Genomic DNA, 57671 nt, shown 5'->3' on the forward strand with positions numbered 1-57671 from the left:
ATAGCCGTATATTTGATTTGAGAAAATCATGATATACGGCCATTTGCGATGCGTACCGTAAAGGTGCGCATATTTTTATAGTTCGGGCTTACAAAAAATAAATAAAAATAGGTTTACTTAATTAATTAACGGGTATATAGGATATAAGCCCAAAGTTTAATACATGTATGTAGTGATGAAATTAAGCATATTATGTATTGAACGGCTTGTTAAACGATTTCTTTTTATAGATAGAAAAATTAAGGTGCGATGAATTTAGGAAAAAGGAGGGGCAGGAAAATTTAAGTTTCAATTCAAATATCTAAAAATTCAAACATCAGAGGTGCTAATATGGGAAAAACGGTTAAATTAAATGAGAATATCGTATTCGGTGGAAATCATCCTTTTGTTTTAATAGCAGGTCCATGTGTGATTGAAAGTGAAGATATGGTATTACAAACCGCAGCTGCCATTCAGGAAGTTACGTCAAAACTTAATATTCCCTTTGTATTTAAAGCTTCTTTTGATAAAGCCAATCGTTCTTCTATTTATTCAAAACGTGGACCGGGAATTGACGAAGGTTTACGTATCTTAAGAAAAGTGAAGGAAACATTGGGTGTACCTGTAACTTCAGATATTCATGAGCCTAATCAAGCAAAGATAGCTGGTGAGGTATTAGATATTTTGCAGATTCCTGCCTTTTTATGTAGACAAACGGATCTACTTGTTGAAGCAGCAAAAACAGAAAAGATTATTAACGTGAAAAAAGGGCAATTCCTAGCACCATGGGATATGAAAAATGTGGTAAATAAGCTTGAAGAATCCGGAAATGAAAGGATATTATTGACCGAACGTGGATCCTCTTTTGGCTACAATAATTTGGTCGTTGATATGCGATCATTGCCAACGATGCGGGAACTTGGCTATCCTGTTGTATTTGATGCCACACACAGTGTCCAAATTCCTGGTGGAAATGGATCGTCGACGGGAGGAAAGAGAGAATTTGTTCCCTACTTATCTAGAGCTGCTGCCGCAGTTGGGATAGATTCAGTATTCATGGAAGTCCACCCTGATCCTGATCAAGCATGGTCTGATGGACCCAATATGGTTAAATTATCCGATCTAGAAGAAACACTTAAACCAATTAAAGACATTGACCAGTTAGTGAGAGATATTCAGATTGTGAATAATCATTAATGGGGGTGCAAGTCATGCTGACAAATATGGAAACGAATACAAACTATTTGGGTAGCATCAAAGAAGCATTGGAAACTGAGGCAAATGAAATTCTAAAGCTAAAAGATCGGTTAGATTCTGGCGTTAATGATATTATCAACATGATTTTATATTGTGATAAAAAAATTATATTTACAGGCATGGGGAAATCAGGTTTAATTGGGAGAAAAATAGCGGCCACTTTTGCGAGTACAGGAACACCGTCTTTTTTCCTTCATCCAGCTGAAGCCCTTCATGGTGATTTGGGGAAAATAACCAAAGATGATATCGTTATGGCGATTTCAAATAGTGGTGAAACAGAAGAAATTATGAAAATATTGCCATCCATTAGACGGATTGGAGCAAAAATCATCGGTATTGTAGGATCCAAAACATCGACTCTTGCAAATCGTTCAGATTTTATTATCGATATTGGTGATATTGAAGAGGCTTGTCCTCTTGGATTAGCACCAACTTCAACAACAACAGTCACTCTTGCCTTAGGGGATGCTCTTGCCGTTGCTCTGCTTAAGGCAAGAGATTTTAAACCAGAGAACTTTGCTCTTTTTCATCCAGGTGGATCGTTAGGTAGACGGCTTTTATTGACGGTTAATCATATTGCAAAAAGGAAAAAAGTCAATCCGACAACCGACGCTCATGCCGATGTAAAAGATGTATTATTTAAGATGACTGAATCAGGTCTGGGTGCGGTAACGGTTGTAGATGAGAAGGGCCAAGTTTGCGGTATCTTAACAGATGGCGATATCAGACGTGAACTATCTAAAGGAAACCAAGTTTTAGATAAGAAAATAACGGATATTTACACCAAAAATCCTATTGTGATTCATACTAACCATTTAGCAACAGAAGCCCTTCGTATTATGGAGGATCATAATTTCGATGTTCTACCGGTCGTTCAAAAGGATAACAAACCTATTGCTCTTATACACATCCAAGACTTAACGAAATTAGGGTTGTAACTGATGAGTCCTAAAATTAAATTAATGGTTTTGGATGTCGATGGCGTTTTAACGGATGGTAAATTAATCATTGGAACAAATAATACCGAACTTAAAGCGTTCCACAGTCAAGATGGCATGGGAATTACACTAGCAAGACATGCGGGCATTAAATTTGCGATCATTACGGGTAGAAAATCGGATGCTGTGAGACGTAGAGCGAAAGAGTTAAGTATTGAATATTTATATGAAGGGATTAGTGACAAGATTCAAGTTTTTGAAAACTTATTAAATGAATTAAATATCAGTCATGAGGAAGTTTGTTTTATCGGTGATGATATTAATGATTTGTTAATCCTTAAACAGGTGGGATTGGCTTGTGCTCCAATGAATGCGGTAGACATGGTCAAACGACATGTGCATTATGTTACAAAACGCCCAGGCGGTGAGGGTGCAGTTAGAGAGGTTATTGATCGTATTCTCAATGAACAGTTTGACTATGATGATTTTGTATTGAAATTTTTACAGAATAAAATTGAAGTAAAACAATAATTTTATTAACACTTTGTCCCTTATGAAGGGGCTTTTTTTATACTTTAAGAAAGTAAAATTTGCAACGAGCATAATCTTCTTCGATTAAGCATCGAGTTGTCACGAAGGCAAAGCCGTAGTGACACATTCTAGGCCTCTGTCTGCGCCTTACAGGCTAGCCGATCGGCAAGTTTTCTTTATACTTTAAGAAATATATAAATTAAAGGAATAAAGTATAAGTGCAACGAGCATAATCTTCTTCGATTAAGCATCGAGTTGTCACGAAGGCAAAGCCATAGAGACACATTCTAGGCCTCTGTCTGCGCCTTAGGCTAGCCAATCGGCAAGTTTTCTTTATTATTAGATAGTCAATTTCTATATGTCTATATGGTGTGTTATTGGTTTTTTGCCGCTTTAATCTATGCTAAACTGATATTAAAGTGCGTGTTCAAAAAGGTGACAAATGAAAAGGGTTACTGGCTAAATACGCTGGCATCCTGTCAGAACGCCAGTACTAGCCCGTCCTGGGCGTCGGAGGATAAGAGCGGCGCTGTTTTGAGGACCAGCATTCCACATGATGTGGTAGCTTCAGGCGCCAGCCACAGGACGTGAGCGATTTTAGTTGAAGATCCTCTTGTCCGCTACATGAGGACCGGAAAAACGAGCCAACGCCGAAATTCGCAGTTTATCATTTGTTGACTATTTGAACAACCTATTAAATGGTTATCGTTAACAATAATTAACTCTCTAGGAGGTTCGGTGTTTTGAGAATAGCACTCATATCAGATATTCATGGTAACGCTGTCGCACTAGATGTCGTTTTGGAAGACGTTAAAAAACAGAACGTTGATCAGATTTTCGTATTAGGAGATCTCTGTTTCCGCGGGCCAGAACCCAAACGGGCTTTAGAACTGGTGCGATCTCTAGGTGTGGTTGTCATTAAAGGGAATGCAGATGAATGGATCGTTCGTGGGGTAAAACAAGGTGAGGTACCTGATCACATGTTATCAATCATGCAGAAAGAGCAAGAGTGGGGAGCATCAAAGCTTGATGATGATGATTTGAATTATTTAAGCCATTTACCGACAGGATATCAACTTCAAGTGGATGATTCGATGATTAAACTGTTTCATGCCACCCCTGAAAGTTTGTTCGATATAGTTCCTTCTGATTCAAAGGATGATACGATTTATGATCATTTTCATCTAGAGGGGCCTGAAAACGTGTATGTTTATGCCCATATACATACAGCCTTCATTCGTTTCATAAAAGGAAATTTGATTATGAATACAGGTAGTGTAGGGTTGCCTTTTGATGGTGTCGCTAAGGCATCTTATGGTTTATTAGATATTGCTGATGGCAATATAAGTGGACGTATTATTAAAGTTCCTTATGATATTGAAAAAGTAGTCAAGCAGTATCAATCATTTGGTTATCCCAATGCTGAAATGATGATCGATACAATTAGACAAGGTAGATTGGGTTAATGCTCCTGTACTAGTAAAGACTTGATTGAACATAAAATACCTTCGAAGAGCTTATTCTTAAATAAGAACTTTTCGAAGGTGTTTTTTAATTTATTTGTGTATCGAGTCGACAAGATATCGTATGAGTTCTGTTGGAAAACGTCACTAATTCTCGGGAAATAGCTAATCTCAAGTGATGGAATTGCGAATGATAGTTAATGGGCTGAGGAGTTTGGCAATAAATGGATGGATAGCCAACCAATTACTAATTATAAAAATTTATTTTCTTTCTAAAATATCTCGCTTTTTTTTGGGTTTTTTTGATACAATAATAGAGTGCTAGGTATTGAAAGCGGAAACATATTTAATTAGATTAATCATTGAGCTATAAAAATGAAACTATACAATAGAGGTGAATACATTGAAATTAGGAGCGATCGAGGCAGGCGGTACAAAATTCGTTTGTGCTGTTGGTAATGATAAAGGTGAAATATTTGAAAGGATGAAGGTAGACACAGATCATCCAGATAAAACGATACCTGCTGTAATTGAATTTTTCAAAACTCATCAAGTGGATTCATTAGGAATTGCATCATTTGGTCCAGTTGATGTTGATAAGGACAGTCCGACTTATGGAAACATTACGTCAACACCTAAACCGGGTTGGAAGGATTATCCTTTCATTAGTCACTTTGAAAATGAACTTAATATACCAGTAGGATTTACGACCGATGTGAATGGTGCAGCTCTGGGTGAATTAACTTATGGTGCAGCGAAAGGCCTTGATGGTTGTCTTTATATTACGGTAGGAACAGGAATTGGAGCAGGTGCTATAAGCAATCATCAACTCGTTCAAGGGTTTTCCCATCCTGAAATGGGGCATATTCTTGTAAGAAGACATCCAGAAGATCACTATGAAGGTCATTGTCCATTCCATAAGGATTGTCTAGAAGGACTTGCAGCGGGACCGGCGATTGAAGCAAGATGGGGTAAAAAAGGTCATCTCTTAACAGACCATGCACTAGCTTGGGAAATCGAAGCAGATTACTTAGCTCAAGCACTCATGCAGTACATTCTCATTCTTGCCCCTAAACGGATCATTATGGGTGGCGGTGTCATGAAGCAAGAAAGATTATTCCCGCTCATTAGAGAAAAGGTGAAGGACTTACTCAATGGGTATGTCGTCTTTCCTCAGGTTGCTGAACAAATTGATGATTACATCGTTCCACCTGGACTAGGTGATAATGCGGGTATTACTGGAGCTTTAATTCTTGCAAAAGAAGCATTCAAGTCTGTAAAAGTGAAATAATTAACACTAAAGTGATCAGTGGGGAGCTTATACCCTACTGCTGATTAATTAAACCAATCGGGTTAGTATAAACAAAAAGTGGTTGCTGAATATCTCACATTCAGCAACCATTTTAATTTGATATTTTTTTGTGCTAACGGCATTGTAAGTGGAAATCTAAATGTTTAACTTTTAAATAAATGGGTTTTTCGTTTTCTAAGTAATTTTTCAAACGGAAAGAAACCAATTAAAATAATAATTGATACAGGAACCCACCAATAGTCAAGCTCGTGATGAATAATTTTTCTGTAGACAATATTAACAATACTATATATTAACAAAATAAGCAGAGCAAAATTGAATCCTTTTCTTCGATTCAATGACATCAATCCCTCTTATCTGAGTATTAACATCCAAAATTTAATTGGACTAGAAATAATGAATGATTAATATAAGAATAAAACGCAGTTCAATAAATGTCTATGAATTTTTTAAATATTTATGCAAAATGACATGTATATTTAACAAATTCTTAACAATTAGTCTAATAGCCTATCAATATTTCCTGTTATATGTTTTCATTATAATGAAGCTGGGACCATTTTATGTTTGTATTCGAGAACTCGAATCGCTCCCTTATTGACTTTAAATTTTATAGTGTCAACGGCAAAAGGTGGTCTGTGGCCGGGTAGAGATGTATGTAGGCTAACGGTACAAACAAATGTCATATTGCGATCTGGATCTAGGTTATTTGTCCGAATTAATGAAACATCGGAAATCGACATATTCTTTTTACCATACTGGTCCTTAACAGCATTTTCTATCGCGGGATAGAGCAAGGAAGTTGTGAAACCTTCTAGTGTATTCGCTGATTTAAAATCTGTTTGTGCATCAGAAATAGAAGTGATAGAGAGTAGAAGTACACAACATATAAAAAAACTGAAGATGGTACGTTTAACCATATTCATTCCTCCATTTTTACTAGGGTAGGATCACTCATGAACATCCAGTAGCATTAGGTAAAAACACGACAAAATTTAGCTTTTGCGATCTTGAATCGTTCTTTTATTAGTCTGTCACATATCGTCTAAATTATTCATCTAATCATGTTTATCTTTATAAATACAAATCAAACTTAAGAAGTCAAGGGAGTTTATCATAGTTTTTCTTGTCTTAATTTCGTATAATGGTATGTATGCAATGATTATTTAACCCTAAGTGTTTGCTAAAGGAGCGTTGTTGAGATGACGAGTATATTAGTTTTAGGTGGTAGTCAGTTTGTAAGTAAGGCTCTTGCAAAGTACTTAATCAAGGAAAACTATAAAGTTGATATTTTAACGAGAGGTCAACATCCCATAGATTATGCTGGATTTCGAACACATTTAATCGCAGATAGGCGTGATAAAGATCAACTGGAACAAGTCCTAAAGGGTCGATCTTATGATTATGTGTTTGATATCTCAGCTTATACGAAAAAAGACATCGAAATATTAATTGATGTTTTACCAAAATCAGATCTTAAGCGATATGTTTTCTGCAGTTCTGGAAGCGTCTACCATCATTCAGAAAACTGGATTGATGAAGAAGGCTCACGTGGAGCCAATCCAAATTGGGGCGTTTATGGTTTAGATAAAAAGGTAGCTGAGGATTATGTCTTTTCCTATGCCGAGAAAGAATTGCCGATTACTATATTTAGACCTTCTTACATTTATGGAGAGGGCAATAATTTATATCGTGAAGCCTATTTGTTTGATAGAATCGAACAAGGCAAACCAATACCAGTTCCTATAGGCGACTGTCAAGTTCAATTTATTTATATTACGGATGCTGTTAAAATGATGGCAAGCGTGATTAACCACACCTTTTCTGTTGGAAAAGCCTACAATGTCACTTATAAAACACCAGTGAATTGGAAAACATGGATTGAAACGGCTGAATTAGTTGTCGGTAAAAAGGCGAAAGTCGTTCATGTCGATGAAACTCTGTTACCAGATAAAATAAAAACACGACATTATTTTCCTTTTAGGCACGTTTCCTATTTGTTATCAAATGAAAAATCCTTAGCCCATGGATTATACGAACCATCCATTGATTTGCTTGAAGGTTTATCACTTGCTTATGTTGATTTTAAAAATAATCCAATGGACCGTTTAGATAAAACGATGAACAAAGTAGATGAAGTGGCAAATGGTAACACAAATTTAATCGATTATATATAAATCTTGCGTAGATGACAGATTTAGCTAGTTAAGCTATCTCTGTTTTTTTTTAATTAGACAGATTTCATTATTGATTTTTTTTTTTGACAAGAGCTCGAACCATTCCTTCTTAAAGGGTAGCAAAATGTCTCAGTAGCTCAATTCAGATATGGATAAGCCCAATTCATGTAGTGGCTCAATTCCATGTCGAAGCGCCTCAACTCCATCATGAGTAGCTTAATTCCGTTACGGACTAGTCAACTCCGTGTTTTTAGCTAGTAGGCAAGGCTTAAGCCAATGTTTTTTAGAAAACGACCGTTTGATAAACGTTTTGTTTGTTAATAACATTTCTTATTTCATATAATAAAGTTATCTAGAGGAGGTCGATAGAAATGAATGATGTTCTACAAATGATGAAAAAACATGTCTCGGTGCGAAAATATAAATCTGAACCTATCTCTGAAGAAACTATTGAACACCTTGTTGAAGCAGCACAACACGCCGCAAGCTCAAATTTTGTACAGGCTTACTCGGTTATTGCTGTAACAGATCCAGACATTAAGGCAGAATGTGCTCGATTGACTTATAACAATCACGTTAAGGATGCAGCCGTTTTTTTTGTCATATGTGCTGATTTTTATCGTTTAGCTCTTGCTGGCAAAAAGCACGATGTGACGATACATACAGAAACAACTGAAAATTTCCTTGTTGCTACGGTAGATGCTTCATTATTTGCTCAAAATCTTACTCTAGCTTCAGAATCATTAGGCTATGGTACGTGCTATATCGGAAGTGTTCGAAATAATATCGAAAAAATCAGTGATTTATTGAAATTACCAGAGTATGTTTTTCCTCTTGTTGGATTAACAGTAGGAATTCCTGATGAAAGACAGCATGTCAAACCACGTTTACCAAGAAAAGCGGTCCTTCATCAGAATGCCTATGATCAAAGTGACTATTCACAGCTACTCGAGGAATATGATGAAATCATAAAAGATTATTATCAGAGCAGATTGTCCAATCAAAAGGATTCTACTTGGACAGAAAGTATGAGTGCCTATTTATCAAAGAAAAACCGTATTTATATGAAAGACTACCTTGCCTCTCAAGGTTTTAAATTGGAATAAAAAAAAGAAGAGGTGGGAATAAAAGTTAGAAGAGGTGACGAAAGACGACAGTCCCGTCACCTCTTTTTTTACGATACAAAAAATCGATTATATTAGAAATTGTAGATAGAGTACCGTTATCAGCACGATGTTTGTTCAATAATTCGCCACACGGAATACGCTTACATGCTAATGACAACTTTTTTATCCTTGGTATAATAAATAAAACTGTATTATAACAGAATTGAAACAGGAGGATCTTTTGTATGACAAAAAAACCATTTCTTTTTATTTCTGATTTTGATGGTACACTAACGGACAAAGATTTTTTTCATATTATGATAGACAGTTATTTTCAAGATAAAAAAGAAGAACTTTATAAAGCGTGGGATAGTAAAAAACAAACTGACATCGACTTTTTAAGTCAATTATTTCAATCCATTGGACGTAGTGAAAACGATATTATGGAAGATATCATGAATATTCCATTTGATCCATATGCCAAAGCGTTCATTGAAAAGGTCAAAGAAGTAGGCGGCGACTTTGTCGTTATTAGTGCAGGATCTGATTATTATATTAAACGATTATTTGAACACTTAGGTATTGAGGGTATCGAAGTTTATTCTAATGAAGGTCGTTTTCAAGATAACGGAATTCATCTTACTGTTAAAAAAGACCATCCACACTATTCTGAAATGTATGGGATTGACAAAGCCAAGGTTACGAAGGACTTAGCATCCAAAGGTTATGAGAAAGTCTATTTTGCTGGCGATACGGCTCCCGATCTAAAGGCAGCCTTGATGGCTGATGTCACATTCGCAAAAGGTAAATTAATATCACTACTTGAAGAAGAAAACCATCCGTTTATTCCAATTCAAAATTATCAGGATATCCATCATTACTTTATTGAGAAAGGGGTCTTTCAGGATGAAAATGTCTGAACATCAAATTTCCATTCCAACGATTCTTGAAGTAGGAAAAGGAACGCTTAACGACATTGGTCCTTTACTTCAAAAAAGTGGTTTCTCAAGTATTGTCATTTTTTTTGGTGAAGGGTTAATGAATTTACTCGGCTCTAAAGTTTTTGACTCCCTGAATAAAGTTCATATTGACGTTCTTCATCAACAAGAAGTCACTAATATCGATATGAATCATATCGTTAATCAGGCTTTTTCGCTTCCTCAGCAAACGCAAGCCATTGTTGGCATAGGTGGAGGAAAGGCATTAGATGCAGCTAAGTATATGGCATTACTTAAAAAAGTTCCTTTTATTAGTATTCCTACCTCAACATCAAATGATGGGTTCTCAAGTTCGAATGCCTCTTTAACAATAGGAGGAAAACGAGTCTCTGTGAGTGCAAAGATGCCTTATGGTATTATTGTTGACATCGATGTGATAAAAAAGGCTCCTGTAATGTTTATTCATTCTGGTGTTGGGGATTTAATATCAAAAATAACAGCTCTGTACGATTGGGTATATGAAGAACAACATGAAAAGGGACAAGTCGATGCCGTTGCTCTTATGTTATCAAAGAAAGCCGTCAACAGTTTTGCAAGGACGACTTTCGAAAACGTGAAAGATGATTTCTTTTTAAAAGAACTAGTGGATTCACTTATTATGAGTGGAATTGCAATGGAGATTGCAGGAAGTAGTGCCCCATCTAGCGGTAGTGAACATTTGATTTCACACGCCTTAGATAAAATATCGGAGAAACCTCAACTTCATGGTATTCAAGTTGGCATCGCGACTTATATTATGAGTAAAGTACAAAATCATCGTTTTGAACGAGTCTCTCGCGTCTTAACGGAAACGGGCTTCTTTAATTACGCCAAAACATTGGGGATGAAGCGATCTGATTTTGAGAAAGCGATTGATCAAGCACCAAACATTAAGCCTTCCCGTTATACGTACTTGCATCATCCTCCTTATCAAGAAGAAGCGAGGAAAGTTTTACATGACGATAAAATATTAAAAGATATTTTAGTTCAAGACTAGATGAATGATCATGTAAAACTTGCCCTCTATATAATTTGCATGAGTCTATCAGAGAAGGTTGAAAGGTTCTCTGGTAGATTTTTTTGTTTTTATGAAATAGCCGAGAACACTCGTGACTTTAGTCATGAGAGGTTCAGAACAGATGAATTAACCATCCTCACAAAAAACTTCAAGTGTTACAAATGCCTATTTTTCTTAATTTGATCATATCCCATTTTGAAAGGAGTTCATGATATACTCTACTTGGGAATTAAAAAATACATACAAAATTATTCAATCCATTAGAAGGAGGATATAGGACATGCTTTTAGAACCACTTTTTCTGAATCCTGTTTTTCAAGATCGTATTTGGGGCGGCACCCGTTTAAGAGAGTTATTTGGCTATGATATTCCAACAGATACGACGGGAGAATGTTGGGGGATTTCTGCTCTATCTCACGGACCATCTATCATTCGGAATGGAGTTCATAAAGGGAAAACATTAGAGACTGTCTGGAAAGAAAATCCTGAACTCTTTGATCATTATAAAAGCAAAGATTTTCCTTTGTTAACAAAGATATTAGATGCCAAGACGGATCTATCTGTTCAAGTTCATCCTGATGATCAATATGCTCAAGATAAGGAACATCAACCTTTTGGGAAAACCGAGTGCTGGTATATTATAGATTGCGAGGAGGGTGCAGAGATTGTCTTTGGCCATGAAGCCCAATCACCAGAAGAATTTCAAGAGATGGTAGATAAAGGACAGTGGAATCACCTACTTCGAAAAGTTAAAGTCAAACCAGGCGATTTCTTTTATGTGCCAAGTGGAACCATCCATGCCATAGGTGGAGGAATTCTTATTCTCGAATCTCAGCAAAGCTCTGATATCACTTACCGTGTCTATGATTACGATCGTGAAGATGCTCATGGAAATAAGCGAGAACTACATATTCAACAATCCATTGATGTTACCCATTATCCACATGAAGACCCGACACTCACTTATCACGTTAAACAAGAAGATCAAGCTGTTTTTACAGAATTATGCCATGAAAAGTATTTTTCCGTTTCAAAATGGGATATTCGTGGACAGTCAAAAATGATTGAGAAAGCTTGGCCGTTTTTATTGGCAAGTGTCATTGATGGAGCTGGTGGTATTACAATGAACGGTCAAAAATTCCAAATTAATAAAGGGGATCACTTTATTGTTCCGGCGAGTGTTGATTCTTTTTCATTAAACGGTCAAACTGAACTCATTGTATCCTATCCCGTTTGAGAAATTTTTGATTTTTTACTTTGGACCACAGTTTAAGAGAGCTGTGGTTTTTAATATGTGGAAATGGTCAATCTTATAATTAGAAGCGAAACTAAATGTACGATATAATATGAAAACAGAGATAACGACCATTTGGATGGATGAACGTAGAGTAAAAGATAGTATATCAAAAGGTCAGGGAGGTGTGGCTCAGGTCCTTGAGCCAAATGGATATGAGGATTGCAAAAGGTATTGAAACCATCGATTTGAAGATGAATTTATTTGGGAATTCTAGTCCGATATTTCCAACTCTCATTTGGGATGATCAAGATGCCATTCTAGTGGATACAGGAACGCCTGAATCAAGTCATTGCATTGAACATGCCATAGAAGAAAAAGGGATTTCATTAGACAAAATTAAAGCTATTATTTTAACACATCAAGATATCGATCATATCGGAAGCTTGTCTGAACTTGTTCGTGATTTGGGTGAATCTATCACTATATACGCCCATCCATTAGATAAACCATACATTGAAGGAGAAATGCCCTTAATAAAATTTAATAAAGAGGCATTACTTGATCGCATAAGTGGATTATCTCCTGAGGTCCAAGCGGAGGCTAAGAAAAAACTTGAAACCTTACCGCCTAAAGGGAATGTAGATCACTTATTAACGGATGGTGATTATTTACCTCAATGTGGTGGTATTACGGTCATTCATACTCCTGGGCATACGCCAGGACACATTAGCTTATATTGTCACAGAGATAGAGTCCTTATCGCAGGAGATGCGCTGATTGCCAACCATGGGCGGCTTGAAGGACCAAGAGAAGCGGTGACCCCTGATATGGAGATGGCCATGACTTCGTTGAAAAAATTGACAACTTGGGATATACAAAAAGTTATTTGCTATCATGGGGGTCTCGTAGAAGATCATGTAAATGATCAAATTGCCGAATTAGCTCGTCAAGCGAATAAATAATCCATTGTTGACTTTAAAAAATTGGAAAACAAAAATCACAAGGGAATCAGGATCGCACCAACTCCTGATTCCCTTTAGTTATTTTGTGAAAACTTTATCGGCTAAACTGTATCGTTATTTGAGAAAGTTGTATCGAGAAAATACTATAAAGCGTTCATTCTTAAATGAAAAACTGAAAAATAAGAAAAAAATAATAAATGTCTTACATTTCACTGAACCTAGGTTATAATAACAGGTATAACTTTGTAACCTCATAGTTTAGTTCATATCGATCATAAAGGATTGATTAAACATCTTACATAGAACAAGAATCACCACTAGATCACAACAAAATGTTTGGATTGGAGAGTTCTTATGCGTCATCGTTTTGGATTTTATTTTTGGTTAATCTTAATATTAATCCTCATTGCCGCTATTTTTCAGGCATCTAACACACCTTATCAACAGCAAAATATTCAGCCCTTTTTACGGTCTCATTTTGACTGGAACGCTAATACACTTCCCCATGTTTCTTTTTTGTACGATGGAACACTCGTCACGACACAGGATCCCTATGCTTTCATCGAATTTGTGATTCGAAAGATGAGCCACGTGACTGAATATGCTGTTCTCACTTTTTTATTTGTTAATCTGCTTTTGTCGACACGCTTGATGCGTAGAACCGCTGTTTTTTTCGGCCTTCTTCTCCCATTTTTATATGCGTGTATCGATGAATTTCATCAACGATTTATCCCTGGAAGAACCGGACATCTGATTGACGTGATAACCTTCGATTTAGCAGGTATGGTGATTGGCCTCGTCATAGCCCTCATTTTTCGCTGCATATTTCTAGTCCTGTTTTCTTCTAATAACAATGTAAGTAAACCTCGAAATATAAAAAAATGAAAATAAAGTGGTTGAGGAAAGGTGAAAATGTCAGCTCGGCCTTTTATCACTTTATTTTTAAACCGCATCCCAATTATTAGAAGTTACTGAATAAGTGCTTCCATCAGTAGGGGGTTTTTGACGCACAGGAGGAGGCAGTTTTTTTATGGCAAAGCTGTGTACTCAGGCATTATTTAAAACGAATGGGTCGGAGTTTGTATTTTTAAGAATTTTTTATAAAACTATTCAATTTAGATATTAAAAAAAACCCATTCGATCCGATAATAACTATAAACATAAGACTTTTTTATTGGTTATATCGAGACTTTTTATGAAATAGCCGAGAACACTTGTGACTTTAGTCATGAAAGGTTCAGTATAGAGAGAATGTACTTTTAGAGAAAAGGGGATGGGATTTTGGGGTCTAAAATAAAAACAAAACCTAAAGAAAAGACAAAAAGAATCACCAGGTTAAGAACACAACTATTAATTCCGTTTATCTCAATTATTGTGATTTCGGGAGTTGCATTATCTCTTATCGGTTATTTTTATAGTGCCCGCCTTGTTGAAAATGAGTTATCTCAGTCAACGAGCAGTCAATTAAAAGCCGTAAATGATAATTTTAATGTGTTTGTGGATGATACGGAGAATCTCATTAATGTTGTGGCAAATAGTCAAGAATTAAAAAACGGTGAAAAAACGCTCTATTATCGTCAGTTTGAGAATATTGGCCTTACGAATAAAAACGTGATGAATATTTATTTCGGTGAATCAAAACAAGGAAAGGTGACCATCTATCCAAGACAAGATATTCCTAAGGATTACGATGCTAGATCGCGACCGTGGTATAAAGAGGCCTTAGCGAATAAGGAAAAGACCATCTGGACTGAGCCGTATAAAAATGCAACCGATGGACAATTATTAGTGACCGTCGCTCATGCCGTCTACAAAGGGGATCAATTAAAAGGCGTCTTTGCGGTTGATATTTCATTAAGTACATTAGTTAATCAAATTAATCATGTAAAGTTTGGAGAAACAGGACAAGTCTATTTGTTAGATAAGAAAGGTGCGTTTCTCGCGGCACAAAATCATAAACTTCTCGGAAAGTCTGCCTCCAAACAATTTGATCTAAATCGTATGAAAAAAATGGGACAAGATGGCCTTTATACTGAAACAGATCAGGGTGTTGATCACATCACCACATTTGTTAAAAATCAGACGACAGATTGGATGATTGTAGGACAAGTTAACAAGAGTGAATTTACAAAAAAAGCTCAAGGGATTTTACCGACCATTCTCATTACTTTAGCCATCGTTATTTTGTTAGCTGTTGGTATTGCGATTTTTGTTACACAAAAAATTGAGAAGCGGGTAAATGTTTTAAAAGGTGCTATAGAGAGTCTTGAAAAAGGTGATTTGACAAAACGTGTTGATTTCTTCCATCATGATGAAATTGGGCAACTAGGATTAAGTGTAAATCGAATGATTACTCAAAACAAATCGATGATCGAGAATATTAAGCTTATTTCATCAAATGTCCAGGAAGCTTCACAGACACTTGTAGCCAGTGCTGAAGAAAATACAGCTTCTTCAAATGAGGTCGCTACGACTATGGAAGAAATATCTACGGGAGCGAATAATCAATCTGAATTAATGGATAGTAATCTTAAAGCAACGGACGAATTTGCAGATAAATTGGAAGACATGAGTAAACAAGTGAATGTGTTTAAGCAAGGCGCCCAGGAAATCACAGAGGTCAGTGAACAGGGGAATTTAGCTGCACAAAGTTTACGAAAACAATCTGAAGATACAACAAGCATAACAGCGGATATTATCGAAGCCATTACTCAGTTAAACAATCGATCTAAAAATGTTAGTAAGATTGTTAACACAGTGGCTGAAATTGCTGGTCAAACAAATTTACTTGCTTTAAATGCTGCCATAGAAGCAGCACGAGCTGGGGAGCATGGTAAGGGATTTGCTGTTGTTGCTGAAGAAGTAAAAAAACTTTCAGATCAAACGAATGATGCTTTAAAAGAAATATCCACTATTATAGGAGATATTCAAAATGACACAAGTCGTACTGTAAAATTAGCAGGAAATACAAGTAAGGTTCTTGAACAACAATTCCGTGTCGTTAACCAATCTGAAAAAGTGTTTAAACGAATTAGTGACTATTCGCAAAGCAGTTCTATTCTTATCGATAAGATTGCTAAATCCATGGAGCAAATGCTTAAGGATAATGAAGAGATTAAAAAGAATATTCATAGTATAACCGTGATAGGTCAGGAAACAGCTGCTGCAACAGAAGAAATTGCCGCATCTATTGAAGAACAAACTTCTTCGATGGAAGTTCTAAATCGATTAGCTTCAGATTTAGACGAACATGCCAATCTCTTAAATGATATGCTCACTCATTTTAAATTGGAAGAGAGTCATGAAGAAGTGAGAGAAAAAGAAGAGTAAGAATTTAAAAAACCCGCTCAGACGTTCTACAGAGCGGGTTTTTGAGTTCTTAAAATGCCCAGTTACCATGGCGGAAAATGGCTATTTTCTCTCCATTTGCTTTTATACCATCAATGTTAAGATCTGCCGAACCAACCATGAAGTCCTCATGAACAAGGCTTAAGTTTGCACCATGCTCTGCAAGTTCTTCTTCAGTCATTTCCGTTCCATTTTCAATATTAAAAGGATAGGCAAAGCCAATGGCTAGATGGCATGAGGCATTCTCATCAAATAAGGTATTATAGAAGATAAGATTTGTGTCTGAAATGGGTGAATGATGTGGGACTAAAGCCACTTCACCTAAATAGTGAGAACCTTCATCTGTTTCAATTAAGCCTTTTAATATTTCAAAGCCTTCTTCTGCTTTATAATCGATAATTCGGCCGTCTTTAAAAGTTAGTGAAAAATGATTAATTAAGTTTCCATTATAATTTAACGGTTTTGTACTTGTAACAGTCCCATTGACACCATTTCTATCGGGCATCGTAAAGACCTCTTCAGTTGGTATGTTTGGGACGAAGTAGGTCCCTTCCTGATTATTCATACCTGCACCAGACCAGATATGATCCTTTGCCAAATCAATCGTTAAATCGGTACCAGAACCATAATAGTGCAATGTTTTAAATTTGTTTTCATTTAAAAAGGTTAATTTTTCAATAAAGCGTTCAATATGGGATTCCCATTCACTAACAGGATTCTCAGATGTCATACGAGTGGTATGGAAGATTTGTTTCCAAAGTTCCTCCATACTTTCGCTTTCTGAAAGATCAGGAAAGATTTTGGCCGCCCATTCTTTAGTAGGGACAGACACGATAGACCAGCTGATTGTGGCCGATTTTTTAGCATTTAGTAAATGTTTCAAGCCTTCTGTTCTTGTTTTCATCGCCTTTGAAAGTCGATTTGGATCAATTCCTTGTAATAAGTCAGGGTTTGGACTGTATATCGTTAAGATCGCAGCGTTTTGTTTAATGAGTTCATCGTATTTTACTTTTAACCATTCAGGGAACTCGGTTAGAGCTTCTTCAGACGCGTATTCGAAATTCATCCGTTTAGTGGCTTCATCGTCCCAATTAATGATGACATTTTTTGCCCCCAACTCATAAGCTTTTTTCGTCACGAGTCGAACATAATCAAGTGCTGGTATCGGAGCATCAATAACGAGCGTTTGGTTTTTTTGTAGATTGATTCCTATCTTTATGGCGACTTCGGCATACTTTTCTAAAATATTCTGAAAGTTTTCCATCTATAGCCCTCCGATCATATGTATATAAGTGTTACCAGTCATTAGTATAACATATTAAGGTTTGACTAGACGTAGGTGCCCAATTTTCTATTTTACAATAACCCTTATCAGCGTTTGACATAGTATATAGTAAGCTTTAAGAAAAGGTGGTGGCATTGATGGGAGAATCTGCAGCAGGTTTTGGTTCAGGTTTCGCTCTTATCGTTGTCTTGTTTATTCTATTGGTCATTATCGGAACAGCTTACGTATACTAAGTTTCGATGAAATGAATCAATAAATAAGAAGAAGGGGAAGTGTCTCAGGTTGAGGCACTTCTTATTTATACTTTAGAAGGAAAAAATTTAAGGTAAAAAAGTGTAAGCACATCTAGGCCTCTGTCTGCGCCCTAGGGTTGGCCAATCGGCAAGTTTTCTTTTTTACTAAGCATATTTCAGGTAACTTGTCTATATAATGGTATGGAAGTGGGACAGAGTAAAGAGGTGTCGATATGCGTAATATTAGATTGATTTTTCAAGTGGCTGCAACCTATATCGGTACCATTGTTGGAGCGGGTTTTGCATCTGGAAAAGAAATTATTCAGTTTTTTACACAGTTCGGATCTTTAGGAAGTATTGGGATTCTAGTCAGTGGTGTTATTTTCACCTGGATTGGTACAAAAATGTTAGTTTTAGCAGGTCGAATCAAAGCAACTTCATTTAACGAGTTAACGGAATACATATTTGGAAAACAAATGGGTTTAATCATACAGGCGTTAATATTTTTTATCGTGTTTGGCGTGACAGGTGTGATGCTGGCTGGAAGTGGTGCTGTTTTTCAGGAGCAATGGGGGTTATCAAGACATATCGGGATTGCACTCGCTATTCTTCTTTGTTTCATTTTATTGTTAAAAGGGGCAAAGGGTGTCATGTTGATCAACTCTTGTATTGTTCCAATCATGATTACGTTTTCACTTGTCATTGGTCTTTATTTCATTATACATGGTCAAATTGATCCCGATACAATATGGAAAGTCAATAAACCCTTTCATTATCATTGGGTCATTCATGCGTTTTCTTACGTTTCATTCAATTTAATTACAGCCTTAACCGTTTTAGTTCCTCTAGGTCAAGAAATAAACAATGAAAAAGTCTTACTTTATGGTGGAGCCATCGGGGGAATAGGGTTTACCTTGATGCTATTTGTGTCACATGTCGTGTTGTTAAATCACCCACAAGTTTTGCTGTTCGAGATACCGATAGCTGAAGTCGTGAAATACTTTGGGCCGATCATCCATTTCTTATATGTCACGATTATTTATGGAGAGATTTTCACGACTTATATAGGAAACATCTTTGGTATGTCAAGACAAATTCAAAGTTTAAGTGGTATGGAATATAGAAAAATAATCGTCATATTTTTAATATTAACCTGTGCGATAAGTCAAATAGGGTATGGTTCATTAATAACCTTTTTATACCCGTTATACGGCTATTTGTGTATGTTTTGTTTATTTATGTTAATGGCTGTACGTTTACCAAAAAAAGGAGAGGTCAGATTTTGACGTTCTTCCTAAGAAAGATAACATAAGTTGAAAAAGCCGACCAAATAAGTGTTGGCTTTTTTTATTTGAATTAAAGAAAGACATCAGTAAAACAAATGACTCCTATATAAACATTAGAATAGGAGATATTAATATTAAAATGATTAATCTACGGGTATAGTCATTTAATCCGGTTAACAGACGTCGACTTTAACCAAAGTGATGAGGTCAATGGCTCATAAAAAATCGATTAATTTAGCTAACCGCAGGTGGAAATCCACAGAAAGATGGTTTATTATATCCCCGGTTGATTATTCTGAGACTTTAGTCAAAGGGATTCTATGGGTGTTTATCATTTTATCATTATATTTCTAAAAAAATTTATAAATTATAAGAAAAAGAGTTGCAAAAAAGGTGGTATTGGCGTATGTTGATGTTAACCACTAGTTTTGCACTAGACCAAAAAAAGGTCTTTAAGCTAATAAGGAGGAAATTTACACATGGATAAAGGATCGAGCGGTGTTTCAATGACTCAGTCTGGCGAAGATATTTCCTCATCTGCTTCGAACAGTAAAGATAGAAATCATTCGATATCTTTTGAGTTAGCGATTGGCAAACGAAAAGGATTAAGTCAGCTATTACCGTTTATCGGCCCAGCTTTTATTGCAGCAGTTGCCTACATTGATCCAGGTAACTTTGCAACCAATATTCAATCAGGATCACAATTTGGCTATATGCTATTATGGGTTATTGTCATTTCCAATCTTATGGCTATCCTCATTCAATCTCTATCTGCAAAACTTGGCATTGCAACGGGAAAGAATTTATGTGAAATAACTCGTGAACATGTACCAAAGTGGACGTCGGTAGGGTTATGGATACAAGGTGAATTGATGATTATGGCAACTGATTTAGCTGAATTTATTGGTGCGGCTCTTGGTCTGTATCTTATTTTTGGTATTCCAATGGTCCCATCTGCCTTAATCACCGCGGCGATGTCCTTTTTAATTTTAGAATTGCAACGTAGAGGTTTCCGTCCTTTGGAAATCATGATAGCCGCCATGGTCTTTGTCGTTGTGATTGCATTTGGTTTGCAAGTTTTTATGGCGAAACCAGAACTAGCCCCACTATTTCAAGGGATGGTGACGCCTAAGTTTGAAGGTGTAGATAGTATTCTTTTAGCAGCGGGTATTCTTGGTGCTACAGTTATGCCGCACGCCATCTATTTGCATTCAGGATTAACCCAAAATCGCATTGTTGGACGCAATGCATTGGAGAAGAAAAAGATTTTCAAATTTGAATTCATCGATATATTGATTGCGATGATTATCGCAGGAACCATTAATGGATGCATGCTGGTTGTCTCCAGTGCGTTATTTCATGGTCAAGGAATCGTCGTACAGGACTTAGAAGTCGCATACAGTGAATTCGGTAAAACTATTGGTCCTTTTGCAGCTATTCTTTTTGGTGTCGGCTTATTATCCTCTGGATTATCAAGTTCTTCGGTTGGGACATTATCAGGGGATATCATTATGCAAGGATACATTAGAAAAAGAATTCCAATTTATTTAAGACGCTTTATCACGATGCTTCCACCGCTTGCCATCATCATTACCGGGGTGAATGCGACATCGGCTCTTGTTGTTAGTCAGGTCATCCTATCATTTGGGATTGCCTTCGCCTTAATACCACTGATTATTTTTACAAGTAATGAAAAAATAATGGGTCAATTAAGAAATAGACGTTTTACGATTGTTGCTTCTTGGATTATTGTTACCCTAATTGTTTCATTAAACATCTTTCTTCTTTATCAAACTCTTAGTTGAGTTTAACTGCTCATTTTTAAGGGATAGACAGCCTTCAATAAGTTTCGAGTCGGTTATAGGGGTGAGGTGAATTGTTACAGAGGTTAAAGGGGAATGTGAGTATGAAGCATGTCAAACGTTTTAGCCTAACGCTAATGGTATTTATTGGTTGTCTTATATTCTTATAGAGGTATGATAAGCGATGAATTTTGGCGCCTGCTTTTTTTCCGGTCCTCATGTAGCGGTTACAAGAGGATCTCCAGCTAAGATCGCTCACGCTGGCGACAGAAGCTATCACAACGCGAGGAATGCGGGTCCAAGAAAACTGCCAGCTCTTAGCCTTCCGACGCCCAGGACGGGCTAGTACTGGCGTTTCTTGCAGGATGCCAGCGTACTTAGCCAGTAACCCTTTTCATTTGTCATCTTTTTGAACACGAACTTATAATAAATAGGTAGCTTGGTGGTTAATTAATAATTGAGACGAAAGAATCAAGGCGACAATAAATTAGACGCCTTGATTTTGTGATGGTTTCGTTTTAGGGATGACGAGAAGAGGAACCCGTTTTTTTATACTGGTCTTTGTTGTTAAAAAGTGTATTATTATTTAACACGCATATGAATTCAGGAATGTCTTCTGTTAAAACAACATTATTAAGATTACTATAGGTTTCTCTAAGATATTTAGATTTCTCGCCATGAACAAGAATTCGAATATGCGGATCAAACTTTATAAACATATTAATGTGTTGTTTCATTGGTAGAATGCTTTCTTCTTTAGTTAATGATAACGCGAGAGTATGCAATTTTTTAGCTTTCATCAACTGAATAATATCTTCTAGTTGATTGACTTCACCCAAATACATTGTTTTCATACCGTTAATTTCCATTAAGTCATTAACCATCCGAAGAGGTAAGCGGTTATTTAATCCTTCGATATTAGCGACAATGACGGCATTTTTCTGCCTTATCGTTCCTATGAAATCGACCATTTTAAAGTCAAGAAGATGAAGCAATGAGTACATAGCAACCAACTGATCGGCTTTTAAGATCTGTTTTTTGTCCACTGCATGTTGTATTTCGTTCATGGCTTTTTCAATAATATCAATATAGATATCTTCAACACGTTTACTATCAGAAAGAATATCAAAAAGCCGAAGTGTTTCCATCTTGGTATTATTGATCAATGAGAAAATAAAATCATACCAATTTTGTTTTCCCTTTTCTTTTACTAAACTCTTTTTCCAACCAACAACCGATGTGATGGTTGTCGATAGATTTCGTGGAAGTTGAATAATTTTATTTTTGTCTTTTAATTTTACAATTGGCAGCATTTCTGATGAACCATTGTCGTAGGTGATGGTTCCCTGTCTGCCGTCTGACAAAATGACTTCTGTCATTTGTGGATAGAGACGCAATAAATTAATAAGATCATAACATTGATTAACATCATATTGTTTATCGCTATCTTTAAGAATGATTTCAAGCGCTTGTGTTGCAGGGACGGGTTTACGATAGGCACGTTTTAAAGTTAGTGCTGAGTAGACATCAATAATCATGATGATTCGAATATCTTTATCTAACTCGGATGCAGATGCATGATAAGGATAACCAGATTTGTCAAGACGTTCATGATGAGAACGAGCTAATTTGACAACAGTTTGTGGGAAACCAAGTTTTTCAAGCATGTTTGCACCATCGACAGGATGATCTTTAATGATCCCATATTCATGCTCTGTTAACTTGCCTTTCTTGTCTAATATCGTACGCGGGGTATACATTTTTCCAATATCATGGAGTAAACAACCCAATGCAAAGGTTTCAACGTTTTTCATATTGCTTATTTTTGCTAGCAATGCACCTAGGACAAATACATCTAATGAATGATTAAAGGTGTAGATATTCCACTGTTTTAGATCTCGTATGAGTTGGGCAACAGTCGGGTCAGATAGTAAATAGATGTATAACGATTTAATCCATTGATAGGTATTTTCAGCATTTAAAGCACGGCCATATCGTAATTCACTGGCGATTAAGGAAAAATGTTGCGAGAATTCTTCAGATAGGGCGAAACCTCGAGCATCTGTCGTAGATCTATTGTGTAAACCTTCATATTTTAAAATGGGTCTTTTATTGTCTATAACTACAGACTCTATTCCTAGTTCATTTAATTCGTCTATAATTGCACTGGTCACTAGAGTACCTGCTTTGAACAGGATCGTAGAGTTGATAAAAACATCTTTATAAAGGAACATACCTTCGATTAGTTGGCTAGTTTGTATCTGCGACATAAAGGATTCTTCTCCTCGTATTTTTCTACCAATCAAATAAACCGTAATAAATATCACAAAAAATTGATTTTTAACGGTCAAAAAAATGTGACAATTATTTTAATTGTATTGTTAACTTACAAAGTATAAGTTAATATAACCAAAGATTGAGACTAGACTGTATACTAATTGTATCGGTTGAGATATGACATTGTTAAGTATTTTTTGAAAAAGTTTAAAAAGAAAAAGTTGGAAAAAAGAAACTCATCAAATTTAGTTAAATTTGTTTTAATAAAAATGTGTTTTGTTTTTTCTCCTTGAGGTGTACTAGGGAGAATTTTTTCCGTTGAAAACAAAACTCAGGAATGAAGTGCTAAATTGTCGGCTCTATGAAGAAATGTACTTACGAGCTTAAGAAAGCAAAAAATGAACCGATATATACTATAAGAGGTTGTTCAAAAAGTCACCAAATTATAGGCTGCGCTTGTTTTTCCAATCCTCATGTAATGGATACACGAGGATCTCTAGCTAAAATCGCTCACGTCCTGTGGCTGGCGCCTAAAGCTACCACATCATGTGGGACGCCGGTTCAAAGAAAACTGGTGCCGCTCTTAGTCTTCTTGCTCTAATTTGTCACCTTTTTGAACACGCACTAAATGAATAATCTGATAAATTTTAAAAATATCAAAATGGAAAGTGTACGCTTTAAGGGGTGGTCAGTAATGGATTTGACAACGATCATCGGACTCATCGTTGGAATAGCGTCTTTAATCGTTGGGTTTGTATTAGAAGGAGGAGTTCTTGGAGCTTTAATTGAAGGAACGGCAGCTCTCATTGTATTTGGTGGTACAATAGGGGCGATTATTATCAGCTTTCCTAGTTCAGTTCTTAAGGAAGTTCCACGTGCTGTAAAATATGCCTTTTTTAAGGAACCGAATAAGCCTGAAGAGATGATACAAAAAATAGTCGAATTAGCTAATTTATCTAGAAGAGAAGGACTTTTAGCATTAGAAAGTCAAGTAGAGGAATTGGAAAATGATGAATTCCTGCTTACGGGGATTCAATTAATTGTAGACGGTGTCGATGCTGAATCAATTGAAGATATTCTTAATCGAGATATTGAACTTCGTGAACAAAATGTTTTATCAATTGGCCGTGTTTTTGAATCCGCTGGTGGATTTGCACCAACGATGGGGATCATTGGGACGGTTATGGGACTTGTCCATGTTCTTGGAAGTTTAGAGAAGCCGGATACTTTAGGGCCATCGATCGCAGTTGCCTTTATTGCAACATTATATGGGGTAGCAAGTGCTAACTTAATCTATTTGCCACTATACGGAAAAATAAAAGGCCGACTTGCCCAGGAAGTTTTAATAAAAGAAATTCAAATTGAAGGATTACTATCCATTGTTAATGGTGAAAACACGACATTACTAAAAAATAAGTTGACTTCATTTCTCGATAGTAATGGAAAACGTCGATTAAGTAATGCCGATGAAGCTGGAGAAATGTAACATGAGTCGAAAAAGAAGAAGAAGAAGAGAAGAAGAAGACGGAAATGATGAACGTTGGCTTGTTACCTATTCAGATTTGATTACCTTACTCCTTGTTTTTTTTATTATGCTTTATTCTATGAGTTCGGTCGAGGCAAAAAAATTTAACGCTCTAGTAAACTCATTGAAAACCGCATTTCAAGGTGATGCCATTTTGCAAAATACGGGACTTCCTGAATCACAGTCGATGGACATTCCTGATATTCCCCTTAAGAAGAAACCTATTGTTACCAAGAAGAGCGATGAAGACAAGAAGAACCTTGATAAACTTTATATTCAATTAGACAATTACATAAAAGAAAACGATCTTAGCCCGGCTGTGACGTTAACTAATTTAGAACGAGGCGTTCAGCTCACCTTTCGAGAGAAGATTCTATTTGACCTAGGAGATGCTCAGATAAAAAACGATGCGAAGCCGGTTTTAAAGAAAATTGGTGGAATGCTAAATGAAGTACCTAATAATGTTAGCATCGAGGGCCATACGGATAATAATCCAATTACCGGCCATTCGAAGTATCAATCCAACTGGGATTTATCGGGAGCAAGAGCTCAACAGGTCATGTTTTTCTTAATCAAAGAAGACAAGCTTAAACCCGCTCGAATGAATTTTGTGGGCTATGGAGAATACCAACCCATCGTCAAGAATGATACAAAAGCCCATCAGGCGATGAATCGTCGTGTCAATATTACTATTTTACGTCAAGAAAAATAACTGACATTTGTATGAAGTCAAATATAAATAGTTTTGATACAATATAAAGAACAAGACGTTTATTTAGGATGTGGTGACTTAGTGAAGAAAGTGGCACTTGTTTTAGTTATTATTTTTATTTTAACGATCATAGGTGGGAATATGTTTTGGAATCATAAATTATCAAAAACCTATGCGGATGCGAAAGTGGCGGATAAAACGCATCATACTCAAACAGCACAAAAAGAGAAAATGAGAAAATGGCAAGAACAATCTAAAATTGAGCATTTAACAGCTCGATTACCTGAATCGTTAAAGAATAAAATCAGATATGCTTCATCAAGGAATGACGTGGTGAAAATTATGATGATCGTTGGAAGTGATGGTACAGGAGTCGCTGAACAATTGCAAACGCAATTAAATAAATCTTATGGTTCAGATTTATTTAAAGTAAATGAGCAGAATATGGGTCAATCAACCTCTTTAGACTTTTATAATAAAAAATTAGATTCTATTCTCTCACTGAGAAAAAGCGACCAGCCTGATGTCGTTATCTACACACCCTTCATTTATAACGATGATCACAAAGTGAGTACTGAGGATTCCGAAGCCATGATTAGTCTTGTTTATAAAAATTTCACAGATAAATACAGTCAGTTGACGTTCTTAGTACAGCCACCTAACTATTCTGCGAAATATGACTATATTAATGAGCGAATTGACAAAATGAAAACCTATGCAAAAGACCAAGGAATAACGTATCTTGATTATTTAACCGAGTGGCCTAAAAAGATTAAAGATAGAAGCAAGTTAACAACTGAAGACGGTCACACACCAAATAATCAAGGGAAAAAAGTATGGACAACCTATCTAACCAGTTATTTTTCAAGTGAAAAATAACTTTTAACATCCCAATCTAAAAATCCCTATCTCTAAGTTAAATCTAACTTGAGATAGGGATTATTATTTTTTATTATGATGTTTTTTCCTAGCCGAAAATCACAAGACTCAAGCTCTTATAATCGAGCTTTTTATAAATTTAATCTGGAACTCTAATGATGTATCTAACTTAGTGAACTTGGCTTGAAGATTTAGCCATGAAGGCTTCAATTTCTTCAACCGTTCTCGGAAGACCAGGTGTCAGGATTTCATATCCATCTTCCGTGACAAGAACATCATCCTCAAGCCTTATCCCGATGCCTTCCTCTTCAATATACAATCCAGGTTCAACCGTTACAACAAAACCAGGTTCAAAATGATAATCACTTCGGCGATAATCCCCCACATCATGTGTATCTAAACCTAATGAGTGGCCTAAGCTATGGAAGTAATACTTCGTTATATCTTCTAGGTCATTGATTAAACCGATTCTTTGACATTCTTTGGCAAGTAGGTCTCGTCCAAATTGATTGAACTCAGTAAATGATAGTCCTGGTTTAATGATCTTTGTTGACTCATTTAATGCTTTAAGGACGATATTATAAATGACTTTTTGACGTTCAGAAAATTTTCCGTTTACAGGAAAAGTGAAACTGATATCGCCACTGTAATATTGGTATTGGGCTCCAAGGTCTAAAAGAACGAGACTGCCATCTTCAACGGTGGAATGATTATCGGCATAATGAAGTACCGTTCCATTTTGTCCGCTGGCACATATGGTTGGAAACGCAAAATCGGTGACACCTTGGGATTTTAAAACAAAATTGAAATAAGCTTCTAATTCATATTCCTTCATACCAGGCTTAGCATGACTCATGAGATGCTTAATGCCATCTACTGTTATTTTTCCAGCTTGACGTATATTTTCAATTTCTTCAGGAGATTTTATGCGACGCATTTGGCTAACAGTGTGGTAAATATCGTGAATATTTATATATGGAAACTGTTTGAGAATGTTTTGGGCAAATTGATGGCTTGGCCGAGCCAAACTTTCCCATGAGGCATTTTCTAAATCAAGATATAATTCGGTGTATTGCTTAGATGAAAGTTCGCGTTTGAGAAAGGTTTTAAATGTATCAAGTGTTTGAATAGCCGAGATTCCGGATACTCGTTTAGCTTCTTCAGGTTTGATCGTTTCTCCAACCCATTTAGCCATTAAGGGGTCTGCTTTTTCAATAAAAAGGGTTTCAGTAACTTTTCCTTTTACTTTTGTGGCTACCACGATAACTTTTGGTTCGGCAAGTCCTGTTAAATAGTAAAAATGGCGATTGGGTACGAAAGGATATGTTTCATCAGCGGATTTTTGCGGTGCTTCCCCTGCGAATAGAACAGTAATCGATGGATCGGCAAGTCCTTCGTATAATTTTTCTCGATTGTTTTTGAAGAATTCAGAGTTCATGCGGTTTCCTCTCCTTTTTTGTGAAATAACCATCCCTATTTATTCTACCATAATTTGTTTCTTTACAATCACATGGAAGCGTACTTGATTCTGTTTTACACTCGAAGCACGTTATAAGTATTGGGAATTAGATGAATCGTGCATAAGTTGAACAGTTAGAGAAGAATATAACTAAAGACATGTTAGAAAAATACGGATTTATCACCAAATTAGACAGAAATTGAAAAGTTAAAGCGAATAAGTGAGGAGTTAGGTTTAGATAACTCGGTTAAAAAGGGCTGGCTTCGAAAATATTGCTATTCCGGCTACTAGCTACAATCTCTTAGAAAAAAGCCTATAAAAATTAGTGTTAAATTTTGACTTTAAAAAGATTGTTAAGGTAATATTAAGATAAGGAAAGTTTGGCCTTCGTATGGACAAGTCAATCAATTAAACGTCATAGTCATTTAAACATGTTTACTGACAAACTTGTACATAAATTAACAAATTTTTTTCAAAGTGAATAGCTATTTTTTTTAGCTGTGCTATAATGATATTCGTAATAAATAAGCTTAACAAACTTTACACAAACAATATGGAATTTCACATATAAAACATTTAAAGTCCGTTAGTATGGCGGCCGTATTTCTTGTTTATTCGCTCGTTGTTTAAATTAGAAATATGATTATATCGAGTATGAACTTAGGCAGGGGTGGCAAGATGGTTTATTTGACATTATTTATTTGTTTTTTGGCATCATTAAGTTTAACTCCGCTTGTAAAACAATTTGCCATCAAAATTGGGGCAACGGATGAACCAAATAACAGGAAGGTCCATAAAGTGAAAATGCCTCGATTAGGTGGCTTGGCCATCTACCTTGCATTTATTCTCGGGATGCTGATCCTGAGACCAGAAAGTAGTTACACATGGTCCATTATTATTGGAAGTTTCATTATGGTGATGACAGGTATATTAGATGATATATTCACATTATCTGCAAAAGTGAAACTGTTGGCACAAATTATTTCCGCTATCGTCATTGTTGCTGGTGGGATTCAAGTGGAATTTATTAATTTGCCATTTAACGGTGTTTTATATCTTCACTGGTTTAGCATTCCTTTAACGATACTTTGGATCATTGGTATAACCAATGCGATTAATTTAATAGATGGTTTGGATGGATTAGCTGCAGGTGTCTCGACGATTGTGTTATTAACGATTGCGGGTCTTGCCATTGCTCAAGGTCAAATCTTCGTCTTTATGGTTAGCGCCATCCTAATAGGTAGTACAGTTGGCTTCCTTCCTTATAATTTTAATCCAGCTAAAATATTTATGGGCGATACGGGTGCTTACTTTCTCGGTTACATTATTTCAATTTTATCCCTTTTAGGATTTAAGAATGTCACGTTATTTTCACTCGTTGTTCCGGTTGTTATTCTTGCCGTTCCTATTTCTGATACTTTGTTTGCAATTATTAGACGAGTAGTGAACAGAAAACCACTTTCAGCTCCGGATAAATCACATTTGCATCATTGTCTCTTACGATTTGGTTTTTCTCATCGTGAGACAGTCTTGCTGATCTATGGTATGAGTGCATTATTTGCTCTTGCAGCCATCGTTTTATCACTATCCACGTTATGGGGATCTTTCCTTATCATTACGTTCGTGCTCTTCATTATCGAGCTTGTGGTTGAGCTTGTAGGTTTAGTTAATGTTAATTATCGACCGATGCTGAATTTTTATAAAAGGTTAGTTGGTTCATCTAAAGCAAAATAATCATGACGATAAATAAGTGGCTCACTCCTCAGAGATCATCTTTTCTGGAGTGAGCCTTAATTTATGTGCATGTCCGAGTTGAAGACTCTCTCTTTAAAGAGGAGATTCAACTCTTTTTTTGTGATTATTTCGGTATATACTACGATATTAAAACATGGGATTCCTGATTCTAAAAAGTCCAATGTTTAAACATAAAAATCCCCGTATAGAATTTGTAATCTCTATACAGGGATTTAATTTTCCATAATTATTTATCTAATTCTAGATGATCTCTCAATTCACTTTTGACTTGTTCTAGATAGTTTTGATCGAGCTGAAAGTAATAGGTACCCGTTGACATATCATCTGTTCCTTTTAATTGCATCATATCGATATTTGAAAGAGAACCAGCGTAATTATGCAGACCTAATATTTGGCTAAATGTTAAATTCGTTTGAAAATGTCCTTTTAATGAATCAATGACATCACCATATTTAGTAATGGACGAGATGTTTGCACTTTTATGCAAGATGGCTTTAATTAGGGCCATTTGTCGTTTTCCGCGGCCGAAGTCCCCACCCGCTCCAGCGGATTTTCTGTTACGTACAAAGGCAAGAGCTTGTTCACCGTTAAGTGTTTGTTTTCCTGGATTTAAAACAATAGCGTTTTTCTTATCCTTACTATTTTGAGTCACGAGTTTTACGGGAACATTTACTTCAACCCCGTCTAAGGCATTAACGATTTTAGTAAAAGCTTTAAAATCAACTTGGACATAGTAATCGACTGGGATGTTAAATAAATGTTCAACGGTTGCGATCGTGTAATCAGCGCCCTTATCTCCATTCAAATCACCATAATAGTGAGCGTGCGTGATTTTTGTCATACCATAATTTTTTTGATTTGTTGGATCAACGATTTGGACTTTTGAATCCCTTGGGATACTCACGAGTTTGACGGAGTCGTTGGTATGATTAAATGTGGCAAGAATCATCGCATCTGAACGACTCGGTTCATTTTTTCGTTTGTCAACACCGATAAATAAAATAGAGATATTGTCATTCATTGGATCTACCTTGACATCCCGAAGATCCGATTTGTCACCGCGTGCGAGATTGGTATGGGCCGTATTAGCAACATTGTGGAACTTTTGGTAAAGAACGGTTGCGTAGGCAACACCACCACCAATTAAAAGTAAAAAGATAACAAGAATAGAAACAATAATTCTCTTTCGATTTCTTTTTTTAATATTCTTTTTTTGTTCAATCCTACCCATCATCGTTCTCCTTTGTATATACTAGTAAGAAAGTATAAAAAAATTGGCCTCTTAAACAGTGGTGATGAATTCGTTTATGTTAGCCATTTGTTCAGCCAAATCCGCCAGTTTTCTTTATCTATACAACTTTGGTTTGCTTTTGTATGATTTGTACCAAGCTAGGTTAGGGTATAAATAATCTAGAAAACGAAATTATATCGTTTTTCAATATCTTAAACATAGCTTTTGACAAAAAAATATCATACATCCCATTTTACCTAATATTTTTCGATTGAACAATACAAATTACGTGTTAAAATTGTCTAATTTTCAATGATTTTGTCTAAATAACCTGTCTCGATCGTTTCTATTTGGCATTGGGCATTTGTGATGTCTGTCATCCAGTTTTTAAATAGATCGATCTCTTCAAGTTTGACATAAACATCAATCAAGACATTTTCAGTATAATGCATGTCTTTGACACTATAAGGGGACTGCCTAAGGGCATTTTCAATGGAGCCAAGCAGTGGGTAAGCGATATTAATTCTGATCGTTTGCGATGGTATTCGTTCAATTATTTTGGCAACTTTTAAACCTTCGCTTGTTGAATTTGAGTAAGCTCGTATGAGTCCGCCGGCTCCAAGTTTAATTCCTCCGAAGTAACGTGTGACAATCACAAGTGTATCTTCAAGGTGTTGTTTTTTTAAAACTTCTAGAATGGGAACACCTGCGGTTCCTGTCGGCTCTCCATCATCACTTGCTTTTTGAATAGCCTGGTTCTCTCCTACGGTATAAGCAAAGCAATTATGCGTTGCTTTCCAATGTTCTTTTCGAATTCTCTCAATACACGCTTTTGCTTCGTCTTCCGATGTTACCGGAAAAATATGGGCGATAAAACGAGACTTTTGTATGTCAATTTCATGAATCGCTTTTTCTTTTATTGTTTTATATTGTCTAACTTCGACCATGATAGCCTCCATAAGATGATAAAAATATGTCATATATACTATAGATTATCATAGTTAGACGATAAATGTCTTCAATTGATAATGATCAAGTTATATACCTGTAGTGAACTTGTAATAAACGTAATGCCGTTTTTCGTATAAAATAGAAGTAGTGGTGTTTATATCTTTTTTAAGAATTTCAAACTACTATAATAAAGTAGAGGTATTTGATGCCTTTCTAGAGAATAGTAGACATAGGCCTCATAGAGGTGGTCATTTTTTTCATATTTATTCTGACTGATCATGGATACGTATAAAATAGAGAGTTAGACCTATGCACAGATGGGTAAAAAGGTTCTAGTCCTTATATCTCTTGCTGGATTAAAGTAATGTTAGGGGAATGTTTATGTCACTAAACCATGAGGCATCTCTACCATTAGATGCGGAACGTCTCGATCAAATCATTGATAAAATGGTTTACGCTGTTGAAGATAGCAAAACTCAAATATTTGAAATTGGTGAACAATCTCGGGAAGAACATGATCAACTTGTTAAAGAGTTAGAAGTCATTAAACATCAAGTCAGTGAAGTTATTGATCGTTATGATACCCTTGAAAGAGACGCAAGATTAGCGAGGAGTCACCTAGCGAAAGTTAGTAGTCATTTTGATACTTATCAAGAAGCAGATATCAGAGCAGCCTATGAACGAGCAAACAGTATCCAAGTGGAACTATCCATCGTCCAAGAAATGGAACGTCAATTGAAAATTAGGCGAAATGATACTGAAAGACGGATTACCAAGTTAAAAGCAACAGTGGAAAAAGCCGATAAGTTAGTTGGACAAGTCTCCGTTGTCTTAAATTATTTAACTGGCGACTTGCAGAAAATGGGAGAAATGATTGAGAGTGCGAAGGAAAAACAAGCATTCGGTTTGAAAATTATTGAAGCCCAGGAGGAAGAACGAAAGAGACTGTCGAGAGAAATCCATGACGGACCTGCACAAATTTTGGCGCGAGTCCTTATCGGTTCAGATATTGTCGAACGTGTTCATCGTAATCAAGGCCCCGAAGCATCCGCCAAAGAGTTGTTAACCTATCGTGAAATGGTACGTTCAGCCTTAGCGGAAGTTAGGCGCATCATATATGATTTGAGACCTATGACGCTAGATGATTTGGGTCTAATACCGACACTAAAAAAATACTTGAATCAAATCGGAAGTCAGTTTGAAGGTCTAAAAGTTAATTTTCGTTGTATCGGTCATGAGCATCGCGTATCTTCGAATATGGAAGTGGCTTTGTTTCGATTATGTCAAGAAGGTGTTCAAAATGCGTGTAAACATGCCGAAGCATCTCTAATTAAAGTCATGGTAGAATTTAAAGAAAAAAGTATTGTTTTATTGATCAAAGATAATGGAAAAGGTTTTGATCCAAAGCAGAGTCATACAAGTAAGTTTGGATTAATGGGAATGAAAGAACGGGTAGAATTATTAAAAGGTGAATTGACACTAAATTCAGATCCAAAAGTTGGAACAAGTATTCTAATTAATATCCCCATTATAGAGGAGGAAGAGCATTGACCAATACGCACCCAAAAAAAACAAAAATAGCCCTTATTGACGACCACCGATTATTTCGAGAAGGGGTCAAGCGTATATTAGAAATGGAATCCGATTTCGAAGTCGTTGCCGAAGGAGACAATGGCAGTGTTGTTGAAGCCATTATAGAAGGATCAAATCCAGATGTTATCTTGATGGATATTAACATGCCAGAAATGAATGGTGTTGAAGCGACTCGTAGTTTAGTCAAAAAATATCCGGATGTCAAAATTTTAATCTTATCGATTCATGATGATGAAACCTATGTCACACACGTATTGAAATGCGGGGCACTTGGTTATTTGCTTAAAGAAATGGATGCTGATTCATTAATTGAGGCCGTTAAAGTGGTCGCAGATGGCGGAGCTTACATTCATCCAAAAGTCACTCACAATCTGGTCAAAGAATTCCGTAGATTAGCGGAAAATGGTTATCAACGAGAAGCCTCAGGTTTCCGAGACATTGAATATCAAAAACCTCTACATATCCTCACTCGAAGAGAATGCGAAGTATTGCAATTAATGACAGATGGGAAAAGTAATCGCTTAATTGGCGAAGCTCTTTATATCAGTGAGAAAACCGTGAAAAATCATGTGAGTAACATTTTACAAAAAATGAATGTTGATGATCGTACCCAAGCGGTTGTCCAAGCGATTAAAAAAGGCTGGGTAAAAGTAAGTTAGTCACTTTTGAAGGTTCTTAAGTACTTAATTGATTCCGTATACAAACGGCATGAGATGAATCATCACTCGTACGATCCTTGGTGTATCGGCACTACACCAAGGAGCCACTTGTATCGAATCCCCCTTTTTATTTATTTCCCTTATTTCCTCAATCACTTATCACATTATCTCTTTATCGACGATTCTTCTAAGAAAGGTGGCTTTTATGATTGACAAATGAGATTCAAAACCTATTGTATGGTAAAAAATTATTGTTAGATGAAATGCCTTTTTCAATTCAGGAACTAGATCGGCTATGTCAAAATGGCTTAATAGAAATGGCACAAGGCATTGTTCAAAGTGAGATAAAAAGACCATGGGGAAAACAGACAATCCATCGATGTCGGCGGTGCGGTAATACGGATCAGAGACTTTTTCATTCCTATCGATGTGAAAAATGTCATCAAGATTGCACGTATTGCCGTAAATGCTTCAACATGGGTGTTGTTAAATCATGTTCAAAACTGGTCACTTGGGTAGGACCACCTCCTAAGTTTCTAGAGTATAAGATGCCTATTTGTGAATGGACAGGACACCTTTCCCCCAGACAAGCTCAGGCGTCAGAGGGACTAACTAAAGCGCTCATGAGTTATGAAGATTACTTAATATGGGCTGTTTGCGGGGCAGGGAAAACAGAGCTTTTATTTCCTGCGATTGAAAAACTTCTCCAAGATGGTAGAATTATGGCCATAGCCACTCCAAGAACCGATGTTGTTCGCGAGCTTTATCCAAGATTAAACAAAGCTTTTCCTCGAGTTAGAATGAGTGCTCACTATTCAGGAAGCCAAGATACTCAAGACTCCTCCTCACTTGTGCTGACAACCACACACCAGCTTCTACGTTTTTATCGTTATTTTGACCACATCATCATTGATGAAATCGATGCTTTCCCGTTTCATCACGATGCCATGCTGCACTATGCGGTTCATCAGGCTTGCCGATTAAAAAGCTCCAGAGCCTACTTGTCTGCTACCCCGCCAGATGATTTAAAAACCCCCTTTCTAAAGAATCGATTACAAGGAACTAGAATTCCCATTAGGTTTCATGGTCACCCCTTGCCTGTCCCAAAATGCATTTGGATTGGGAATTGGAAAAGAGGGCTAAAAAAATCCCGGCTACCATCCTCGTTTCTGAAATGGCTCATTAAAACCTCACAATTAAACTGCCCCATTTTTATTTTTGTTCCGTCAGTTACCATTCTCAAAAATCTATTCCATGCCTTAAAAGAACAAGTTGATTTATCGATGGATCATGTACATGCGGAGGATCCAAATCGGCACGAGAAAATTACCTGTTTTCGGCAAGGTAAGACGCAGGCCCTAGTCACAACGACGATCCTAGAAAGAGGAGTCACCGTGTCTCGAAGCCGGGTGGCCATATTTGGCTCAGAGGATGCCATTTTTGATGAGGCGGCGCTTGTTCAAATGGCAGGAAGAGCCGGGCGATCGCTTGAAGATCCAAAGGGGGAAGTGGTCTTTTTTCATTATGGAAAAACACTTGAAATGATGAAGGCGATCAACCATATTAAGTCGATGAATAGAGAAGGAGGGTTCTGAACAATGAGTTTATGCTTATGGTGCCAATCGATTTATGCCCATCCACTGGATTTTCGCCATTTATTTTCTGTTTCTAACCAAGTCGGATATTGTCCACAATGCTTAGTTAAGCTTGAACAAATTCCGGCCCATCAATCATGTCGCCTTTGCGGACGAGATTTAACAAAACTGGATGCCATTTATATTAAAGACGGGACGTGTTTGGATTGTAAAAAGTGGGAGGAAGGTCCTTCACATGGTTTGCTCGAAAAAAACTATGCCCTTTATAGTTACAATGATTTTATGAAAGAAATCATGTCTGCATTTAAGTTTAGAGGAGACGTCTTATTAGCAGAAGGTTTTAAGCCGATCGTTCAAATGTTGTATAAACGAGTGATCAAAGAATCATCCTTAACGTGGTTTGAAAAAGCCAGATACTTATTTTTTTATCAGATGGGTTGGCAGTTTAAAGAATATCCTTATGTCATCGTTCCATTACCTCTCAGTCAAAAACGCCTAAAAGAACGAGGGTACAATCAGTCCGTCGTATTAGCCGAACTTCTTCAACAGCGGATCATCCCAGCCATACGACGAAGTGAGGATGGGGGAAAACAAAGTAAGAAAGGACGAGCGGAACGATTGAATACCATTCAAAATCCATTTCGTTTGGATAGCGATTATACGGATGCCATTTATGGTCAATGTGTTTTATTAATCGATGATATTTACACGACAGGAACAACGCTTCGACTAGCTGCGGCAGCACTCAAAGTAGCTAAACCTAAGCATGTCATCTCCTTAACCCTTTGTCATGGATAAAAAACAGAGCAATTCTTGTTTGCTCTGTTTGAAAATTTATTTTTGATAACTAATGGCTTGACGACCCATTTGTTCCCAGGCTTTGATAAACGCCTCTCGATTGGCAGATGCATTCTTTTTCCCTAAAGGATTATTAAAATAAATGTTCTCGTCATCAAAACCCGTGACTAAGACGGCGTGTTCATGAAAAGATATTTTCACTTTACCTGATGAGGTATCCCATGTCGTGAATGAACTATTTGGTAATGGTTTAAATGAGGCATTCGTAATAACCACCACAGGTATTTTTTTTCGTAATTGATCGAGAACAGACTCAAAAGATTGACCAGTTAGGTCGATAATACCATTAGAAAGGTATCGGTTTCCAAGATTAGCGAGTGGTTTATGATAGACACCGTAGCCGGGTTGATTCATTCGGTACATATCACCAACGAAACCATCGTTCGGATTTCCATACAGTCCGTTGCTTTGATATGGAACTTTTTTGATTTGGGATGCTAGTGTCATCTTGTCAGCTTTAATGCCAGCGTATTGAAGCATCATAGCAAGAGATGTGACTTCACAACCACGTGGCAAATCAGGTTTTTGCTGGATTTGAGGCGCATTAAGCTTTATTTCATTAACGGTTAATTTACTCACTTCCGTGGAAGCGACATCCGATATCGTCGTCACAGTCGCTTTCAACTTATTATTTATAATGGAAAAAACGGAAGATTCGTGATCAAATGAATCCGTCATATATAAACGAAAGGCATATATAGCAAAAAGTAAATCAAAAATAAGAAATAGGGGTAGCCAATATTTCCGAAGAACTCTCAATGATGAAAAGCTCCTTTCTTACACAAAAATGAAACTTAGGACAACCTCATTTTCCTAGGTCGTCTATCAGATGTCAATAAAATAGAAAAAGCTGACACATGATTGACATGATTTATAAAATTTAGGTCTATTTTCTTAAATTCACATTAATAAAGAGGAGAGAACAGAAATGGCTGAATTATCAAATTGTAACTATTGCGGGAAATTGTTTGTTAGAACAACAACAAATGTGTGCCCATCATGTCGAAGGGAACATGAACAATTATTTGATTTAGTGTATGATTTTATTCGTGATCGAGACAATCGAATGGCCTCCGTTCCAGAAATTCATGAAGCAACAGAAGTAGAAGAAAAATTAATTTACGACTGGATTAGAGAAGGTCGATTAACACCAGCAGAATTCCCAGGTTTGAAATATCCATGTAAGTCATGTGGAACGATGATTCAATCAGGTCAACTATGCTCTAGCTGTCAAAAGAAAATACAGACTGAATTACGAACGTTCACTGAGCAGGAGAAAAAACAACAAGAGGTACTGAAAAACAGCCGGACGTATTATACTAAGAAGTAACCATGTGAACGGTAAGAAAGACTCATATAAGAGGTTGTTCAAAAAGTCACCAAATGATAAGGTACGAATCCTCGGCGCCCGCTTGTTTTTCCGGTCCTCATGTAGTAAAAATCTACATTCCGGTCCTCAAAACAGCGCCGCCTTGATCTTCTTGCTTCTAATTTGTCACCTTTTTGAACACGAATTAAAAGAAAACAGCTGAGTTTGCCATGATAAATAGTTATAATGGCTTATAGAAAAAGATTAAACATCGTTAGGGTATTGTCCGATACTATAGATAGACAGTGAAGTTAACGATAACGTGTTCATATTGCTAAGTACTTGAAAATAACAGATGAAGGTCTATATAGAAAATCAAAAAGAAGGTTAACTATTTAAAGGATTCATTAAGGACGAGGTGAAAAAATTGAAAATCAATGGGTACCATTCGAATCCCATTAATCCTTATCAACATTATTCGCAAACAACAAAAAGACTTGCACAAACAAAGCAATCATCGCAAGTGAAAAGTGATCAAGTGAATATTTCTGATGAAGCGAAGAAGTTGCAAGGGATCAAACGATTAGAAACAGAACGGATGACTAAAGTTAATACGATTAAAGAAAAAATCGAAAACGGAACGTATTCTATTAATACAGATGAAGTGGCTAAAAAAATGCTTTCTTATTGGAATAGTAAATAAGAATGGGTCTTTTTAATGAGGAGGTGGGTCCGAACATGAAGACGAAAGAAGTCAAAGTGGTCATTGAATCCTTAATTGATGCACACGATCAGTTATACGCTTTAGCTGTTAAAAAACTTGAAGCAATAAAAATAGGAGATCATCATGCGGTAAATGAACTGGTTATTCAGGAAAAACCATTGATTAAATCTTTAGCACGGTTAGAAAGTCAGCGAGAACAGTTGATCAAACAATCGGCTTTAGAGCTTAATATGGGGGAGCGGGTCTCATTTAGTGAGTGGATTACCTTAGTATCGATGAATGAAGAGGATAAAGCCATGTGGGATGCGCTGCATCTAAGACTTGCTGAGAGTGTCTTTAATTTAAAACAAGCCAATGATTTAAATCAAGAGATGCTAAGGCAGTCGTTACAGTGGATCCAATTGAATTTAAATTTACTGCAGAAAAAGCCAAAGTACTCAAACTACAACAAACCCAGCAGGCGGTCGGCTTATCAACCAACCCTATCTCGTATTGATTCTAGAGCATAACTAGGAGGCAACACATGATTTCGAGTTTTGCAAGTTTAGACATGATGCGCAGGGCACTATCCGCTCAGCAGCTCGCCATATCTACAACCGGAAATAATATATCGAATGCCAATACAGAAGGCTACTCACGCCAGCGTGTCAATTTAACCGAATCGAATGCATTTCCATCGCCTGGAGCCAATGCACCGCATATTCCTGGCCAAATTGGGACAGGTGTTGATGCAACGACCGTTCAGCGCATTCGAGATAGCTTTGCGGACGATCAATATCGAGCGCAAGCCAACAGTAACGGCTACTGGAGTGCCAAAAGCGATTCATTAAGCCAAATGGAAGACGTCGTGAATGAGCCAAGTGACACAGGGCTCTCAACCGTGTTAAATAACTTTTGGAATTCATTACAAGACTTGGCCTCAAATCCAGGTAATGATGGACCAAAATCCGTTGTTCTTCAAAACGGAAAAACAGTAGCGGATACATTTAACTATTTATCCCATTCGTTAACCGATATTCAAGGTAATTTAAAAGAACAAATTGATGTCTCAACAGATACGATTAATTCGATTGCCAGTCAAATTAATGATATCAACAGAGAAATTGGTAAGCTTGAACCAAATGGGCTCGTCGCGAATGATTTATACGATCAACGAGATAATTTAGTTGATCAACTATCACAATTAGTCAATGTAAAAGTGACGAGAGTAGAAAGTGGAGGAAATGCCTCTCCAGTGGCAGAAGGAAAATATACAATTGAGATAACGGATAAAAGTGGACAAGGCTTTACTCCACCAGCGACATTGGTTGATGGTAGTCATTTGACATTTAACGAGATGTCCACGACATATGGAGGAACTGCCGCAAATCCAACGGTCACCGTTTCGCTTAACGGACAAACACTTCCCGGAGATCAAATGAACGGAAAACTCCAAGGATTGATTGATAGTTATTCAAAAGACTATCCGGAGATGTTAACGAATTTAGACCAGATGGCGAAAACGTTCGGTGATGCGTTTAATGCTGTTTATAAAGGTTGTGCAGGTTATGATGCGTCAGTTGGCAATTTCTTCAGTGATACGTCATCCGCAGAGAACTTCAAAGTGAATGATAAGTTAACAAAAGCGAACATATCAGCGGGTGCCGTCGGTGGAGCAGCTGATGATAACTCTATTGCTCAAAAGCTATCTGATGTCCTTAAAACAGATAAACATGATTTTGAAGGCAACGGTCAAGAAACAACGCTGACTAGTTACCTGCAAGGAATTATCGGTGATATGGGCGTCGATGCCCAACAAGCAAACCGTATGACGAACAATACCGCTTCACTTATGCAAACGGCTAGCAACAACCGTCAATCAGTCAGTGGTGTCTCGATCGATGAAGAAATGGTCAATTTAATTCAGTATCAACATTCTTATAGTGCCGCTGCCCGTGTGATGACGACACTGGATGAAATGCTTGATACCTTGATCAATAGAATGGGAGTGTAATAGAGGATGAGAATTACACAGGGTATGTTAAGTGGTAATATCTTAACTCAGCTCAGCAAAGGCTATGGAAAAATTGCTGACTACCAGCAGCAACTCGCTAGTGGAAAGAAAATCACACGTCCTTCCCAAGATCCTGTTGTCGCAGCGCTCGGAATTGGGTATCGGGCGGACACTTCCGCCGTTGATCAATATCAACGGAATGTGACGGATGGCTATAAGTGGCTGGATAGTTCGGATAGTGCATTGTCTCAAACGGATGACGTTCTTAATCGTATCAGGGAGTTAACCGTTCAAGCAAGTAATGATACCAATACTACAGATGATCGTAATAGTATTAAACAAGAAATTGACCAAATGAAACAGCAGCTTGTCACAATTGGGAATTCGCAAATTGGAGAGCGTTATATTTTTAACGGAAACAATTCAAGTGTGGCCCCTATAACGGTAGATTCGTCAGGAAAGGTAACTGTTAATAATGGAACGAACAATGCGCCAGTCAATATTGATGTTAACCACGGCGTTAAAATTCAGATTAATGTTGATCCACAGAGCGTTTTTAATCAGAAGCTATTCGATGACATTGATGATTTAGAAAGTGCTCTAACAGATGGTCATACGTCAGGCGATCAGATAGGTGATTTTCTAGCAAAGATCGATGATCATCTTAATCATGTAGCTGGTACGCAAGCAGACCTAGGAGCAAAGATGAATCGTATGGATTTAATCCAGAATCGTTTGGCCGTTCAAAAAGAAGACGCTGAAAAGATCATGTCGTCAAATGAAGATGCTGACTTCGAATCGACAGTCATCAATTTAACAACTCAGCAATCAGTTTATAATGCCGCTCTTTCTGTAGGAGCCAAAATGATGCAACCGACCCTTGTTGAGTTTATAAAATAATTACATAGAGAAGTTAAGGTCCCATTCTTATGGGGCTTTTTTATAAGATAGGGTAAGTTAGGAATTAGTGGAAATTTAAGAAAAGGTCAATAACATAAAGACAAATATCACCTAAGTTCCTAATACAAGAGGAGTGAAAAAGTTATGGCAAGTATTCCTCATATAGAGATGCATCAAGTTTACGGACGGATAGGTATTCGGCGACATGATGCAACTTTGCAAATAGAGCAAAAACAAGCTGTACAATTGATTCAGCAACCTAAAGCTGATATGAACATTCAGCGGGAACCAGCACGGGTACTGATAGATCAGACGGAGGCTTGGCATAATCTTGATTTGAAATCTGCTCGTGTAAGAATAGCAGAAGCAGCTCAAGCTGGACGTCAAGCAATCTTTGAAGGAATAGCAAGACGAGCTGCTGAAGGTGATGAATTAATGCATATTGAACGAGGCGGGAATCCCATCGCTGAACAAGCGATACGACATGGAATGAAGGACCATCACTTTGACACGGGACATATTCCACCCTCTGAAGCAGTCAAAATAAGCGGTGACGCAGGTAAATTAACAATAGATTGGAAAACTCATGCTCCGAAAATTGATGTTGAGCTCAATCCGCCGAAAATCACATCAGAACCAGGATCGGTGCAAATCTTCATGGAGCAATACCCGTCACTTTCATTTGAAGCCAAAGGCTTATACGTTGATGAGAAAGGATAAAAAACAATGAATATAGAAACGAAATATTTTGGTAAACAAGCGATTCATGAAAACGAAATTATATCATTTCCTCAAGGCATTCCAGGATTTTTAGAAGAAAAAGCTTTCATTATTCAACCCTTTGGCGAAGCCTTTTTTATTTTGCAATCAATAAAAGATCCTCAAGTGGCTTTTGTCGTAACGTCCCCCTTTATTTACTTTAAAGACTACGAAGTTGATCTACCAGATCCATTAATTGAACAACTAGAAATAAATGATGCAAAAGAAGTTGGTGTTTTTGTTATTGTTCATATTCATGACCCATTTAAAGATTCCACAGTTAATTTAAAAGCTCCCATTATTATTAATCAAAGAAAACAAATTGGTAAACAGTATATTATCAACGATACAACATACAAAACAAGACAACGCTTGACACCTCTAAAAACGGAGGGGATAAAATAATGCTTGTTCTCACGAGAAAACTTGGAGAAGCAATAAAAATAGGAGATCATATAGAAATTAAGATTGTTGCTATCGACGGAGATCAAATCAAACTCGGCATTGAAGCTCCGAAAGATGTGGATATTTATCGAAAAGAAGTATTTGATGCGATACTTGAAGAAAATAATCTAGCAGCTCAAACAACTGTCCCAAATGATCTCATAAAAATGATAAAAACGATAAAAAAAGACTAAACATCATGAAATCCTTGACGATATATAAAACGTAGCAAGCAACAGGGACGGCCGCCCTATTGCTTATACAATAAAAGCACAAGGATGTGCGATCAAAAAACTCAAGGAGGAAACAAAACAATGATTATCAATCATAATATTGCGGCATTGAACACTTATCGTCAGTTGAATAGCGCTTCAAATGCACAAAGTAAATCAATGGAGAAATTATCTTCAGGTATGCGTATTAACAAAGCTGGAGATGATGCGGCAGGTCTAGCAATCTCTGAAAAAATGCGTGGGCAGATTCGTGGATTAGACCAAGCTGGGCGTAATGCACAAGATTCAATTTCTATGATACAAACTGCTGAAGGAGCATTAAACGAAACTCATGACATACTTCAACGTATGCGTGAATTGGCTGTCCAAGCAGGTAATGATACTAATACAACATCTGACCGTGGAGAGATTCAAAAAGAAATTAACCAGTTAACAAGTGAAGTTAACCGAATTGGTAATACAACTGAATTTAATGGTCAAAAACTTTTAAATGCAACAGCGGGCACAGTAACTGCAGGAGCAGCTGGAACTGCTGCAACAGCTGGTAACTACACATTAAATATTGATGCTCAGTTTGCTGCTAACGATACTATTACAGTTGATGGAGTTGCCTTTACTGCAAAATCTTCAGGAGCCACAGGTAACGAATTTAATATCGGTACAGATGCAAATGCTCAAGCAACTAACTTAGCAACAGCATTATCGGCAAACGCAACGCTGAGTGCTAAATATACATTTGCTGCAAGTGGTTCTAACATTACCGTTGTACAAAAGGCTGGAAGCGAATCTTCAACAGCGCCAACTCTTGCGGACTCTTCAGGTACAGTAAATACTTCTGTAGGAACGAACACAGCTGGAGCAGCTGCAGTTGCAGCAACTGCAGCAAAATCATCATTCAGCTCTCAAATTGGTGCTAATGAAAACCAAACTATGACTCTTGATTTTACTGATATGCGTGCGGCAGCACTTGGAATTACTGGAACTGGAGCTAATTTCACTGGAAGTGCAACTGTAACAGATGGTACAAACAACACAGCTAACGAAAATGCATTGGATGTATCTACATCTGCAAAAGCAGGTAACGCTGTTACTGCAATTCAAAGTGCAATTGATAAAGTATCTGCTGAACGTTCAAAACTAGGTGCAAACCAAAACCGATTAGAACACACAATCAACAACTTAGGAACATCTTCTGAAAACCTAACTGCTGCGGAATCTCGTATCCGTGACGTAGATTATGCTTTAGCTGCTTAAAAGCAGTGACAAGCGCAGTCGTCCTAGCTGGTAACGGCTAGAGATTATAATCGGGTGAATTGCTGGAAAACCCTTAGAGTTTTTCTTACCACAACGTAGTTGGAAACGACAGGCGTGACGGTTTAAAAAAAGAAAAGATTTGGGCAATCAGCAGCCAAGCTCCTGTCTCGAAAGAGTGGAGAAGGTTCAACGACTAGGATAGACCATCTACGGCGAAAGTTATGATGATGAAATCCATAGGTGAAACAATGTATCATCAGCATTGTGAATCCGAAGTGCCCGGCCCCTACTAGAAAATTATGAGGGTGAAGATATAGTCTGGTCATTTATGAAAGTAAATGTTCGCACGATGGCGAAAGAAATGATGAACCAAACTAAGAACTCTATTCTTTCTCAAGCAGCACAAGCAATGTTGGCTCAATCTAATCAAATGCCTCAAGGAGTATTACAACTCTTGAGATAATTGATGAGAAGGGCGTCCAGTTTGGTAACGAACTGGAGGATAACTGGGTGAATTGCTGGAACTTCCTAAAGCTTCATCAACCACAATGTAACTGGAAACGGTCAGCGTGATGGTTTGAAAATGATGAAGATGAAACAATGGATAATCAGCAGCCAAGCTCCTGTGAGGAAACTTTGGAGAAGGTCCAACGACTAGAGAACACGGTCTAAAGCAAAAGCAATGACTATGAATCTCGTAGGGCAGCAAGTGCTGTTCGAAGTGCCCAGCTCCATGAAAAACATGGATGAAGATATAGTCTATTCTGTGACCGAAAGGCATAGTGGCAAAGCAAGCCAACCAACAACCACAAGGAGTTCTTCAACTTCTTCGTTAATTTTAATTTGTAGAAGAGTTGGCAATTATGCCAACTCTTTTTTAACTAATTAAAATTCTTTACGTATTGGTTTTGGCTTTTGATATTTAATAAAACCAACTTTTGTAGCTTTTTTCTTAGGCTTACTCGTTTTAAAACCATCTAAAATTGCTCGTATAATCCTCATTTAAGAACCTCCTCTCTAAATTTTCTAGTTTAATTGTAAATGATGTTGAATTAATTTTCACATGCGCATAATGATAGTCAGCTTAGTACTTAAGCTATTTCATATTGTATAAGATTATATTCTACGGATATTCGTACATTTTCTTAAGAATGCTTCGTTCTTTTGTAAAATCGAAGTAAATGAAAGAATAAGCATATATCATAATATTGAACATACATGTACATGATGTTCATCAAATTAGGGCTTCTCTTTTCGGAGAGAAGTCCTTTTTCTATTTGGAGGAGGAATCGTAATCCTGAAAAATCAATCTACAAAACGTGTAAACATTGTTAGCCTAAAGCTAGTGAAGGAATCGAGCATGCTTTACAAGAATCGTTGAGTACGAAGCCCAGAAGATGGATACCAATTGTTGAAGCAGTTCTTAGTAGATGTGGATAGGGAATATTTGTCGTTGTTTGTTTGAACACAAAGAATTAGCCAACAGCCAATAACATCTGTCACATTGGAAGCCTAAAAGCAAGCATTGTACATCCAAGGGAGTGCTTTAAGCCACCCATTTTGAGTAATGCCGCATCAATCCTTGTAGGTCATAACCATCCCAGCGGCAAAAGCGCTGAAAGTAAGGAAGATGTGGAGGTGACTAAAAGATTAGTTGAAGCAGGTAGAATCATTGGCATTGACGTTCTTGACCATATCTTGCTGGGCGATGGGGAGTACGTTTCGTTCAAGGAAAAAGGCTACATTTGAGAGGGGAAGATAAGATGATGTATTTGGACTGGTTTGCAGAAACAATGAAAAAGACGTTTAATATTGAAGTTAAAAAAGAAGATGTAGGCTATGAAGCATATGATTTCTATCATGAAGAATTTAAAGTGGACTTATTTAATAGGATAGGTCCGTTTTGATTTGCTTATATGCAGGTTGTTTGATATTGTTAAACCTGTACAAAAGCATGGAGGGATCGCAATGAATGATAAAAAGATTTTATTACGTATACCAAATAATTTATATGAAAAAATTATATCAATAAGTAAGGAACAGAAAGTATCTTTTAACACATTTGTTCTTTCTGCATTAGTTGATACTTTGCCGAAGGACGAAAAATACTTTTATAGTAGACCCTTGCGATTAATAGACAAAATAAAAAGGGCATGTGAACAAGGAGAATTAAAACAACCATTTTCACATAAAGACTTTAGAAAGTGGGTTAATGAAAAACACATCATTAATGACTCCACTGGAGAACCGTATGCGGATAATTCAGTTAACTCATTATTGAGTAATTCATCTTTAGAAAATAAAGGGATGAATAAAAATATGAACGAAAAAATTCTCTATAGAAAAAAAATAGAGAATGTTAATTATTATTGGTTTGATAGTTAACTTTTAGTTTATTTAACTTTTGGACAGAAAAAACTCATTAAATTCTTGATATAACTCGTGATGTTAGTATCATTGGAATGAACGAAAGCGGAAAATATTTAAGGAAAAACACATTGAAAAGGCTTGGGAGCATTTGAAAACAAATGGGTTATTAAATTGATAAAATAAATTGTAACCTCATTCTATATAAAGAGTGGGGTTTTTTGTTGTTAATTCTAAAGGAATTTATAAATAATGAAGATATGGATTGAAAAAAATCATCAACAAGTAGTTTAAAGGTGAAAAAGGTGTGAAAAGGTATGTGAAGGTATGTTTTAGGTTTATATTTAGGGGTATTTAGGTTAAAATATAAATATTAAGGTATATAAGGAGGGGAAGACTTTGGTAAAACTCCGTTCAAATGAAGTTTTTAAACCGGGTACATTTCCAAGATATACGTATGTTTATAGGAAGTCATCGGATTTTGGTTTTACATATGAATTACGCTTACAGCAGGCTCTCAATACTCCCGGATATTTAACATCTATAATAGGTCCATCAAAAACAGGTAAAACCGTTTTATGTGAGAAAGTTATTGGTATTAATAATGCAGTTTCTTTAACAGGTAGTGATTTAAAACATGGATTGGATTTTTGGGAAATCATTGCTAAAAAAGTTGGCCTGTCGATTAAAGGTGAATACTCAGAAATGATTAAGGTAATAGGAAATGATTATACTCCAGAAGATAGATCAGTAATTAATAGAGAAGAATATGTATCAAGCAAGGATAAGATCATTCAATACTTTAAAGAAAATAATCTAGTTTTAGTTTTGGATGATTTTCATTATGCTCCAGAAGAATTACAGTTAGACATTGCTTATCAATTAAAAGATGCTATTAGAAGGGAGTTTAAAGCCGTAGTTATAGCACTCCCTCATAGAGCTGATGATGCGATAAGAAAAAATCCGGATTTGAGTGGCAGATTAAATTTAATAAATATAGAACCGTGGAAAGAAAGTGAATTAAAGGAAATAGCAATTATTGGTTTTGAAAAACTAGGAGTCCAAATACGTAATGATTTTCCTTCAAAGATGGCAATGGAAAGTCTTACCTCTCCACAATTAATGCAATCAATCTGTTTAAATTTATCTCTTATTTTAAATATTGATGAGAATGAAAATATAAAGGAATTAAAAGATCAGGAAATATTAGAAGAAAGTTATCGTTTCACAACTATAAATCTACCGTATAAAGAAGTTGTTAAAAAATTAGAAGCAGGTCCATATACACGGGGACAAAAAAGAAAAAGATACGAGTTGGCAAATACAAATGGAGAGAAAGCAGATATTTATAGTCTTTTACTAAAAGCAATAGCTCAAGATCCTCCAATTATAAGTATTTCTTTAGAGGAAATAAAAGAAAGAGTAGATCAATTAACACTAATGTCACAGGAACGAATAGATAGAAAGAAAATTAGAGATGCTCTTCAAAAAATACATGATATTATGGTATCAAGTGAATCTATTTACCAAGTTTTTGAATGGAAGGATAATCAAATCTATATTCTTGATCCATTATTTTTATTTTATTTAAGATGGAGAGCTAATTAATATTAATTGATATCTCAATAGAGTGGAAAGGGCCGTGTATATGTCTATAACGAACCTAAATAAATCCCCTAAATTAGCCATACAGGAAATAAATAAAAAAATTGATGACTTAGAAAAGGTTATGAAGCTATACGAGCTGAATAAAGGGAATCTAAGTTTATTTGAGGATTGGAAAAGTGATGTAAAAAATACATTGGACCAAATGTTTTCTGAAAAATCAATAAGCAAAGATTTTTTAAATGAGACAATTGTGTTTGTCAATAAATTTTCTGAAACAGACACGACTAATAAAGTCAACAATGCCTATAAAAAAGCAATAGTCTTTTTGGAGAATCTAAAATCTAATATTGAGTCAGGAATTTATCTTTCAGAAATAGATGATTCTATAGATAGATCAGTGGCTATTATCATTATTAGGAGAATTTTGCTAAACTTTTATATGCATATAAAGGCGATGTATCAGAATGATGTTCACGGAAACGGTAAGATTAAAAAAGATGATTTAGACAAAATTAGAATCGGGAACGAATATGATGTTCAGCGAATATTGTATTCTTTAATCAAGCCAATATTTCCATATGCAAGATTAGAGGTATTCGATGATGCTGGTTATAATTCGGTAAGGTACGATATTATATTAGATGAATATGGGATAGTAATCGAGGTTAAGTGTACAAGACCAAGTATGACTGAACATAAAATAACAGAAGAATTAGGTGCAGATTCATTTCACTATAAGGCCGACCACCTTTTCTTATTTATCTTTGATAAAGAGAAAGTAATTAAAGATCCTAAAGTTTTTGAAAAAGCATTTAATCGAAAAAAGAACGACTTTGGTAAAGAACTAGAAACAATCGTAATTCAAGAAGTTACTTTTTAAGTGTGCCCAAAAATAAAATTGTATGTAAGGAGCCTAAATTGTATGATAGGCTCTTTTTAAATTTGTTTTTTTATGCCTCACTTTGTAGTAATTCAAGCCGTTGTTTAACTATTCATAATTTAACTATAAAGCTCTATACGTCCCTGTCATTAAATACCGAATCAATCAACAAACCAATGGAAATTTATCTTTAGGTCTTCGTATTGAAATCAGTAACCATAATAGTTTTTAAAACTCTTTTCAATATCATTCTAAACAATCTTATTCATCATCCGATATAAATATTAGATAATTTTTGACTCTAAGGGGGTCCCAAATATATGGACGTGAATCTCAATCAGTTGAGGGACGCGTCACCAACACTACAGCAGGGCATGGACAACACGATTGATAAGGTGACGAATGAGAAAACTCTTAATCAATCAATAAAACAAGAGAAAACAAGTTTTAACAAAAAAGATCTAACAAGACTTGTAGATGAAGCAAATAGTTTGCTTAATCCTCAGTTTACAGAGATTCGTTATGTTTTACATGAAAAATTGAATGAATACTATGTTAAGGTAGAAGATTCGGAGACACATCAGGTCATTCGTGAGATTCCGTCAAAAAAGTTTCTAGATATGTATGCTTCAATAGCAGAGAAGCTTGGGTTAATAGTGAATAATCGTGTTTAATTAGGATAGATAGATGAAATAAGAGGTGTAAAACGATGGTAGATAGCTCAAGTATTTCAGGAGGCATGTTTACGAGCAGTACCATGCGTATTGGTGGCCTTGCGAGTGGAATGGACATCGATGGTATGGTTAATAAAATAATGACGGCTCAATCTATTCCTCTTGATAAGATGAAACAGAAACTGCAATATTTAGAGTGGCAGCGTGACGATTATCGCAGTATGAATACGTTGCTTAATGATTTGAAAACGACTAATTTTAATATGAAATTGCAGGGGACCTTTTTAACAAAAAAAACAGCGTCGACTGACGATAGTAAAGTTACAGCAACAGCAAGTTCGTCAGCTGGGAATACTACGTACACACTAAAAAATGTAAAATTAGCGACATCTGCATATAATAAGAGTGATGGATCTATAGTATCAGATAATACCTTTGATCCAACTAAAAGTATTTGGAGTCAACAAGGTAAGTTAGCAAATACGACCGGACTTTGGTCAACTGGTACTGTTAATAATGAATCAATGAGTGTTTCCTCTGATGGAATAAGTTTTAATTTAGCTCATGGTGGAATAACATCAATAAATTCGACCATAGACGTTAATACAAGTGGTGTTAACCAATCTTATACTGTTTTTACAGATGAATCTTCATTTAACAATTCAACAGATGCAAACAAAGTTCTGGTTAATCAAGAAACAGGACAACTTACATTTAATCAGACGATTAAAAAAGGATCAAATATAACCGTTCCGAATTACAACTATAATTATATAAACTTTAATATTACAACTTATGATGATAATGGCAATCAAATTAATCCAGACCCAGATTCACCATTCAATTTTGATGCAAATACATCTTTAAATACAATACTCTCAAAAATATCGTCTTCAAATGTAGGGGTTAATGCTTTTTATGATTCAACAACCAAACAAGTATCTATAACACGAACTAGCACCGGGGATATGAATCCCATTAGCGGAACTGATACGGATGGTACTGAAATTAAATTTAATGGAAGTAGCTTTTTAACTCAAACCTTAATGTTAAACGAAACAAATGAAAATGGTGGGGTTGATGCTTCATTTAATGTCAATGGATTACAATCTACTCGTCACTCTAACACTTTTACTCTTGGTAACGTTACATTTAATCTTAAAGAAACGATACCAGATACCAACAGTGATGCAGTAACAATAACAGTAAATAATGATACAGACGCTGTTTATGATCAAATAAAATCTTTTGTAGACAAATACAATGACACCATTAAAAAAATTAATGATAAAATTGGTGAGACAAAGTATAGAGATTATCCACCACTTACAGACGCTCAAAAAGACCAAATGAAAGATTCTGAGATAACCGCTTGGACAGATAAAGCGAAAAGCGGCACATTAAGTAATGATAGTCTTTTATCAGGGGTATTAAATCAAATGCGTATTGATTTATACAGTAGTGTGAGCAGTGTCAGTGATTCAGATCATAATCAGTTAGCAACAATAGGAATAACAACGAGCCCAAATTATTTGGATAACGGAAAGCTCGAACTTGATGAAACAAAATTAAAACAAGCTCTTGCCGAGAATCCAGATGCAGTCATGCAGTTGTTTACAAATACAGGAACAGAAGATGATTATGCATCGCAAGGTATTGCCAAACGGCTAGATACCTCGATCAATGACGTATTTAAACAAATTCAACAAAAGGCAGGATCGGTAGGTAGTACAAATGCTTCCTTTTTGATGGGACAGAGCTTCGACGATCTAAATGAACAAATCTCTGCCATGACGGACCGCTTAACGGATATTGAAAATCGCTACTATAAACAGTTTTCCGCCATGGAACAAGCCATCCAAAATGCGAACCAACAGTCTATGAGTCTAACTAATTTGCTAGGACAATAAGCAAGAAAGGAAATGTAATCATGTCAATAAATCCGTACCAAAAATACCAACAAAACTCTGTGATGACGGCATCGCCTGGCGAACTGACCTTAATGCTTTATGAAGGTTGCTTAAAATTTATTAAGCAGGGTAGAGAGGCAATTAAGAATCAAGATATATCAACTCAGAATACAGTTATACAAAAAGCACAAGCGATTATTAATGAATTGATAGTAACCCTTGATCGTAAGCAACCAATCTCAAATGAAATGCTTCCATTGTATGACTACATAAATCGCCGGTTAATTGAAGCTAATATAAAAAATGATCCAACGATTTTAGACGAGGCAGAAGAACTTGTCATGAATTTCCGTGATGCTTGGCGAGAAGTCATCAAAACTACACGTAAAAACCAACCTCAAAAACAAACAGGACTTGCTTAATGGATGCTGTTGAAGTTATTTACGATAAAACACTTGCACTCCAAAAATCAATCTCTGAATATCAAAAAGAGGCTCGAGATGAAACGATAGAGCAAATTCAATCTCTCTTAGCTGAACGGGGAGAATGGATGAAGAAACTACCAGTATCTTATTCTGCAGAACAAAAAGCTCTAGGTAAAAAAATCGTTGAATTGAACCAAGTGATTAATCCTGGGTTAAGGTCTATTCGTGATGATATAAGAAACGATCTTATAATGCTCAAAAGGAAGCGAAAAACATCCCATCGTTACCGAAATCCTTATCAAGGTCCACCAGTGGATGGGATGTTTTTAGATAAGAAGGAGTAAGTTTTACATGATAATGACCGAAGAATCTATCACTTTTTTTCGTGATTATTTAGGTTTATTAGATACGTTAGAAGAGGCGTTTGATTATATCTTATCCAAAGAGATGATGGAGCAGCCCGATGCGATGGTTAAGATGCTTCCGAATATTATCTCTGGATGGGATCAAATTAATAAATCACACCGGTTTATTCTTGAAAACTATGGTCAAAGCGAAGCTATATTAAAATGCGTTGATCACTACTATCGTATGGTCTCGAAATATGAACGAGATGTTCTGGTAGAATTGAATATCTTTTCAACAGAGCTGCTAACGAAAATGAGTCAGGCATTCTCAAAATGGAGAAAGGAAGCTGACTCTACGTTTATTTCATTTGTTGCACAATAAATGAAAAGTCTTCTATAGAGAAGGCTTTTTATTTTATAAAGCAAATCTATGAAAGCGTTCACAATATTACAATGAAGTGTTATAATACAGATATAATCAAAAGCCTAACAGTTTCAATTAATTTAGGTGTTTGATTACATAGTTAGAATATTTAATTTTTTTATTGGTTTTAGGAAGGATATTTACAATGTTTAACGAATATTGTAGTAACCGAAAGGAGGAGTTACAAATGAATTTTAACATTCGTGGTGAAAATATCGAGGTAACATCCGCTCTCAAGGATTATGCAGAGAAAAAGATTAGCAAGTTAGACAGATATTTTGACTCCCCACCTGTTTCTGAAGTCAGAGTGAATATGCGTGTACACAATAATGATCAAGTCATTGAAGTGACCATTCCGATGCAGGGATTACTGCTTCGAGCAGAGGAATCTAACCCAGACATGTATGCCGCTATTGATTCGGTTGTATCAAAACTTGAACGACAAACGAAAAAATATAAAACGAAGGTCAATCGCAAAAGTAGACAAACGAGCAAAGAGGCTCAGATAAATGCCTTTAATTCTATGGCTGCTACATCTGTTGCGGTTAAAGAAGAAGAGAAGGATTCTGCTTTTGAGGTTGTACGTAATAAACGGTTTAATTTAAAACCAATGGATGCCGAAGAAGCCATTTTACAAATGAACATGCTTGGTCACAACTTCTTTGTCTTTACCAATGCGGAGACAAATGAAACGAGCGTTGTCTATAAACGAAAAGATGGAAAATATGGTTTAATTGACACAGAATGATCTAATTGAATATATAGGAATAACCACCTGATTAGTTTCAGGTGGTTATTTTGATGTGCCATAAATGAAACACCGGGCACGAACACTGTCTTTGTTTATATTTTATTTTGTAATAGCATGGTGTTACACGGATATGTAACAGTTTTTTTATAAAAGAGCACATATATAAGAATCAAAAGTTGTCCACATTAGGTCGTTGCGATATAATGATATAATGTTACACTAGTATTATGAGATATTTTTATTTGCAAATTTAGATGTAACACACAGAAACACCTAATCAGTCTACAGAAATATATTGTCATTGAAAAATGTTTAATTTTATATGCAAAGAATGAGGTGTATTAAGCATGTTAGGATTGCTTAAAAAAGTTTTAGGCGACACTGGTCTAAAAAAATTAAATAAAATCGAGAAAATTGCTCATCAAATAGATGCTTTAGCTGATGACACGAAGAAATTGAGTGATGATGAATTAAAGCAAAAAACGGAAGAATTTAAAAGTCGATTGGAAGCGGGCGAGACATTAGGTGACATTCTTGTTGAAGCTTTTGCTGTTGTTCGAGAAGCTTCCACTCGTGTCCTTGGTATGACCCCATTTTTCGTTCAATTAATTGGTGGTATTGCCTTACACAAAGGTAACATTGCTGAGATGAAGACTGGTGAAGGTAAAACGTTAGTCGCAACCATGCCTCTTTATTTAAATGCCCTCGCTGGTCAAGGTGTTCATTTGATCACGGTTAATGATTACTTGGCTTCCACCCATGCTGAACAAATGGGCGCTCTCTTTAATTTCTTAGGATTATCCGTTGGACTTAATGTTCCAGGAATGAATGAAGAAGAAAAACGTGCCGCTTATGCAGCCGACATCACGTATGGAACAAATAGTGAGTTTGGCTTCGACTACTTGCGCGATAATATGGTGCTTTATAAAGAAGAAATGGTGCAACGTCCATTGAACTTTGCCATTATTGATGAAGTTGACTCCATCTTAATTGATGAAGCTAGAACGCCACTCATTATTTCTGGTAATGCTGAAAAATCAACGATGCTCTATACACAAGCGAATCAATTTGCTCGTTTGTTAACTGAGAAAGAAGATTATACGGTTGACTTAAAAACGAAATCGGTTCAATTGACTGAAGAAGGCATGACGAAAGCCGAGAACTTTTTCAAAATTGATAACTTATATGATTACGCTAATGTTCAAATTAACCACCATGTGCACCAAGCGTTAAAAGCGCATGCGATCATGCACTTGGATACAGATTATGTTGTAAAAGATGGCGAGATCGTCATCGTTGACCAATTTACCGGACGTTTGATGTCTGGTCGTCGTTACAGTGAAGGTCTTCACCAAGCGATTGAAGCTAAAGAAGGACTTCAAATTCAACGAGAAAGTAAGACGCTCGCAACCATTACCCTGCAAAACTACTTCAGAATGTATAAAAAATTAGCGGGTATGACTGGTACAGCGAAAACTGAAGAAGAAGAATTCCAAAGCATCTACAACATGGATGTTATTGTGATTCCAACAAATCGTCCAGTTATTCGTGAAGATCGTCCGGATTTAATCTATAAAACCATGAATGGTAAATTTAAAGCCGTTGTGGAAGAAATTGCTCAAGCTTACCACCGTGGTCAACCGGTTCTTGTGGGTACGGTGGCTGTTGAGACTTCTGAACTTATTTCTAAGATGTTAAAACGTAAAGGCATTCCACATAATGTCTTGAATGCGAAAAACCATGCACGTGAAGCTGAAATTGTTGAGAATGCCGGTCAAGTGGGAGCCGTAACGATTGCGACAAACATGGCTGGTCGTGGTACCGATATCAAACTCGGCGAAGGGGTTAAAGAACTTGGCGGATTGTTTATTGTTGGTACAGAACGTCATGAATCTCGCCGTATTGATAATCAGCTTCGAGGTCGTGCCGGTCGTCAAGGTGATCCTGGTGTTTCTCGTTTCTATTTATCGTTGGAAGATGAACTCATGCGTCGTTTCGGTTCAGAGCGTATGGCTGGTATGATGGAAAAACTCGGCATGGCAGATGATCAACCGATTGAAAGTAAATTGGTTAGCCGATCTGTTGAAGCAGCTCAAAAACGTGTTGAAGGAAATAACTTCGATGCCCGTAAACAATTGCTTCAATTTGATGATGTGATGCGTCAGCAACGTGAAATTATTTATAAACAACGGGCGGAAGTATTAGAATCTGAAAATATTCGTCCAGATATCGAAGCGATGATCCAACGTGTTATCGAAGCTCATGTGAATGCTCATACGCCGAATGACCAAGTCCCTGAAGAATGGGATATCCAAGCCATTGTGGATTATATGAATGCCCAGCTCTTTGATGAAGAAACGATATCGATAGAAGATCTTCAAGGCAAAGATCCTGAAGAGATAGTGGAATTCCTTCAAGCAAAAGCAATCGAAAGCTATGATGATAAAGAAGAACGCTTCACACCGGAACGGATGCGCGAGTTCGAACGTGTGATCATGCTGCGTGCTGTTGATACAAAATGGATGGACCACATTGATGCAATGGAACAGCTTCGTGAAGGGATTCACCTTCGTGCGTATGGTCAAATCGATCCATTCCAAGAGTACAATTTCGAAGGCTTTAAAATGTTTGAAGAAATGGTCGCTTCAATCGAAGAAGAAGTGGTCAATTATTTGATGCGTGCAGAAATTGAAGAAGAGCAGCAAATTGAACGTGAAAAAGTGGCTGAAGGCCAAGCGGTGGATCCAAATGCAGATCCAGAGACATCTAAAAAAGTGCTTCCTTTTGTAAGAAAGGATAAAATTGGTCGTAATGACCCATGCCCTTGTGGAAGCGGAAAAAAATATAAAAACTGTCATGGAAAGTAGGCACGGATAATGGAATTAGCTGAAATTAAGCATGAATTAACGGAGATGGAATCTCGTCTCCAAGAATTTAGGGGGTCTCTTTGACCTGGAAAGTAAACAGGCCAGGATCTCTGAATTAGAAGAAAAAATGACCATGCCCGGTTTCTGGGATGATCAAAACAGTGCACAAAAAGTGATAGATGAAACAAATGCATTAAAAGAGAAAGTCGATGCCTTTAAAAAGCTTGAGACGGATTATGAAGATTTAGCCGTTACCTATGAATTGGTTAAAGAAGAAGCCGATGCTGATTTGAAAGCATCACTTGATGATTCAATTGAAGATGTCATCAAAGCTTTTAATAATTATGAAATCACGTTACTGTTAAGTGGTCCACACGACCAAAATAATGCTATCTTAGAACTTCACCCCGGGGCAGGTGGAACAGAGTCACAAGACTGGGCATCCATGCTTCTCCGAATGTATACACGCTGGGCTGAGAGAAAAGGTTTCTCAGTTGAAACATTGGATTACCTGCCTGGTGATGAAGCGGGTGTAAAAAGTGTGACATTAATGATTAAAGGTCATAATGCCTATGGTTACTTGAAGGCTGAAAAAGGGGTTCATCGTCTCGTTCGTATTTCGCCATTTGATTCTTCAGGCCGCCGTCATACATCCTTTGTATCATGTGACGTCTTGCCTGAAATGGATGAAGATGTGGATGTTGAAATTAAACCTGAAGACCTGCGTGTGGATACGTACCGAGCTAGCGGTGCTGGTGGACAACACGTCAATAAAACAGACTCTGCGATTCGGATGACACACATCCCAACAGGTACGGTTGTCACATGTCAAAACCAACGCTCGCAATTGCAAAACCGCGAACAAGCGATGAAAATGATGAAAGCCAAACTCTATCAACTCGAACTCGAAAAACAACAAGCTGAACTTGATGCGATTCGAGGAGAGCAAAAAGAAATTGGCTGGGGCAGTCAAATTCGTTCCTATGTCTTCCACCCATATTCGATGGTAAAAGATCATCGCACGAATGTTGAAGTTGGAAATACGCAAAGTGTCATGGACGGAGATCTAGATGGCTTCATTGATGCATACTTGAGATTAAGTATTTAATAAAATGTGTACCACGATCCTATATCGTGGTGCACATTTTTTATGAAGTTTCTCAAGGCAGCGTTGAGTCGCTGCCTTGAAGTGGTGCAATCCGAGGAAGAAAGTAGCTCAATTCAAGAGGAAGTAGCTCAATTCAAGAGGAAGTAGCTCAATTCACAAGGAAGTGGCTAATTCATAAGGTAAGCCCCTCGTACTCAATTAAAAACATAAAATTAGAAAGTGAGTTGCTATGAATAAGAAATCTAGAAATCGAAGTGATATATTATCAAATTCAATATGGGGCATTGTG

55 protein-coding genes and 2 pseudogenes (1 of these 57 running past the window's edge) are annotated in these 57671 nt (G+C 36.6%); 48 read left to right on the top strand and 9 right to left on the bottom strand.

Annotated elements, in window-relative coordinates; translation table 11 throughout:
* The first annotated feature begins 330 nt into the window (after positions 1-330).
* From kdsA to FG390_RS10765, 5 genes are all read left to right on the top strand, one after another.
* Positions 331-1176 carry a 3-deoxy-8-phosphooctulonate synthase gene (gene kdsA, locus FG390_RS10745; RefSeq protein ID WP_141191042.1) on the top strand — a complete coding sequence of 282 codons (846 nt, stop codon included), beginning with the start codon at positions 331-333 and terminating at the stop codon, positions 1174-1176.
* A gap of 14 nt (positions 1177-1190) precedes the next feature.
* Positions 1191-2174 carry a KpsF/GutQ family sugar-phosphate isomerase gene (locus FG390_RS10750; RefSeq protein ID WP_141191043.1) on the top strand — a complete coding sequence of 328 codons (984 nt, stop codon included), beginning with the start codon at positions 1191-1193 and terminating at the stop codon, positions 2172-2174.
* Between the two features lie 3 nt (positions 2175-2177).
* Positions 2178-2705: a KdsC family phosphatase gene (locus tag FG390_RS10755; RefSeq protein WP_141191044.1), complete on the top strand. Its 528-nt coding sequence runs from the start codon at positions 2178-2180 to the stop codon at positions 2703-2705.
* A 743-nt stretch (positions 2706-3448) separates the two neighbouring features.
* Entirely contained in the window at positions 3449-4171 is a 723-nt protein-coding gene (locus FG390_RS10760) for a metallophosphoesterase family protein (RefSeq protein ID WP_141191045.1), read from the top strand.
* Between the two features lie 400 nt (positions 4172-4571).
* Positions 4572-5459: an ROK family protein gene (locus FG390_RS10765; RefSeq protein WP_141191046.1), complete on the top strand. Its 888-nt coding sequence runs from the start codon at positions 4572-4574 to the stop codon at positions 5457-5459.
* Between the two features lie 164 nt (positions 5460-5623).
* Here the strand turns inward: FG390_RS10765 and FG390_RS10770 are convergent, their stop codons facing one another.
* Both FG390_RS10770 and FG390_RS10775 read right to left on the bottom strand, forming a co-directional pair.
* Positions 5624-5824 carry a hypothetical protein gene (locus FG390_RS10770; protein WP_141191047.1) on the bottom strand — a complete coding sequence of 67 codons (201 nt, stop codon included), beginning with the start codon at positions 5822-5824 and terminating at the stop codon, positions 5624-5626.
* Positions 5825-6019: 195 nt separating this feature from the next.
* The gene (locus FG390_RS10775; protein WP_181406469.1) at positions 6020-6400 is read right to left on the bottom strand and encodes a DUF3888 domain-containing protein; all 381 of its coding nucleotides are present in this window, start codon (positions 6398-6400) and stop codon (positions 6020-6022) included.
* Between the two features lie 282 nt (positions 6401-6682).
* On the opposite strand from FG390_RS10775, the gene FG390_RS10780 reads away from it, so the two are divergent.
* The 8 genes from FG390_RS10780 to FG390_RS10815 all read left to right on the top strand — a co-directional run bounded on the left by FG390_RS10780 (position 6683) and on the right by FG390_RS10815 (position 16287).
* The gene (locus FG390_RS10780) at positions 6683-7657 is read left to right on the top strand and encodes an NAD-dependent epimerase/dehydratase family protein (RefSeq protein WP_141191049.1); all 975 of its coding nucleotides are present in this window, start codon (positions 6683-6685) and stop codon (positions 7655-7657) included.
* 371 nt (positions 7658-8028) lie between these two features.
* A complete protein-coding gene (nfsA, locus tag FG390_RS10785; RefSeq protein WP_141191050.1) occupies positions 8029-8763 on the top strand; it encodes an oxygen-insensitive NADPH nitroreductase in 735 nt (244 codons plus the stop codon).
* 245 nt (positions 8764-9008) lie between these two features.
* Positions 9009-9683: an MtnX-like HAD-IB family phosphatase gene (locus tag FG390_RS10790; RefSeq protein WP_141191051.1), complete on the top strand. Its 675-nt coding sequence runs from the start codon at positions 9009-9011 to the stop codon at positions 9681-9683.
* Positions 9670-10737, top strand: a complete 1068-nt coding sequence (locus tag FG390_RS10795; RefSeq protein WP_141191052.1) for an iron-containing alcohol dehydrogenase family protein — start codon at positions 9670-9672, stop codon at positions 10735-10737. The genes FG390_RS10790 and FG390_RS10795 overlap by 14 nt, the downstream gene beginning before the upstream one ends.
* Before the next feature lie 301 nt (positions 10738-11038).
* Positions 11039-11995, top strand: a complete 957-nt coding sequence (gene manA, locus FG390_RS10800; protein WP_141191053.1) for a mannose-6-phosphate isomerase, class I — start codon at positions 11039-11041, stop codon at positions 11993-11995.
* 206 nt (positions 11996-12201) lie between these two features.
* Positions 12202-12957 (top strand): MBL fold metallo-hydrolase, encoded by a 756-nt coding sequence (locus FG390_RS10805; RefSeq protein WP_258311654.1) that lies wholly within the window; start codon positions 12202-12204, stop codon positions 12955-12957.
* 354 nt (positions 12958-13311) lie between these two features.
* The gene (locus tag FG390_RS10810; protein ID WP_141191054.1) at positions 13312-13842 is read left to right on the top strand and encodes a VanZ family protein; all 531 of its coding nucleotides are present in this window, start codon (positions 13312-13314) and stop codon (positions 13840-13842) included.
* Between the two features lie 396 nt (positions 13843-14238).
* Entirely contained in the window at positions 14239-16287 is a 2049-nt protein-coding gene (locus FG390_RS10815) for a methyl-accepting chemotaxis protein (RefSeq protein ID WP_141191055.1), read from the top strand.
* Between the two features lie 49 nt (positions 16288-16336).
* Here the strand turns inward: FG390_RS10815 and FG390_RS10820 are convergent, their stop codons facing one another.
* The gene (locus FG390_RS10820; protein WP_141191056.1) at positions 16337-17569 is read right to left on the bottom strand and encodes an aminopeptidase; all 1233 of its coding nucleotides are present in this window, start codon (positions 17567-17569) and stop codon (positions 16337-16339) included.
* 158 nt (positions 17570-17727) lie between these two features.
* Here FG390_RS10820 and FG390_RS10825 point away from each other — a divergent pair, with 158 nt between their 5' ends.
* The 3 genes from FG390_RS10825 to FG390_RS10835 all read left to right on the top strand — a co-directional run bounded on the left by FG390_RS10825 (position 17728) and on the right by FG390_RS10835 (position 20914).
* Positions 17728-17823 carry a YjcZ family sporulation protein gene (locus FG390_RS10825; protein WP_141191057.1) on the top strand — a complete coding sequence of 32 codons (96 nt, stop codon included), beginning with the start codon at positions 17728-17730 and terminating at the stop codon, positions 17821-17823.
* Positions 17824-18056: 233 nt separating this feature from the next.
* Positions 18057-19109 (top strand): YkvI family membrane protein, encoded by a 1053-nt coding sequence (locus FG390_RS10830; RefSeq protein WP_141191058.1) that lies wholly within the window; start codon positions 18057-18059, stop codon positions 19107-19109.
* A 506-nt stretch (positions 19110-19615) separates the two neighbouring features.
* Positions 19616-20914: an Nramp family divalent metal transporter gene (locus FG390_RS10835; RefSeq protein ID WP_141191140.1), complete on the top strand. Its 1299-nt coding sequence runs from the start codon at positions 19616-19618 to the stop codon at positions 20912-20914.
* Positions 20915-21429: 515 nt separating this feature from the next.
* Here the strand turns inward: FG390_RS10835 and FG390_RS10840 are convergent.
* Positions 21430-23181 (bottom strand): HD domain-containing phosphohydrolase, encoded by a 1752-nt coding sequence (locus tag FG390_RS10840; protein WP_141191059.1) that lies wholly within the window; start codon positions 23179-23181, stop codon positions 21430-21432.
* 701 nt (positions 23182-23882) lie between these two features.
* Here FG390_RS10840 and FG390_RS10845 point away from each other — a divergent pair.
* The 3 genes from FG390_RS10845 to FG390_RS10855 all read left to right on the top strand — a co-directional run bounded on the left by FG390_RS10845 (position 23883) and on the right by FG390_RS10855 (position 26304).
* Complete coding sequence (locus FG390_RS10845) at positions 23883-24674, top strand: flagellar motor protein (RefSeq protein ID WP_141191060.1); 792 nt, start codon at positions 23883-23885, stop codon at positions 24672-24674.
* 1 nt (position 24675) lies between these two features.
* Positions 24676-25425, top strand: a complete 750-nt coding sequence (locus FG390_RS10850) for a flagellar motor protein MotB (RefSeq protein ID WP_141191061.1) — start codon at positions 24676-24678, stop codon at positions 25423-25425.
* 81 nt (positions 25426-25506) lie between these two features.
* Entirely contained in the window at positions 25507-26304 is a 798-nt protein-coding gene (locus FG390_RS10855) for an SGNH/GDSL hydrolase family protein (protein ID WP_141191062.1), read from the top strand.
* Between the two features lie 169 nt (positions 26305-26473).
* Here the strand turns inward: FG390_RS10855 and FG390_RS10860 are convergent, their stop codons facing one another.
* Positions 26474-27742: an aminopeptidase P family protein gene (locus tag FG390_RS10860; protein WP_141191063.1), complete on the bottom strand. Its 1269-nt coding sequence runs from the start codon at positions 27740-27742 to the stop codon at positions 26474-26476.
* A gap of 699 nt (positions 27743-28441) precedes the next feature.
* On the opposite strand from FG390_RS10860, the gene FG390_RS10865 reads away from it, so the two are divergent.
* Positions 28442-29497, top strand: coding sequence for a glycosyltransferase family 4 protein (locus FG390_RS10865; protein ID WP_141191064.1), 1056 nt, complete (start codon positions 28442-28444; stop codon positions 29495-29497).
* Positions 29498-29744: 247 nt separating this feature from the next.
* On the opposite strand, the gene FG390_RS10870 is transcribed toward FG390_RS10865, so the two are convergent.
* Both FG390_RS10870 and FG390_RS10875 read right to left on the bottom strand, forming a co-directional pair.
* Positions 29745-30752 carry an LCP family protein gene (locus FG390_RS10870; RefSeq protein ID WP_258311647.1) on the bottom strand — a complete coding sequence of 336 codons (1008 nt, stop codon included), beginning with the start codon at positions 30750-30752 and terminating at the stop codon, positions 29745-29747.
* Between the two features lie 299 nt (positions 30753-31051).
* Complete coding sequence (locus tag FG390_RS10875; protein WP_141191065.1) at positions 31052-31696, bottom strand: YigZ family protein; 645 nt, start codon at positions 31694-31696, stop codon at positions 31052-31054.
* 385 nt (positions 31697-32081) lie between these two features.
* Between FG390_RS10875 and FG390_RS10880 the strand changes: the two genes are divergently transcribed.
* From FG390_RS10880 to FG390_RS10895, 4 genes are all read left to right on the top strand, one after another.
* Positions 32082-33251, top strand: a complete 1170-nt coding sequence (locus FG390_RS10880) for a sensor histidine kinase (protein WP_141191066.1) — start codon at positions 32082-32084, stop codon at positions 33249-33251.
* Positions 33248-33952 (top strand): response regulator, encoded by a 705-nt coding sequence (locus FG390_RS10885; RefSeq protein ID WP_141191067.1) that lies wholly within the window; start codon positions 33248-33250, stop codon positions 33950-33952. The genes FG390_RS10880 and FG390_RS10885 overlap by 4 nt, the downstream gene beginning before the upstream one ends.
* Before the next feature lie 209 nt (positions 33953-34161).
* Complete coding sequence (locus tag FG390_RS10890) at positions 34162-35547, top strand: ATP-dependent helicase ComFA (RefSeq protein ID WP_258311648.1); 1386 nt, start codon at positions 34162-34164, stop codon at positions 35545-35547.
* A gap of 3 nt (positions 35548-35550) precedes the next feature.
* The gene (locus FG390_RS10895; protein ID WP_141191068.1) at positions 35551-36345 is read left to right on the top strand and encodes a ComF family protein; all 795 of its coding nucleotides are present in this window, start codon (positions 35551-35553) and stop codon (positions 36343-36345) included.
* 36 nt (positions 36346-36381) lie between these two features.
* Here FG390_RS10895 and FG390_RS10900 read toward each other — a convergent pair whose 3' ends face one another.
* On the bottom strand, positions 36382-37164 hold the full coding sequence (locus FG390_RS10900) for a C39 family peptidase (protein ID WP_141191069.1): 783 nt from the start codon (positions 37162-37164) through the stop codon (positions 36382-36384).
* Positions 37165-37333: 169 nt separating this feature from the next.
* Here FG390_RS10900 and FG390_RS10905 point away from each other — a divergent pair, with 169 nt between their 5' ends.
* The 10 genes and pseudogenes from FG390_RS10905 to FG390_RS10950 form a co-directional block, all read left to right on the top strand.
* Entirely contained in the window at positions 37334-37735 is a 402-nt protein-coding gene (locus FG390_RS10905; protein WP_141191070.1) for a TIGR03826 family flagellar region protein, read from the top strand.
* A 397-nt stretch (positions 37736-38132) separates the two neighbouring features.
* Entirely contained in the window at positions 38133-38417 is a 285-nt protein-coding gene (gene flgM / locus FG390_RS10910) for a flagellar biosynthesis anti-sigma factor FlgM (RefSeq protein WP_181406470.1), read from the top strand.
* Between the two features lie 35 nt (positions 38418-38452).
* Complete coding sequence (locus FG390_RS10915) at positions 38453-38947, top strand: flagellar protein FlgN (RefSeq protein ID WP_181406471.1); 495 nt, start codon at positions 38453-38455, stop codon at positions 38945-38947.
* Positions 38948-38961: 14 nt separating this feature from the next.
* Positions 38962-40431, top strand: a complete 1470-nt coding sequence (gene flgK, locus FG390_RS10920) for a flagellar hook-associated protein FlgK (protein WP_141191073.1) — start codon at positions 38962-38964, stop codon at positions 40429-40431.
* Positions 40432-40437: 6 nt separating this feature from the next.
* Positions 40438-41331, top strand: coding sequence for a flagellar hook-associated protein FlgL (gene flgL / locus FG390_RS10925; RefSeq protein WP_141191074.1), 894 nt, complete (start codon positions 40438-40440; stop codon positions 41329-41331).
* Positions 41332-41475: 144 nt separating this feature from the next.
* The gene (locus FG390_RS10930) at positions 41476-42051 is read left to right on the top strand and encodes a DUF6470 family protein (protein ID WP_141191075.1); all 576 of its coding nucleotides are present in this window, start codon (positions 41476-41478) and stop codon (positions 42049-42051) included.
* 6 nt (positions 42052-42057) lie between these two features.
* Positions 42058-42495: a flagellar assembly protein FliW gene (gene fliW / locus FG390_RS10935; protein WP_141191076.1), complete on the top strand. Its 438-nt coding sequence runs from the start codon at positions 42058-42060 to the stop codon at positions 42493-42495.
* Positions 42495-42728 (top strand): carbon storage regulator CsrA, encoded by a 234-nt coding sequence (gene csrA / locus FG390_RS10940; protein ID WP_141191077.1) that lies wholly within the window; start codon positions 42495-42497, stop codon positions 42726-42728. Before fliW ends, csrA begins: the two co-directional genes overlap by 1 nt.
* A 120-nt stretch (positions 42729-42848) precedes the next feature.
* Complete coding sequence (locus tag FG390_RS10945) at positions 42849-44021, top strand: flagellin N-terminal helical domain-containing protein (RefSeq protein WP_141191078.1); 1173 nt, start codon at positions 42849-42851, stop codon at positions 44019-44021.
* A 346-nt stretch (positions 44022-44367) separates the two neighbouring features.
* Positions 44368-44484 (top strand): annotated as a pseudogene (locus FG390_RS10950) (flagellin); the annotation flags it as partial.
* On the opposite strand, the gene FG390_RS15810 reads toward FG390_RS10950, so the two are convergent.
* The gene (locus tag FG390_RS15810) at positions 44467-44640 is read right to left on the bottom strand and encodes a hypothetical protein (protein ID WP_181406472.1); all 174 of its coding nucleotides are present in this window, start codon (positions 44638-44640) and stop codon (positions 44467-44469) included. The pseudogene FG390_RS10950 and the gene FG390_RS15810 overlap by 18 nt on opposite strands.
* Before the next feature lie 741 nt (positions 44641-45381).
* Here FG390_RS15810 and FG390_RS10955 point away from each other — a divergent pair.
* From FG390_RS10955 to FG390_RS11015, 14 genes and pseudogenes are all read left to right on the top strand, one after another.
* Positions 45382-45770 (top strand): annotated as a pseudogene (locus tag FG390_RS10955) (JAB domain-containing protein).
* Between the two features lie 14 nt (positions 45771-45784).
* Positions 45785-45928 (top strand): hypothetical protein, encoded by a 144-nt coding sequence (locus tag FG390_RS15815; protein WP_181406473.1) that lies wholly within the window; start codon positions 45785-45787, stop codon positions 45926-45928.
* Positions 45929-45989: 61 nt separating this feature from the next.
* Positions 45990-46406, top strand: a complete 417-nt coding sequence (locus FG390_RS10960; protein WP_141191079.1) for a hypothetical protein — start codon at positions 45990-45992, stop codon at positions 46404-46406.
* A 381-nt stretch (positions 46407-46787) separates the two neighbouring features.
* Positions 46788-47996: an ATP-binding protein gene (locus FG390_RS10965; RefSeq protein ID WP_141191080.1), complete on the top strand. Its 1209-nt coding sequence runs from the start codon at positions 46788-46790 to the stop codon at positions 47994-47996.
* A 40-nt stretch (positions 47997-48036) separates the two neighbouring features.
* On the top strand, positions 48037-48876 hold the full coding sequence (locus FG390_RS10970) for a PD-(D/E)XK nuclease domain-containing protein (protein WP_258311649.1): 840 nt from the start codon (positions 48037-48039) through the stop codon (positions 48874-48876).
* A gap of 320 nt (positions 48877-49196) precedes the next feature.
* The gene (locus FG390_RS10975; protein WP_141191081.1) at positions 49197-49550 is read left to right on the top strand and encodes a flagellar protein FlaG; all 354 of its coding nucleotides are present in this window, start codon (positions 49197-49199) and stop codon (positions 49548-49550) included.
* A gap of 35 nt (positions 49551-49585) precedes the next feature.
* Positions 49586-51460, top strand: coding sequence for a flagellar filament capping protein FliD (gene fliD, locus FG390_RS10980; protein WP_141191082.1), 1875 nt, complete (start codon positions 49586-49588; stop codon positions 51458-51460).
* A 20-nt stretch (positions 51461-51480) separates the two neighbouring features.
* Positions 51481-51882, top strand: a complete 402-nt coding sequence (gene fliS, locus FG390_RS10985; RefSeq protein WP_141191083.1) for a flagellar export chaperone FliS — start codon at positions 51481-51483, stop codon at positions 51880-51882.
* Complete coding sequence (gene fliT / locus FG390_RS10990; protein ID WP_141191084.1) at positions 51882-52229, top strand: flagellar protein FliT; 348 nt, start codon at positions 51882-51884, stop codon at positions 52227-52229. Before fliS ends, fliT begins: the two co-directional genes overlap by 1 nt.
* Positions 52230-52236: 7 nt before the next feature.
* Positions 52237-52614 (top strand): DUF8042 domain-containing protein, encoded by a 378-nt coding sequence (locus FG390_RS10995; protein WP_141191085.1) that lies wholly within the window; start codon positions 52237-52239, stop codon positions 52612-52614.
* A gap of 229 nt (positions 52615-52843) precedes the next feature.
* Positions 52844-53404 carry a ribosome hibernation-promoting factor, HPF/YfiA family gene (gene hpf, locus FG390_RS11000; RefSeq protein ID WP_141191086.1) on the top strand — a complete coding sequence of 187 codons (561 nt, stop codon included), beginning with the start codon at positions 52844-52846 and terminating at the stop codon, positions 53402-53404.
* Between the two features lie 350 nt (positions 53405-53754).
* Entirely contained in the window at positions 53755-56274 is a 2520-nt protein-coding gene (gene secA / locus FG390_RS11005; protein ID WP_141191087.1) for a preprotein translocase subunit SecA, read from the top strand.
* Between the two features lie 9 nt (positions 56275-56283).
* Positions 56284-57382 (top strand): peptide chain release factor 2 gene (prfB, locus tag FG390_RS11010; RefSeq protein ID WP_141191088.1). Its coding sequence is split into 2 segments (ribosomal slippage): positions 56284-56346 and positions 56348-57382, totalling 1098 coding nucleotides; the frame shifts between segments, so codons are not numbered across the junction.
* A 229-nt stretch (positions 57383-57611) separates the two neighbouring features.
* A protein-coding gene (locus FG390_RS11015; RefSeq protein ID WP_141191089.1) for a YitT family protein crosses the window boundary here: on the top strand, positions 57612-57671 show its 5' portion. It continues 834 nt past the right edge of the window; 60 of the gene's 894 nt are visible here — the first part of the coding sequence; the start codon lies at positions 57612-57614; its stop codon lies off the right edge, out of view.

The sequence above is a fragment of the Terrilactibacillus laevilacticus genome (assembly GCF_006517395.1).
GTDB lineage: Bacteria > Bacillota > Bacilli > Bacillales > Sporolactobacillaceae > Terrilactibacillus > Terrilactibacillus laevilacticus.

Bases quoted from the DNA above. Each gene is read 5' to 3' on its own strand.
- kdsA (WP_141191042.1), top strand. From the start codon at position 331: ATGGGAAAAACGGTTAAATTAAATGAGAATATCGTATTCGGTGGAAAT.
- FG390_RS10750 (WP_141191043.1), top strand. From the start codon at position 1,191: ATGCTGACAAATATGGAAACGAATACAAACTATTTGGGTAGCATCAAA.
- FG390_RS10755 (WP_141191044.1), top strand. From the start codon at position 2,178: ATGAGTCCTAAAATTAAATTAATGGTTTTGGATGTCGATGGCGTTTTA.
- FG390_RS10770 (WP_141191047.1), bottom strand. From the start codon at position 5,824: ATGTCATTGAATCGAAGAAAAGGATTCAATTTTGCTCTGCTTATTTTG.
- FG390_RS10775 (WP_181406469.1), bottom strand. From the start codon at position 6,400: ATGGTTAAACGTACCATCTTCAGTTTTTTTATATGTTGTGTACTTCTA.
- FG390_RS10780 (WP_141191049.1), top strand. From the start codon at position 6,683: ATGACGAGTATATTAGTTTTAGGTGGTAGTCAGTTTGTAAGTAAGGCT.
- nfsA (WP_141191050.1), top strand. From the start codon at position 8,029: ATGAATGATGTTCTACAAATGATGAAAAAACATGTCTCGGTGCGAAAA.
- FG390_RS10790 (WP_141191051.1), top strand. From the start codon at position 9,009: ATGACAAAAAAACCATTTCTTTTTATTTCTGATTTTGATGGTACACTA.
- FG390_RS10795 (WP_141191052.1), top strand. From the start codon at position 9,670: ATGAAAATGTCTGAACATCAAATTTCCATTCCAACGATTCTTGAAGTA.
- manA (WP_141191053.1), top strand. From the start codon at position 11,039: ATGCTTTTAGAACCACTTTTTCTGAATCCTGTTTTTCAAGATCGTATT.
- FG390_RS10805 (WP_258311654.1), top strand. From the start codon at position 12,202: ATGGATATGAGGATTGCAAAAGGTATTGAAACCATCGATTTGAAGATG.
- FG390_RS10810 (WP_141191054.1), top strand. From the start codon at position 13,312: ATGCGTCATCGTTTTGGATTTTATTTTTGGTTAATCTTAATATTAATC.
- FG390_RS10820 (WP_141191056.1), bottom strand. From the start codon at position 17,569: ATGGAAAACTTTCAGAATATTTTAGAAAAGTATGCCGAAGTCGCCATA.
- FG390_RS10825 (WP_141191057.1), top strand. From the start codon at position 17,728: ATGGGAGAATCTGCAGCAGGTTTTGGTTCAGGTTTCGCTCTTATCGTT.
- FG390_RS10830 (WP_141191058.1), top strand. From the start codon at position 18,057: ATGCGTAATATTAGATTGATTTTTCAAGTGGCTGCAACCTATATCGGT.
- FG390_RS10835 (WP_141191140.1), top strand. From the start codon at position 19,616: ATGACTCAGTCTGGCGAAGATATTTCCTCATCTGCTTCGAACAGTAAA.
- FG390_RS10840 (WP_141191059.1), bottom strand. From the start codon at position 23,181: ATGTCGCAGATACAAACTAGCCAACTAATCGAAGGTATGTTCCTTTAT.
- FG390_RS10845 (WP_141191060.1), top strand. From the start codon at position 23,883: ATGGATTTGACAACGATCATCGGACTCATCGTTGGAATAGCGTCTTTA.
- FG390_RS10850 (WP_141191061.1), top strand. From the start codon at position 24,676: ATGAGTCGAAAAAGAAGAAGAAGAAGAGAAGAAGAAGACGGAAATGAT.
- FG390_RS10860 (WP_141191063.1), bottom strand. From the start codon at position 27,742: ATGAACTCTGAATTCTTCAAAAACAATCGAGAAAAATTATACGAAGGA.
- FG390_RS10865 (WP_141191064.1), top strand. From the start codon at position 28,442: ATGGTTTATTTGACATTATTTATTTGTTTTTTGGCATCATTAAGTTTA.
- FG390_RS10870 (WP_258311647.1), bottom strand. From the start codon at position 30,752: ATGATGGGTAGGATTGAACAAAAAAAGAATATTAAAAAAAGAAATCGA.
- FG390_RS10875 (WP_141191065.1), bottom strand. From the start codon at position 31,696: ATGGTCGAAGTTAGACAATATAAAACAATAAAAGAAAAAGCGATTCAT.
- FG390_RS10880 (WP_141191066.1), top strand. From the start codon at position 32,082: ATGTCACTAAACCATGAGGCATCTCTACCATTAGATGCGGAACGTCTC.
- FG390_RS10895 (WP_141191068.1), top strand. From the start codon at position 35,551: ATGAGTTTATGCTTATGGTGCCAATCGATTTATGCCCATCCACTGGAT.
- FG390_RS10905 (WP_141191070.1), top strand. From the start codon at position 37,334: ATGGCTGAATTATCAAATTGTAACTATTGCGGGAAATTGTTTGTTAGA.
- FG390_RS10915 (WP_181406471.1), top strand. From the start codon at position 38,453: ATGAAGACGAAAGAAGTCAAAGTGGTCATTGAATCCTTAATTGATGCA.
- flgK (WP_141191073.1), top strand. From the start codon at position 38,962: ATGATTTCGAGTTTTGCAAGTTTAGACATGATGCGCAGGGCACTATCC.
- flgL (WP_141191074.1), top strand. From the start codon at position 40,438: ATGAGAATTACACAGGGTATGTTAAGTGGTAATATCTTAACTCAGCTC.
- FG390_RS10930 (WP_141191075.1), top strand. From the start codon at position 41,476: ATGGCAAGTATTCCTCATATAGAGATGCATCAAGTTTACGGACGGATA.
- fliW (WP_141191076.1), top strand. From the start codon at position 42,058: ATGAATATAGAAACGAAATATTTTGGTAAACAAGCGATTCATGAAAAC.
- csrA (WP_141191077.1), top strand. From the start codon at position 42,495: ATGCTTGTTCTCACGAGAAAACTTGGAGAAGCAATAAAAATAGGAGAT.
- FG390_RS10945 (WP_141191078.1), top strand. From the start codon at position 42,849: ATGATTATCAATCATAATATTGCGGCATTGAACACTTATCGTCAGTTG.
- FG390_RS15815 (WP_181406473.1), top strand. From the start codon at position 45,785: ATGATGTATTTGGACTGGTTTGCAGAAACAATGAAAAAGACGTTTAAT.
- FG390_RS10960 (WP_141191079.1), top strand. From the start codon at position 45,990: ATGAATGATAAAAAGATTTTATTACGTATACCAAATAATTTATATGAA.
- FG390_RS10970 (WP_258311649.1), top strand. From the start codon at position 48,037: ATGTCTATAACGAACCTAAATAAATCCCCTAAATTAGCCATACAGGAA.
- FG390_RS10975 (WP_141191081.1), top strand. From the start codon at position 49,197: ATGGACGTGAATCTCAATCAGTTGAGGGACGCGTCACCAACACTACAG.
- fliD (WP_141191082.1), top strand. From the start codon at position 49,586: ATGGTAGATAGCTCAAGTATTTCAGGAGGCATGTTTACGAGCAGTACC.
- fliS (WP_141191083.1), top strand. From the start codon at position 51,481: ATGTCAATAAATCCGTACCAAAAATACCAACAAAACTCTGTGATGACG.
- fliT (WP_141191084.1), top strand. From the start codon at position 51,882: ATGGATGCTGTTGAAGTTATTTACGATAAAACACTTGCACTCCAAAAA.
- FG390_RS10995 (WP_141191085.1), top strand. From the start codon at position 52,237: ATGATAATGACCGAAGAATCTATCACTTTTTTTCGTGATTATTTAGGT.
- hpf (WP_141191086.1), top strand. From the start codon at position 52,844: ATGAATTTTAACATTCGTGGTGAAAATATCGAGGTAACATCCGCTCTC.
- secA (WP_141191087.1), top strand. From the start codon at position 53,755: ATGTTAGGATTGCTTAAAAAAGTTTTAGGCGACACTGGTCTAAAAAAA.